The sequence below is a fragment of the Aeromonas sp. 603757 genome (assembly GCF_049171255.1).
Classification (GTDB): domain Bacteria; phylum Pseudomonadota; class Gammaproteobacteria; order Enterobacterales; family Aeromonadaceae; genus Aeromonas; species Aeromonas veronii_A.
In genome coordinates, this window is sequence record NZ_JAAKOE010000001.1 from 343628 (window position 1) to 401298 (window position 57671).

The following is a 57671-nucleotide window of genomic DNA, read 5'->3' on the forward strand; positions in this document are numbered from 1 at the left end:
AGTTGGTCTCGCAGCTTAACTGGCGGAACAGCCCCGGGGCGCGGCGCCGAACCTTGAGGCCGCCCGGCAGCACCCCTTCGCTCTTGCAGCCACGATCGACGCAGCCTTGCATCGCCTGCCAGATCTTGCGCAGCCCCGCTTTTATCTGCTCATCGCTGCGAAAGACCCGCTCATTGGCCAGGATCAGCCCCGAGATGGAGAGGCCGCTCTCCTGACAGTGGGCCAGCAGTTGGGCGCCGCTGTCGAACGGATAGGGGACAGGGTGTTCGGCATCGGACTTGGCGGCCTCCTCCTTGGCGGTAGCAAAGTGGCTCTCTTCAATGATGAAGCCGCCCCCGATGGAGTAGTAGGTCTGGCTGAAGCGCAGGTTTTCCTCTTTATCAAAGGCCCGCAGAGTCATGCCGTTGGTGTGGGCCGGCAGGGTTTTGCGGCGGTTGAAGATGATGGCACCGATGCGGGGAAAATAGCTTGGCTGTTCGCCAGCCAACTGTAGGCTCTGCTCCTTTTCCACGTGTGCCAGAATGGCGGGGATGGCATCGATATCGACAGATTCCGGTTCAAAGCCCGACAGCCCCAGAATGATCGCCTTGCCGGTACCGTGTCCCTTGCCGGTCTGTCCCAGCGAGCCGTAACACTCCACTTCGACTCGCGCAGTATGAGGCAGATGGCCATGGAGCTTGAGCTGCTGCACAAAAGCATAAGAGGCGCGCATAGGACCGACTGTATGGGAAGAGGAGGGGCCGATACCGATAGAGAAAAGGTCAAACACACTGATCATGACACCACTCCGGTGATGGTTTATGTCTGTTTATTCTAGGATTTTTGCCATGGATGAAAAGCGGGGATGTGCGGTGCTGTGACATGGACACAGATAATGGGGCTGGGGGGGCCAATAAGGTTGAAGGGGGGGCTCCCCTTCAACCGGCCTGATCAGTCGAGAAATTCGCACAGATAGGCAGTAGGAGTTTTCACTTCCAGTTTGAAGGAGGAGTGACCGGCCACCAGGAAGGATTCACCCTGGCTGTAGGTGTGCCACTCATCTTCATCAGCCAGCTGGATGGTGAGGGCGCCCTTGATCACTGTCATCCGTTCTGGGGCGGCGGTGTTGAACAGGTAGTCACCGGCATTCATCACCCCGACGGTTGATTTCTCGCCTTTTTGTTCGAAACCGATGGATTTTACATTTCCGTCAAAATACTCGTTAACTTTCAGCATCTTTACATCCCTGTGTGTACGTTTGTGCAGCCAAACTAGCACAATCTTTTGCCAGTTGTCATGGGGGATGAGGTAAAAATCGCCGAGACCGCTTTGAATCTTCACTTTTTCGCAAACTTATTAATAGCCAAGGTTAATGATTTGCTGATTTAAAACAGCAATTAAATGTGAGATAACACGCGCAAACAGGGGAATGGGCAGCCGCTCATTCCCCTGTTTGGTTAATTGCACTGGGAAAAGTGTGAATTTTGCTACATAAAGGAACATATTGTGTTAACTAAAGGACTCATTAAAAACATCGGCTTCCAGGTTGTGGTCGCCATGGTACTGGGCGCAGTGGTCGGCGCGTTCATGGGTGAACAAGCCACCGTGTTTGCACCGCTCGGTACCCTGTTTATCCAGCTGATCAAGATGCTGGTGATCCCGCTGGTGGCTGTTGCCATCCTCTCCGGCGCCGCCAATCTGGGCGCCAGCCCGGCTGCGGGCAAGATCGGTGCGGCTACGCTGGCCTTCTTCCTCGTGACCTCAGCGTTGGCCGTGTTGCTGGCGCTGGTGATGGGGCAGATCTTCAAGCCGGGTGTCGGGGTCGATTTCGCTTCCGTCGCCTCCATGTTTGGCGGTGACTACGCCGATAAAGGGGCGCTGCCGGATGCAGTCGCCACCTTGCTTGGCATGATCCCCACCAACGTCTTCAACTCCCTCAACGAAGCGAACATCCTGCAGATCCTAGTGTTCTGCATGTTCCTCGGCATTGCGCTGGCCAAACAGCCGCGCGAGCGGGCCAAGCCACTGGTCGATGGGCTCAATACCCTGGTGGATGCCTTCGTCTGGATGATCAACAAGGTGATGATCATCGCGCCGCTCGGGGTGTTCGGTCTGATGGCGGAAGCCATCGGTACCTATGGCTTCGATGTGCTGACCCTGGTACTCAAGCTGTTCGTGGTCTATGTGGCTGCCATCCTCATCTTCGGCTTCGTGGTCTATCCGCTGCTGGTGATGATGTTCTCCAATACGCCGGTAATGAAGTACCTCTCTGCCATGAAGAAGCCGCAGATCGTGGCCTTCTCCACCGCCTCTTCCATGGCGACCCTGCCGGTCAATATGGAGACCTGCGAGCATGATCTGAAAGTGACCAACGCGACCGCTTCCTTCGTGCTGCCGCTGGGGGCCACCATCAACATGAGCGGCAACGCCATCTATTACGGTCTGGTCGCCATCTTCTTCGCGCAGGTTTACAACATCGATCTGAGCGTCGGTGCCTGGGCGGCCATCATTGTGACCTCCACTCTGGGGGCGATCGGTCAGGCCGGTGTGCCGGGCCCAAGCTTCCTGGTGGTTGCCGTGCTGCTGGCGGCCGGGATCCCCATCGAAGGGTTGCCGCTGCTGTTCGCGCTGGATCGTCTGTTCGACATGATCCGCACCTCCCTCAATATCACCGGTGATGCGGCCTGTGCTGTCATTGTTGACCGCTTCAGCCCGGAATATGACCCAGAGCGCTGGAACAAGGCATAACGGCTTTGAGCTGGGCTGAGATATAACAGCACTAAGCTGACACTGGGTAACGCGAGCCCCTGCCATGATGGCGGGGGCTTTTTTATATCTGCCGGACAAGTATCAGAGCAAAGGTGTGCACAAGAGATTGCTGACGGATGTAGCTGTGTTGAATGGAGAGCACGGGAGGGAAAACATCAGTTGTGGGCATGGGCCTTGTGACGGATGGCTGCCTGTGTGGCCGCCGGGGCAATGGGGTTGTCAAAGACAGGTAACAAAAAGGGGAGCCTTACTCCCCTCGGATATGATTTGCTGCTTTTTCTACTCCATCAGGCCATGTGGTTAAACCATCCTGGCCACACCTTTGTGGCGAAAGAAACAGCGTCAACGTGATGAAATCATATCTATGTTGACCATCTCGCCATTGTCACTGAAAAACGCCAGTTTGTGGCGATTAAATAGACATGGCAAAGAGGGTCGGTCCGGATTGATGCCTCTCTATCCGGCTCAGAACTGTGACAGTGAGGGCAGAGAGACAGCAACCAGGGTGAAAAACACCGTGAAAACGGCAGTAACGACAAACTCTTTCATTTTTCTCTCCCTAAGTTGTTGGTTGATGTAGTCAAGATACCATAACAAGGCGGTAAAACAAGGTGTAAATTGATAAAATAGCTGTTTTGTGTGTGTGGTTGGTTGAGATGGCTATTTTTGTCATATTGAGCTGATTTTATCACCTGATCTGGTATGCCAGGCATTCAAGATTCTGCCTTTATGATTATTTCATTTAAATTCAATTGGTTGTTGAGCTACTGGTTGGTTTTGTGATGGGCTTTGTATGGAGCTTCAATGGGGTTTTATAAGTTTTCACCCTTGTAATAGTGTACTTGAGGCTATAAAAAGTGTTCAAGACCATAGTTTGACGATTCCTGACGTAGATAGCCCATCCAAAAGAAGTCTATGGAGAGAGTCTGGTTGCCAACCCTTGTCGCACCATCACTTTATCAGTCCAGAGTCTCCGCATTTTTACAGCAAAACACTGGGGCATAGGGAGGAGAGTCGTGCATCGGGGGGATATAGAGTGGCAGCTGGCTGTTTTATCACCGCCAATTTTCCCGTCAGCCTCGGAATAGACATGGCCGCAGCAAGAGTGAGGTGGGCAATAGGCCAGAGGCGTATTCTCTGGCTGGGCTGGGCTGGGCTGGGCTGGGCTGGGCGCGAGCAGCGATCTGCGTGGGCGATGCACCTGCGTGAGTCATGTGATTGCAATACGAGAGCAGCGCCGGAGCATGGTTGGGTAAGATATCTGAATCCCTTCTACAAGATTGATATATAAAAAACGGCGTATGACGAGGAGGCTGAACAAGCTCGTTTCAGGGTCGACAGAGTGCAGATCAACGCAATCCGGTTCGCAGTAATAAAACACATCCACGACGATACCGGAACTCTGTTCGTAGGCTGAAGCCGGTTGCTGTGAGGAGAGGAAGGCTGGTGATCAGTCAGATGGCGCAAGGGTTGGTAATCAGGCAACCCGTATGGTGAGGGGCACACAGCGTGCCGATGCCCCCGTTTTTGCAAGATATTAAAAAACCCTCCGATGGAGGGTTTTTGTCATCAACAGCCGGTAAAAAGCCGCGAGGCTTAGAACAGGGTGGTGGAGAGGTTGTACAGCTCCTGATCGAACGGACGCTTCATGTTCTCGATGCAGTCGATGATGTCGTGGTGTACCAGCTCGTTGCGCTGGATACCGACGCAGCGACCACCGTGGCCAGCCAGCAGCTGCTCAACGGCATAAGCACCCATACGGCTGGACATGATGCGGTCACGGGCAGTCGGGGCACCACCACGCTGGATATGACCCAGAATGGTGGCGCGGGTTTCACGACCGGTCAGGGCTTCGATATCCTTGGCCAGCGCGTTCACGTCGGTCACATGTTCACAGATAGTGATGATGGCGTGCTTCTTGCCCTTGGCTTCGCCTTCCTTGATCTGCTTGAGCAGCTTCTCTTTGTCGAAGGCTACTTCCGGCACGATCACATACTCGGCACCACCGGCAACGGCGGCAGACATGGCCAGATCGCCACAGTGACGACCCATGATCTCGACCACGGAGATACGGTGGTGGGAGCTGCAGGTATCGCGCAGACGGTCGATGGCGTCAACCACCACGTTCAGAGCGGTATCAAAGCCGATGGTGAAGTCGGTACCGGCGATATCGTTGTCGATGGTGCCCGGCAAGCCGATGCAGGGGAAACCCTCTTCGGTCAGCTTCTTGGCCCCCATGTAGGAGCCGTCACCACCGATGACGACCAGCGCATCGATACCGTGCTTTTTCAGATTTTCGATCGCTTCGGCGCGCACTGCGGGGTCTTTGAAGGCAGGGAAACGGGCGGAGCCGAGGAAAGTACCACCACGGTTCACCACGTCGGAGACGCTGTGACGCTCCAGCTTGACGATGCGATCCTGGTGCAGGCCGAGGTAGCCATCATAAATACCGTAAACTTCCAGGCCATGATGCAAACCGGCGCGAACCACGGCGCGAATGGCTGCGTTCATACCGGGTGCGTCGCCACCACTGGTCAAAACACCAATACGTTTGATTTGTTTGGTCATGAGTGCCTCTGGATCTGAGTTGTCAAATACGAATGTTTAAATAGACAAGCCACTTTTACTATATCGGCTTTCATATGGGATGCGGGGGCCACCATAGGAAAAGCGATACACGAGAGGGGACGAGCCCCTCTCTTTGCCGTAATCAGCGATTACTTGGCAGCGCCAGCGATGATCTGGGAGAAGTCGTCCACTTTCAGGGACGCACCACCGACCAGGCCACCGTCGATGTCCGGCTGACCGAACAGGTCGGCAGCAGTGGCGCCAGTGACGGAACCGCCGTACAGGATCTGTACTTTGGCAGCAACGACGGCATCAAAACCGGCCAGGTACTGACGGATGTGAGCGTGAACGGACTGAGCGATCTCCGGAGTGGCAGTCTTGCCAGTACCGATGGCCCATACCGGCTCGTAAGCGATAACGGCGTTGTTGAAGGAGGCGATGCCGCAACGGTCGATAACGGCTTTCAGCTGGGTCTCAACCACGTTCTTGGTCACGCCGGCTTCGAATTGCTCCAGAGTTTCACCGATGCACAGAACCGGCACCAGGCCGCCTTTCTGGATCGCTTCGTACTTGGCAGCAACCACGTCGTCACTCTCTGCGTGCAGGGTACGACGCTCGCTGTGGCCGACCAGAGAGTAGGTGCAACCGAAGGCTTTCAGCATGGAGGGGGCGTTTTCACCGGTGAAGGCGCCAGACTCGTGTACGTCGGCGTTCTGGGCACCGTAGGCAATCTTGCTGCCAGCGGTCAGTTGCTCAACCAGACCCAAAAAGATAACCGGCGGGCAGACGGCGACTTGTACAGAAGGATGAGCGGCAGCAGCCGGGGTCAGTCCTTTGATCAGAGCTTCTACAGAAGCCTTGGTGCCGTTCAGTTTCCAGTTACCCATTACCAGGTGCTGTCTCATCTTGTATATCTCCTAGGCATTTGATTGCGCGACATTATATGAATTGAACCGAGCCCAAGATAGCTGACCCGGCGGCAAATGACGTAATTTTTTTTCGCTTTCCTGATCCAAATCAGGAATGAAACGCTTGATCGCTCATTCGTTAACCTGCCCCCGCAAGCGAGCCCACCATACCCCAATCCATTCGTGGATGGCAGCTTCGGAATACATCAGATAACGTCCTTTGGGTAAATAACTGTAGAGCGGCTGGGGTACCTGGCTCTGCTTGGCGGTGTAATCGGTGGGGGCCGGCACGGCCTTGAGTCCCTGACCCTGATAGAGGGCCATGGCACGTGGCAAATGAGTGGCCGAACTGACCAGCGCCACCTCTTTTCCTTTCAGATGGCGGCTGATACTGACCGCTTCATCATGAGTGTCTTTGTTGTTTTCAAACAACGTCATTCGCGCGCGGGGAATGCCAAGGCTCTCGGCCATCCGGGCATTGACCTCGGCATTGGAGAGGGTATCCCCCGATACATAGCCGGAGAAAACCAGCTCGGCGTCGGGATAGGCCTGGGCGAGGCGAACCCCTTCGAGAGTGCGGGCCAGCGAGATATTGTTCTGCCAACTGCGCATCGGTACCGCCGGATCGCTGACATGACCGTTGCCGAGCACCACGATGGCATCGATGTTGGGATGCTGGCTCACCTCGAACGGCGGGTAGGTCTGCTCCAGCCCGCGGGCCAGTTCATAGCTCACCGGCCGCATCCCCATCAGCGCCACAATGAGCAGCGAGAGAGTGGCCAGCAGTTTGCCGGTTTTCTGAAAACGGGTGAACCAGAGCAGCAGCAGGGCGAGCAGCAGCAGGGAGAGGGAGAAGGGGAGCGGCATCAACAGCTGACCAAGCCACTTTTTGAGCACAAACACGGCAGACACTTCCTTGAGTTTTCAGCAAATTCGGGATGTGACAGAATACCTCTCTTTTTTGGGATGGCCACAACCCTGTGGCGCTAATGTTGAGTTTCTCCTTGAAGCACGATCAGAGTTTTGACGGGCGCGCCGACAAGTTCGCTCGCAACATTTACGACTCCACCAAGGGGCGCATCCGCACCACCATTGTCTGGAGCGACATCGAAGCCTGCCTGGCCCGCCTTGGCAACCGACCGCTGCGCATCCTCGATGCGGGAGGCGGGTTTGGCTATTTCGCCCAGAAGCTGGCGGCCATGGGCCATCAGGTGGAGCTGTGCGATCTGTCAGCAGAAATGCTGGAACTGGCCCGCAGCCAGATCGCCGAGAAGGGGCTGGAAGACAAAATCCGTCTCATCCATTGCCCCATTCAGGATCTGAAGCAACACGTGACCGGGACCTTTGATCTGGTGCTTTGCCATGCGGTGCTGGAGTGGCTCGCCGAGCCGCGCCAGACCTTGCTGGGTCTGTTCCCTTTCGTCAATGCCGGGGGCATACTGTCGCTGCTTTTCTACAACCGTCATGGTTTGCTGTTCCAGAGCCTGGTGGTGGGCAATTTTGACTATGTGCGCCTTGGCCTTCGCAAGAAGCGCCAGACTGCGCTTACGCCCACCAATCCCCAGCTGCCGGAGCAGGTCTATGACTGGATTGGTCGCGGGGGGCTGCGCATCATCGGCAAGACCGGGGTGCGGGTGATCCACGACTATATGCGTCATAAGCAGGATCAGGTGGAGAAGTTCGACGATCTGCTGGCCATGGAGCAGCAATATTGCCGTCAGGAGCCTTTTGTCGCCCTCGGTCGCTATATCCATGTGATGGCCCAGAAGCCGGCCAGCTGATTGCTCGCGGTTCACTTCAATGTGAACCATGTTTTCGATGCTACCGGATGTAGCCGCGCGCACGATTTTGCGCCCAATACAACAACGAGATGACAACATCATGATGAGTACATCCCGTACCCTGCCCGAAATGGTGGGATGGGTCAGGCAGGAGGGGTTGGCGTTGAGCCTGCCAACCGACCGGCTGGCCTTTCTGATTGCAATCAAGACCCTGTCCGAAGATGAGTCGGATTTGTCGGAAGCGGCGCTGCACGATGCATTTGGCTATGTCAGCAGCGCCTTCGGCCAGATGGACGAGACCCTCACCGGTCGCGCCAACAACGCCATCAACGATCTCATTCGCCAGCAGCTGCTGTCGCGCTTCAACACCGACATGGTGGCGGGGGAGAGCCTCTACCGCCTGTCGCGCCTGGGCGTGAGCATCGTCGACTTCTTTATGGATCAGCGTCAGGTTGACTCCATCAAGCTCTCCATTCTGCTCGAGCACCTGGCTGCCGAGCTCGACACCGCCCGCAAGGCGGCGCTCGAGACCAACACCCGCGAGCAGTGGGATGCGGAGGTGCTGCCGCGCCTCACCTTCTCGCTGGAAGAGACGCTGGGGCGGATTGATCTCACCCAGCGCGCCATGGATGAGCAGCAGAATCAGGTCAAAAGCGAGATTGCGGCCCTGCTGACCCAGAACTGGGTCGATGCCATTCACAGCTGCGAAAAGCTGCTGCACGAGACCGGTCAGACCCTGCGCGAGCTGCAGGATACCCTGGACGCTGCCGGCCACCGCCTGCAGGCGGGGCTGCTCAACATTCAGGAAGCGGCGCAGGGGCGCGACGATCTGTTCCACGTCGAGGAGCTGACTCACGCCTTGCAAGGTCGTCTTGATGTCATCACCAGCTGGGGTCAGCAGTGCATCGAGCTCTGGTCCCGCTACGACAGACACGTCCACAAATTTATCCGCAACGCCATCGATATGGACAAGAACCGCGCTTTCAGCCAGCGGCTGCGCGAGTCCATCCGCAATTTCGAGCAACACAACTGGCAGCTGCGGGTGGCCGAAGAGCCCCGTCTGCTGGAGCTGCGCGACGAAACCATCGCCATTCACGACGAGGAGGTGACCGGTGAGGTGCCCCTCGAGATGGAGTATGTCGAGATGGTGGATATCAACCAGGAGCTGGCCGAGCGCATCGAGCGCTATCTGGCCCGCTACCCCGAGCAGGGGCAGCAGCTGGATCTGGCCGACGTGCTGCGCGAATACCTGCTGGATTACCCGGCTCATGCCCACTTCGATGTGGCGCGTCTTCTGATCGACCAGGCCGTGCGCCTGGGCCATGCCAGCGGCGAGCGCGAACTGCATCGCCAACCCGCATGGAAACCCATTAACCAAGCTGGATCCAAGGTTCAGGCCTATGTCATTGATCAATACTGAGTTTCCCTTGCCGCTGCGCCTTGCAGAGGCGATTGCCAACCCCTTGTTTCCGCGCATCGACACCGCCTTGCGCTCCGGTCGCCACATCAGTGCCGACGAGTTCGAGCAGCACTCGGCGCTGGTCGAATATCACAGCGAGCTGGAGATCTTCTACGGCCGCTATCAGGTGGAGCTGATCAAGGCGCCGGAAGGCTTCTTCTATCTGCGTCCGCGCCCGAGCTCCGACATCGGCACCACTGTGCTCTCCGAGCTCGATATGCTGGTGGGCAAGGTGCTCTGCTACCTCTACCTGAGCCCGGATCGTCTCGCCTCGGAAGGGGTATTCGCCATGGCCGAGCTGCAGGAGGAGGTGCTGAGCCTTGCCGACGAGAAGCAGCTGCTGCGGATGGTCAACAGCCGCTCCGGCGGTACCGATCTCGACAAGAAGAAGTTGCTCGAAAAGATCCGTACCTCCATGCGCCGTCTGCGCCGCCTTGGCATGATCACCGCCCTTGGCAACGGGGATAAATTCCGGGTTAACGAATCGGTGTTCCGTTTCGCCGCCGATGTGCGTTCCGATGAAGATCCGCGCGCCGTTCAGCTGCGGATGATCCAGGAGGGTGAAGCTATCTTCCACGACGACGAAATGCCGAGCAGCGACTCGCTCTTTGATGACATCGAGGCGGATCTCGATGAAGAACAACTGGATCTGGAGGTATAACCGGTGCGAGGCAAGTTCAAATCCCTGACCATGGTCAACTGGAACGGCTTCTTTGCCCGGACCTTCGATCTCGACCAGCTGGTCACCACCCTTTCCGGCGGCAACGGCGCGGGCAAGTCCACCACCATGGCGGCCTTTATCGCGGCGCTTATCCCCGACCAGTCACTGCTCCATTTCCGCAATACCACGGAAGCGGGATCGAGCAGCGCCTCCCGTGACAAGGGGCTCTACGGCAAGCTGCAGCGCGGTCACTGCTATTCCCTGCTGGAAGTGATGAACAGCCGCGAACAGCGGATCTGGGTCGGCGTGCACCTCGAGCAGGTGGCCAACCGCGACAACAAGGTCAACATCACCCCGTTTGCGCTGGTGGATGTGCCGGAAAATCTGGCACCGACCGACCTGCTGCTGGAGAAGCTCGATGGCGGCAAGGGGCGGGTACGTGCCTTTACCGACCTGAAAGGGGCGGCCGCCGAGCTGGGGGCGCTGAAAGTCGCCAAATTCAATACGGTGACCGACTATCACAACTTCATGTTCGAGTTCGGCATCACCCCGAAGAAGCTGCGTGATCAAAAAGATCGCGGCAAGTTCTATCGCCTGATCGAAGCCTCCCTCTACGGCGGCATCTCCTCGTCCATCAGCCGTTCTCTGCGCGAATACCTGCTGCCGGAGAACTCCGGGGTGCGCAAGGCGTTTGCAGACATGGAGGCGGCCATCTATGAAAACCGCCGCACGCTGGAGGCCATCAAGGAGACGCAAGGTCAGCGGGATCTGTTCAAGAACCTGATCACCGAGACCACCCACTATGTGGCAGCGGACTATGTGCGCAATGCCGCCGAGAAGAGCCGCCTCTCCGAGCTGGCCCTCAAGGCGCGCCAGGAGCTGGCCGACAAGCGCCGCATTCTGGCCGAAGAGAAGCAGCGCGCCATCTATCTGGCCGACGAGGTGGAGCAGCTCACCAACCGCGAGAAACTGCTGACCGACGAGCTGGAGTCTGCCTCCGAGCATCTGGCCAAGGTGATGGCGGCTGTCAGCTTGCAGAAGAAGATCGAGATGTACCGCGCCGATCTGGCGGATCTCTCTGACAAACTCGAACAGCAGCAGGCGGTGGTGGAGGAGATCCACGGCCAACTGCTGGAAGTGGAAGAGCGCAAGGAGCTGGCGCAGGCAGAAGTAGACAGCCTCAAGACCCAGCTGGCCGACTATCAGCAGGCGCTCGATATCCAGCAGACCCGCGCCATCCAATACCGTCAGGCGGTGCAGGCGCTGGAAGCTGCCCGCGAGCAGTGCGAGCTGCCGGGGCTGACTGCCGAACAGGCGAGCGACACCCTGCACCAGTTCCGCGCAGCCGAGCAGAGCCTCACCAGCCGGGTGCTGGGGGCCGAGCAGCAATTGGCGCTGGCTAAGGCTGCAGTGGCCGAGCACGAAGCGGCGCTGGCGCTGCTTTTGAGCATCGCCCCCGAGACAGTGCGCGAGGCCGCCTGGCCCACCGCGCAGGCGCTGCTCAAGCGTCACATCGAAGACAAGGCCCGTATTGCCCAGGGGCAGGGGCTGCGCGCCGCGCTGGCTCGCCTCGAGAAAGAGAGTGAAAGCCAGAAAAATCTCTTCAAGCTGCGTGACGAGCTGCAGCAGGCCTCTGGCCAGCTGATTGCCAGCAGCGATGAGCTGGAGATCTTCCTCGAAGCCCAACGCACCCGTCAGGAGGAGCTCTCCGAGCAGCAGGCGGAGGTGAACCAGCGCCGCGCCAGCCTCGAGCATCAGGGCTCTCAGCTCGGCCGCGATATCAGCGATCTCACCAAGCTGGCGCCGCGCTGGCTCAAATCCTTTGAAAAACTCGAACAGCTGCGCGAGCAGAGCGGTCTGCCGCTGACTACCGCTGAAGAGCTTTCGGCCGGCATGCAGACCGTGCTCGACAAGGAGCGCGAGTTCGAGCAGGAGAGCAATCGCATCGCAGCGCAGAAACAGGCGCTGGAGCTGCAAATTCGCAACCTGCAGCTGGGTGCTGGCGAGGCGGATCCGCGTCTTGCCCGCATCGCCGAGCAGGTGGGGGGCGTGCTGCTCTCCGATGTCTACGACGACATCTCCATCGACGATGCCCCTTACTACTCCGCGCTCTACGGCCCGGCTCGCAGCGCCCTGGTGGTGCTCGACCTTGAGGGCGCCATCGAGCGGCTGAAAAAGCTGGAAGATTGCCCTGAAGATATCTACCTCATTCAGGGCAACCCCGACTCCTTTGACGAGGATCTGGTGGAAGCGGACGAGCTGGGAGACGCCGTGCTGGTGCGCACCAGCAAGCGTCAGGTGCGCTTCTCCCGCTACCCCGAGCTGCCGCTGTTTGGTCGCGCCGCCCGGGAAAAACGGATTGAGCAGCTCGACCTTGAGCGCGAAGGGCTGATCGAGGGTTACGCCAAGGCTGCGTTTGAGCAGCAGAAGTACCACCGTCTCTACGGTCACTTCCGCGACTTTATCGGCCAGCATCTGGATATCGCCTTCCGCCCCGACCCCGAAGCCGAAGTGCAGGCCAAGCAGGCCGAACTGCGCGCGCTGCAAGGTGCCATCGGTGAGTGCGACAAGCAGCTGGCCGAGGCCAAAGCTGCCGGCGCCCAGCTGACTCGCCATATCCAGCTGGTGCAGGGCATGCTGCCCTTTGCTCACCTGTTTGCCGAGACAGAGCTGGCGGCCCGCCTCGAGGCGGCTCATGCCGACGTTGAGGCCCTTAAAACAGCCGAAGCCTTTATCGCCAAACACGGCAAGTCGCTGGAGAAGCTGGAAACCATGGTGCAGGTGCTGCGTCAGGATCCGCAGGATCTGGCCGCGCTGCAGGCAGCCTATGATGAGGTGAGCGACCAGCTGGCCGAGCAGAAGCGCCGTTGCTACGCCCTCGATCAGCTGGTGGCCCGTCTGCCACACTTTGCCTATCAGGATGCGCAAGACCTGCTGGGCAAGGCCTCCGAGATGAGCGAGCGACTCAAAGAGAAGCTGAAAGCGGCCGAGCTGGCAGCCCGCACCGCCGGTGAACAGCACAAGCAGATTGCCCTGCGCCACACCGAAGCGTTGCAACTGCGCACCGCCCTCAACTCCAGCGTCGAGGCCAAGCGCCAGACCCTGACCGAGTTCGAGCAGGAGCTGGCGGCCATGGGGCTGACCCTCTCTGACGATATGGAAGAGAAGGCGCGCGCCCACAAGAAAGAGATCGAAGAGCTGCTGATCCGCACCCGTTCCCGTCGCACCAGCGCCGAGGCCCAGTTGCAGGTCACCAAGCGCGAGATCGAATCCCTCGGTGGCCGTCTCAAGCTCGAAGGAAAGGATTACTACAGCGCCCGTAAATCTCTGGTGGGTCACAAGGCGAGCTGGTCGCGGGTGGTGCGACTGGCGCGGGAGACCGACGTCGAGAAGCGCCTCAACAAGCGCGAGCTGGCGTACCTCGACAGCGACGAGCTGCGTTCCATGTCGGACAAGGCCCTCGGCGCCCTGCGGGTGGCGGTGGCCCACGACGAGGCTCTGCGCGATGCGCTGCGTCTCTCTGAGGGCAACCGTAGCACCGAGCAGAAGGTGGCCTTCTACGTGCAGGTCTACCGTTACCTCAAGGATCGCATCCGCAACGACATCATTCGCTCCGATGATCCGGTGGAGGCGATCGAGGAGATGGAGATCGAGCTGGCCCGTCTGGCTGACGAGCTCAAGCAGCGGGAAACCCACCTGTCGCTCTCCTCCCACGAAGTGGCGGCCAAGATCACCAACATCATCCGCCGCGAGCAGAACCGCATCCGGGTGCTCAACCAGGGGCTGCAGAACATCGCCTTCGGTCTGGTGCGCGGGGTGCGCCTCAACGTCAATATCCGCGAGGCCCATACCCGTCTGCTGACGGCGCTGGCCGATCAAACTGCCATGCACAACGATCTGTTCGCCGACAAGGAGCTCAGCTTCTCCGAGGCGATGGCCAAGCTGTTCCAGCGCCTGAACCCGCAGATCGAGCAGGGAGATCGCAGCTATCAGGTGATGGGCGACGTGCTGCTCGACTATCGCAACTATCTGGAGCTGGAGATCGAGGTGCAGCGCGGGGCCGATGGCTGGCTGCGGGCCGAGAGCGGCGCGCTCTCCACCGGCGAGGCGATCGGTACCGGTCAGGCGATCCTGCTGATGGTGCTGATCAGCTGGGAGGAGGAGTCCCGCCGTCTGCGCGGCAAGGATATCGCCCCCTGCCGCCTGTTGTTCCTCGACGAAGCGGCCCGTCTGGATGGCAAATCCATCGCCACCCTGTTCGAGCTGTGCGAGCGCCAGGATATGCAGCTGCTTATCGCGGCGCCCGAGAACATCAGCCCCGAGAAGGGCACCACCTACAAGCTCATCCGCAAGGTGCAGGGCAAGCACGAGCACGTACATGTGGTGGGCCTGCGCGGTTTCGGCTTTGCCGACGACAAGCTGATTGCCTGAGAAGTCTCTGGCCCATCCCGACAAAGGATGACCGGTAACTAGTTGAAAGGGAGGCATTTGCCTCCCTTTTTGCATGGAGGATATGGCAAAGTAGCCGCGCGGTCGCTGTTGCCTGACAACAAGACGAGTAACATGATGAGTGCCTTGGAGCTATGGCAAGGTGAGGTCTCCCGCCTGCAAGCGTGTCGCCAGCGTCACCGGCCGTATCGAAGAAGAAAAATTGCGCATAGAGAAAAGAAGAAGAGAGGAGAGGGGAAAGGTGCAACATATCCAGAAAGGGCTGCTGTTATCTCTTTGCCTGCTGTTGGCGGCCTGTAGCAGCCGTTATGACGAGAGTCACGGCGGCAGCTGGCGCGGCTATAGCGAGACCGGTTACGCCAGCTATTATGCCGACCGTTATCACGGCAAAAAGACCGCCAGCGGCGAGATCTATCGCAACAACCTCAATAGCGCCGCCCATATGGAATTGCCCTTCGGCTCCATGGTGCGGGTCACCAACCTCGCCAACGGCAAGAGCGTAGTGGTCAAGGTCAATGACCGCGGCGCCTTTAAAAGTGGGCGTATTATCGATCTCTCCAAATCTGCCTTTAGCACCATCGGCAATATTCGCGACGGGATTATCAAAGTAAAAATAGAGGTGCTCTAGGCTGGGTGAACCCGTTTATACACGAAAATGGATGTTGATGAATGATATTGGAAGGCTGACATCGACCAGTCAGCCTTTCGGTAGATAAAGATATAACATTGATATGGATCAATATTTAATTCAGCTAAAAATGGATTTGTTATCAATGGAAAAAATCGATGATCGTGATTGATATTTACTTTAGCTTATCTCGCCTGTTCGGCCTTACTATGGGGCAAACGGAGGGATTAGTGATGATTATCTATGGTAAATATGGTGGTGCAGCGCTGAGAGCTGTTCATCTGATGGTGCAGAATAATTATGGGCATGCCACCGCTTGGGATATGGCTATTGCTGAAGCATTTGGTGATGATATTAGTACAGGGAAATTCAAGAATAATCCAAAGGTAACTTTTTTGACTCTTTGCAGTCTTGGTTGTATCAGTTGCATCATGCCAGTTCATTATGTAGCTGCGACCAAAACCAGAGCATATGTGTTGGCTGCCATTGATTTATTGTCACACAAGGATATTACCAAACCGATCAATCCCGAGCAGTTATGGCTGGAAGTGGTCTCGGCCTGTAAGAGCGGCAAGGTTGTTAAGCATAACAATCAGATGGATGTCATTCTGACACTCTGGTATGCCGGTGTGCTTAACCCAGAGTGGGATAGGGATGCCATCAGGATAGACTATCGACGAATATAAAAAAGCCAAGGTAATGAATACCTTGGCCATGAAACATCAATTGGTTCTGGTCAGGGATGCACTATCGGAGTGTGTGAATGGCTTGCCATACACCATCAGGTTGGTGGTTTGACTGTATTTGAGGAGATCTTTCTCTGAGAAGTCCAGAGTCATCGAGAAATCCGTGGTGGAATCATTAATGGTCATATAATTGCTTTCCGCAATACCGCGCTTGCCCGTCTTGAACTCGATTTTGTTACCCGCTTTGCCTTCAGTGACCACACAGACTGCACGAGGTATACAGTATGAGTTGTAAACAAGCTGATTGGTCTTGTCATAAATCAGATAACCACGTTGGTCATGAAATTTCCCATTATCACTTTTTCTAAATACTTCCTGCTTGTAATACATGGCTACCAGATATTGTTCGCTGGCATTTTTAGCATCGGCAGCCGGTTCAAAAGTAATGACTTCGTAAAAGGGTTCCACTGCCGGCCCCCCTTTGCCAACTTTGCTACCCTCCTGGCCGGGTGCTACATCTACACCACCAGCATCGGTGCTTTTCCATGTGCCAGCCAACTGAGCTAATGGACCAAAATCCAGACCGTTGATAATAGTGCTGGACTCTGCGTGAGCGAGCGTGGCACAGGTAATTAATGCTATGGGTAAGATAACTTTATTCATTGTGATAACTCCATCACTAATAATGACTTGCGAATAAATATGTTCAGCAAAGTAATTGTTATAACGCACCAAGGGTGTGGTCAATGATATTGAGTGATAGTGGTTCGTTTTTGTGATGTATGATTTGCTTTTTCGTGGCTAAATAAATTGAATTTGATATAAGACAATGTTGTATTTTTTCATCGCGCTTCCTCAGATATATCGTGATAGAGATAAAGGAACATTGACATGATGCGATGATTATTATGTCAACGGCGTGAATATTTCACTCAGCCCCATCAATTGAAGGCGATAGCCACTAACTCTGTGGCACCCTGACCCCTTTATCGAGATAGAGGCTGCTGTAGTGGGCGCGGTGGGTGACAAACATCACCTGATGGCGGCTGCCGTCGGAGAGGATAACAAAATCCCCCGCCTGAGCGGGGCTCTGCAAGGTGATCTCCTGCTCGGGGGCGGTCAGGCGATCGACATCTTCCTTGAAAGTGAGGGTGTAAGAGTACATATGGCGCTCCACTGCTGGCTCATATCAAACACTCCGTTGAAGGTAGTTGCTGACAAGGGGGCGCGCGGCGCCCGATTGGCGCTGTTAGACCAAATAGCGGTGATGAGAACGTGCGTGGTTTCAGCTGGGTTGTTCTGCTGAGGTGCGCTTGAGGCGTTTACATCAAGGCCATTGGTATCAAAACGATGGTAAAGGGGCGAAAGGGGGATGAAAAAACCGCCTATTGGCGGTTTTTCTTATGCAATGAGCCCTACTTCAGGGCCTTCTTCAGCTTCTTGATCTTGCTTTCATGCTTGGCAATTTTCTCAAGACGAGCGGCGATCTTCTTCTTGATCTCTTTTTTGCTTGCTTTGGCCATCGGTGGCGCTCCTTTGCAGTGGGGACACATCAAGTGTCAGTGTGGGTCTTCCCTTTGACGTCCCAGAGTGCCACAGGGCTCCTTTGTGAACCAGCATTCTGTTGCTTTAATAGCCAGTTCGCTATAACTGCAAGGGGCTGAGCCAGCGCAGCAGTTGCTGGCCAACCTGCGGGTTGGCGAGCAGGGCCATATGGCTGGTGCGATAGACAATCAGGGTATGGGCAGGAAGAAAAGCCAGCTGATGGCGCGCTTCGTTGTGCTGACCGAGGGCACTGCGTAGCGGCACCAGTCCATCGCCAATCAGCCGGTCGGCCAGCAGGCTGCGCTTGGCGGCAGTGGTCGCGGCGATGGCATAACAGTTGACGCTGCAGGGTAAGGGGAGTGGAACGCGGGGATCGCGCAAGGGCACGGCGGGGTCGGGTTGGGCCACTTCGTCGATCACCTTGCCGTGGCGCAGATCCTTGATGCCTGCACTGCGCAGCCGCGCCAGTCTGACGAAGGGTTCGCTGTAGGCGGTAGCGGGCAACAACTGTTCCAGCCAGTGACCTGCATGTTCGAGCGGTGCGCCGTGGTGTGGTGTGCCGAGAAATATCAGGTTGGCAAGGTGCGCAGGCCAGGTGAGCCCGGCCACGCCGGCATGGTGGCAGGCGCTGCGTGCAACCAGTCCCCCCATGCTATAGCCCATTATCGTTATCTCTTTGAGCTCTCCCGGCCAGTGGGCGAGCAACTGCTCCAGCAACAGAGCAAGTTGCTGCCCGTTTTGTGCGATGGGCAGGCCCGAGTTGTAGCGCAGGTAAAGAGGCTGATAGCCAAGCGCGTTGGCAAGTTGCTCTCCGTGATTGACCGGCTTGCCTTGATGCTCGGTCTGCCACTGCAGATCGTTCATGCAGAGTCCATGGATCATCAGCAGCACCCGTCCCTCGCGGGGTAGATCCTTTGGCATCGCCTGCCAATCGAGGGGCTTGCTCTGATAGCGCAGTGTCATGGGGGTGGCGAGGGCATTGTGGTGATCGACCATCTTGTCCCCCAATACGCCGTTGAGCGTGGCGATCAGGGCTGCACGTTTCGGGGTTTCGGGGATCTGGTGGGGCGGCGGAGTGGCTGGCAGGCGGCTGAGCAGTTGGTTGATGCCGCTGCCCAGGGTGTTGGCGGTGCCATGTACCCCCTTGTAGACCAGCCCGGTGATCCCGGCTGTTTTTCCCTCATCTCGTCCCTTGAGCCCCATACCGCTCAGTACCGCCTGATGTACCGCTTCGGTGATCTCTACCGCGGCGGGCAGCGCCAGAGTCAGCAGGTGCGCCAGCTCGCGGATATCCGAAAGATGCCAGGAAGAGGATGGCGATGGGTCTGTGGCGTCGGTCATGGCAAGCCCTTGTGAAAGCGGGTATCGCGTTGTCGTGCCGCGAAGAGCGCAGCGTATCTCTATATCAAACCAGCTTGCGCCCTTTGTGGCGGGTTTACCAGTAACGGGCCATGCATGGCGGGGCTGATAAGAACCGCTTGCGAAGCCGGTCACGGTAATGACAGGGAAAATCACCTCTACTTCGTCATATGAAGCCACATGGAGAGGTGATGATGTCGCTGTTTAATGAGGTGCGGGTACAGGATTTGTGTGCACGGTTGCTCGATAGCCAGAACGAGAAGGGCTGCTCCCTTGAGAGTCGGCATGGCCGCGAGTTGAAGGAGTTGCTGCAGGCTGTGGGCGGAGTCGAGTCAGTTGGGCGCAGTTCCCGTCATATATTGACCAACGCGGGGCGGGCTTATCTGACCGGACAACTGGCTCGGGCAGCGCCCCCCGAACCGGACAAGCGTAAGCAGCTGCGACGTCTGGGAGTGAGTTTGCCTGCACGGCTTAATCAGGCCAGCTTTTATGCCCTCTGGCATGGGGATAGCAAGCATCCGCGGTCAGCCCCCCTTGCCGCGCCAATGCTTGCGGACTTGACGCTCACGCAAGATGAGGTGATCCGCATCCGTACCCTCGAACCGTTCTCGCTGGTCGATCGGCAGGGTCAGCAGCACGATATGACGGCAATGATGGTGCTGCTGGGGGAGTTGGCGTTGCCGGAGCGGACTCTGGGCACGCTGGCGGCCATCGGCTGGCAAGGGGATCGGGTCATTACGGTGGAGAACAAGGGGGCCTTTGTCGACTACCCGCTGCAACCCGGGCAACTGCTGCTTTTTGCCCCCGGTCGCAATACCACCCTGGCCAAACAGCTGATCCCGCTGCTGCCTGCGGGCGTGCAGTGGGCCCATTTTGGCGATCTCGATCAACGGGGTATCGATATTGCCATCGAGCTGGCGCGCGAGCTAAATCGACCGGCCATGCTCTGGCTTCCCTGTGAGTTGCAACCTTATCTGGATCACTATGCCCGTCCGGTACGCACCTTTGCGATGGACAGTGGCAAGGTGCCCTGGCGTGTGACGATGCAGGCTGATCAGGTCGATGGTCATGGCGCGTTAGCAGGCATTCCCTGGCTCGATAGACTGATCACAGACGGGACTTGGCTGGAGCAGGAGGTATTGATTCTGGCCCCTCACTGGCGGAGCTGGTCATTGGAAGCGATGGGCCATCAGGAGTGAAACGGGGAGCCCGCGCTCCCCGTCATTTCGTGGTCAGCTGTTTACTTGGCGTTGATGGGCCCCTTGGTGCCGGCATCATTATCGACCCAGCCATCTTCACCCTTGATGCGGCGATCCCCCTGAATGGTATAGATGACCATGCCATCCTTGAACACCAGCGCGCCATCGGATTTTTTGGCATTGACCTTCTTGTCGTTGACCCACACCTGATCCTTGCCATCGATGCGGATATTGGCCACGGTGGCGCCGGTTTGGGGGAAGGTGGCGATCCAGTTGCCCGTATAGGGGCTGCCGCTGGTTGCCGCGGCCGGAGCATTGCCAACACCGGCAGCCGCGTTCTCAGCCTTGGTTTTGTTGATATCGCAGCCATTGAGCTCGCTCACCTGAGTGCAACCCGAGCGCTCCAGCTTCTGCTCATAGCTCAGATTCAGACCGCCCTCCGCCGCAGGGGCAGCCGTGCCAAATCCCGCCTTGGCATTTTCCGCTTTGGTTTTGTGAATGTCACAGCCCTGCGCCTCGGTAACCTGGGTACAACCGGATCGCTCCAGTTGCTCGGCATATTTGGCGCTGATGGCGTAGGCAGGGGCGATCCCGAGCAGGGTCAGGGTGATGAGCAGAGCGGCATTCCTGGACATAGATAATCCCTCAAAGATGTAAGTCATGCAGGTTCTTCCGCGCAGTTGCGGCAGTGAACGTCGGGCTCTTCTGAGCATCCGAGACAGATGCGCAGCTGGCGTATTCACGTTAGCACCTTGGGCCAACCGCGCCCAGCGATGTGGCCGGAAGATAAGGCGAGAGGCGATACGGGAGTGCAGGGGAAGCGAGATAGCAGCAGTGTCAACGCTGGAGAGATCATTCCAAGAGAAAAGGTGTTGCGGGCATTATCATAATGATAACTGTCGCCCCGCTGATATCATTTCAGCCCCTGAAACTGACCTTTGATGATAATTCTCACCGACGTCGAGATATCGCCTTTGATTATTATCACCTTGCTATTTTATGGCTTGGCTGATCTGCGCACATTTTTATGGATTAAATCGCTGAAATAGCCGCTGATTTTGTGGGTGACATCACACACTTTCGCCATTTATTAATATCTGCCTGCATTTTATTGGTTTGGCATGGTTATTGATTGCCTCATATCGACGCTAACCGACGCGCTCACCCACAACCGGGATGCTGGTGACATCGTGAGTGAAAGGGGAGCTATCCATATCTCATCCAATGATTGGGGCGAACGATGAAAGCAGTTAACGAATTAATCAAAGAGATCAGAGCACTCAAATCCAACCTGCATGAAAAAGATTTTCTGCTGACCTGGGAGCAAACCCCTCAGGAGCTGGAGCTGGTATTGAAACTGGCCGAATCCCTCAAGACCCTGCGCGCCGAAAATATCTGCACCAAACTGTTTAACAGCGGGCTCGGTATCTCGGTTTTCCGCGATAACTCCACCCGAACCCGCTTCTCTTACGCCTCTGCGCTGAACCTGCTCGGTCTGGCCCAGCAGGATCTGGACGAGGGCAAATCCCAGATCGCCCATGGCGAAACCGTCCGTGAAACCGCCAATATGATTTCCTTCTGCGCCGATGCCATCGGGATCCGTGACGACATGTTCCTCGGTGCCGGTAACGCCTATATGCGCGAAGTGGGCGCCGCACTGGATGAAGGGTTCGAGAAGGGGGTGCTCCCCCAGCGTCCGGCGCTGGTCAACCTGCAGTGCGACATTGATCACCCGACCCAGTCGATGGCTGATCTCGCCTGGTTACAGGAGCACTTCGGTAGTCTGGAGAGCCTCAAGGGCAAGAAGATTGCGATGACCTGGGCCTACTCCCCCAGCTACGGCAAGCCGCTCTCCGTGCCCCAGGGCATCATTGGTCTGATGACCCGTTTCGGTATGGACGTGACCCTGGCCCACCCGGAGGGGTATGACCTGATCCCGGACGTGATCGAAGTGGCCAAGGAGAATGCCAAGGCCTCCGGCGGCAGCTTCCGTCAGGTCACCTCCATGGAAGAGGCGTTCAAGGATGCCGATATCGTCTATCCCAAGTCCTGGGCTCCCTACAAGGTGATGGAGCAGCGTACCGAGCTGTTGCGTGCCAATGACCACGCCGGTCTCAAAGAGCTGGAGAAACACTGCCTTGAGCAGAACGCCAAGCACAAGGATTGGCACTGCACCGAGGAGATGATGAAGCTCACCAAGGGGGGCGAGGCGCTCTATATGCACTGCCTGCCGGCCGATATTTCCGGCGTCTCCTGCAAGGAGGGCGAAGTAACCGAAGGGGTATTCGAGAAATACCGTATCGCCACCTACAAAGAGGCGAGCTGGAAGCCCTATATTATCGCCGCCATGATCATGGCCCGTAAATTCTCCGCCCCGGCAGAAACCCTGGAAAATCTGATTAAAGAGGCGCAAAAGCGGGTGAAATAAATAACGGCAGGGCAGGGTGAAGATTCATCCTGCCCACACTGTCGAACCCATTATTTTGAGTTTTCTCTCCGTGGTATCTGAATAACGGATCTCCCGGCGAGGCAGCTCTTTGTCAGGTAACGCCTAGTGAGGTAAGCATGTCCCAATTTTCGCTGAAGATGGATATTGCCGATAACCGCTTTTTTACCGCCGAGCCATCTCCGCTGTTTTCTCGCGCCGAAGCACAAAAGGCTCGCGCTTTTCATAAAAAACTGGCCGGTTATGAGCCGACCCCATTGTGCGACCTGAAAGATCTGGCCGCCTATATCGGGGTGAAAAATATATTGGTCAAGGATGAGTCAAAGCGCTTTGGCCTCAATGCCTTCAAGATGCTGGGTGGCGTTTATGCCATCGCCAACCTGCTCTGTGAGAAATACGGGGTGGCCATCGAAGATTTCTCCTTCGATCTCATCAAACGCACCATCAAGGAGCCGATGACATTCGCCACCACCACAGATGGCAACCACGGTCGTGGCGTTGCCTGGGCCGCCAAACAGGTGGGTCAGCATGCGGTGGTCTACATGCCCAAGGGCTCGGCCCAGGAGCGGGTTGACCACATCCTCAATCTCGGTGCCGAGTGCATCGTCACCGACATGAACTATGACGACACCGTGCGCCTGACCATGAAGATGGCCGAAGAGCGCGGCTGGCACATCGTTCAGGACACCGCCTGGGAGGGCTACACCAAGATCCCGACCTGGATCATGCAGGGTTACTCCACCCTGGCCGACGAAGCGGTCGAGCAGATGCAGGCCATGGGCATCAAGCAGCCGACCCACGTGTTGCTGCAGGCTGGCGTTGGTGCGCTGGCGGGCGGTGTGCTCGGTTATCTGGTGGACTGCTTCGGGGCGAAAAACCTGCACAGTATCGTGGTCGAACCGGATCAGGCCGACTGCATCTTCCGCTCCGGTGTGGCGGGGGAGATGGTCAACGTGGGGGGCGACATGCGCACCATCATGGCCGGTCTCGCCTGCGGTGAACCCAATCCGCTCGGCTGGCCGCTGCTCAGAAGCTGCACCACCCAGTTCATCTCCTGTCACGACAAGGTGTCGGCATTGGGCATGCGAGTGCTTGGCAACCCTCTTGGCAATGACCCCCGCATCATCTCCGGTGAATCCGGCTCGGTCGGCACCGGCGTGTTGGCGGCGGTGCGTCACCACCCGGATCGCGCGGCGCTGATGGAACGTCTCGGGCTAAGTCGCGACTCCGTGGTGCTGATCATCAACACCGAAGGGGACACCGATGTGACCCACTACCGGGAAGTTGTGTGGGAAGGCAAACATCCTGCCTGCGATTAACCCCGGCTGTGAGTAATCCCTGCGAGAGCAGAGACACGAATTGAAGCATTGATCGCGCCTCGCCAACGGGGTGCGGTAACGGGCACAGGGCGCTGCCGACGAACAGGCCGCGCACTCTCAGTTGTTATGGAGAATCACAATGAGCAAGCAAATTCCGTTTGAAATGGTGTTGGAGAAGGCCTACCAGTACAAGGCCGAGATGAGTCAGTTCCTGCGCGACATGATCGCCATCCCGAGCGAGAGCTGCGATGAAGAGCGCGTCGTGCTGCGCATCAAGCAGGAGATGGAGAAGGTTGGCTTTGACAAGGTCGAGATCGACCCCATGGGCAACGTGCTGGGCTATATCGGCCACGGCCCGCACCTGATCGCCATGGATGCCCACATCGATACCGTGGGCGTCGGCAACATGGCCAACTGGACCTTCGATCCCTATGAGGGGATGGAAGATCACGAGATCATTGGTGGTCGTGGCGCATCTGACCAAGAAGGCGGCATGGCCTCCATGGTCTATGCGGGCAAGATCATCAAGGATTTGGGGCTGGAAGATCAGTACACCCTGCTGGTGACCGGTACCGTACAGGAGGAGGATTGCGATGGCCTCTGCTGGCAGTACATCATCGAGCAGAGCAAGATCCGCCCCGAGTTTGTGGTCAGTACCGAACCCACCGACTGCCAGATCTACCGTGGCCAGCGTGGCCGCATGGAGATCCGCATCGATGTGCAGGGGGTCAGCTGCCACGGCTCCGCACCGGAGCGCGGTGACAACGCCATCTTCAAGATGGGCCCCATCCTTGGCGAGCTGCAGGAGCTGAGCCACAACCTCGGCAATGACGACTTCCTCGGCAAGGGCACCCTGACCGTCTCCGAGATCTTCTTCACCTCACCGAGCCGCTGCGCCGTGGCGGACAGCTGCGCCGTCTCCATCGACCGCCGCCTCACCTGGGGCGAGACCTGGCAAGGTGCGCTCGACGAGATCCGTGCCCTGCCTGCGGTGCAAGCCGCCGGTGCCGAGGTCTCCATGTACCAGTACGACCGTCCGGCCTATACCGGTCTGGTCTACCCGACCGAGTGCTACTTCCCGACCTGGAAGGTGGAAGAGGATCACATCACCGTCAAAACCCTCTCCAAGGCTTATCGCGAGCTGTTCAACAAGGAGCCGGTGGTGGACAAGTGGACCTTCTCGACCAACGGGGTCTCCATCATGGGTCGCCACGGTATTCCGGTGATCGGTTTTGGCCCGGGTAAAGAGCCGGAGGCCCACGCCCCGAACGAGAAGACCTGGAAAGAGCATCTGGTCAAGTGCGCCGCCATGTACGCCGTGATCCCCATGCTCTATCTGGCCGAGCTGGACAAGTAAGGGGTCTGCCGGGTGGTGACTGCCATCGCCGCCCGGCTGTCGCAAGTGTGGCAAGTGCCCCGTCTCCATTGAGGCGGGGCCTTGCTGTTTGAAGGCAAAATGCATTCGAGGTGGTGGGGATGAAACGGCTGATCAAAAACGGTGTGCTGGTCGATGCACAGGGTGAATATCGTCAGGATCTGCTGATCGATAACGGGGTGATCCGCGCGCGAGCCGCCGCTATCCAGCCCGATGGCGAGACCGACGTGATCGATGCCAGCGGCTGCTATGTGATGCCGGGTGGCATCGACGTCCACACCCACTTCAACATCGATGTGGGGATTGCCCGCAGTTGCGATGATTTTTTCAGCGGTACCCGTGCCGCCGCCTGTGGTGGCACCACCACCATCATCGACCACATGGGATTTGGCCCGGCGGGGTGCAATCTGCATCACCAGCTGGCCCGCTATCACGATTACGCCGCCGATCAGGCGGTGATCGACTACAGCTTTCACGGCGTGATCCAGCATGTGGATGACTCCATCCTCCACGAGATGGCCGCCATGGTGCAGGAGGAGGGGATCAGCAGCTTCAAGCTCTATCTCACCTACCAGTACAAGCTGGGGGATCATGACGTGCTGCGCGCCCTGGCCCGCCTCAAAGAGGTGGGGGCGCTCGCCACCGTCCATCCCGAGAATGATGCCGCCATCGCGGCGCGCCGGGCGGCCCTGCTCGCCGCTGGCCATCATGAGCCCTGGTATCACCCGCAAAGCCGCCCGCTCGAGTGCGAGGCGGAGGCAATCGCCCGGATGATCAATCTGGCGGGGCTGGCGGGCAATGCGCCACTCTATATCGTCCATCTATCCAACGGCTTGGGGCTGGAGTATCTGAAACTGGCGCGCCGTCAGGGTCAGCCAGTCTGGGTGGAGACCTGCCCGCAATATCTGCTTTTGGATGATTCCTGCTACTACCGGGAGAACGGGGTCGACTATCTGCTCAGCCCGCCGCTGCGCTCGCGCCGCGAGCAGGACAAGCTGTGGGTCGGTATCGCTGCGGGCGACATCGACACGGTGGCGACCGATCACTGCAACTTCTCCCACGCCCAGCGCATGACCCTCTCGGGCGGCGATTTCAGCCGCTGCCCCAACGGCTTGCCCGGGGTCGAAAACCGGATGCTGCTGCTGTTTGCCCACGGGGTATTGGGCGGGCGCATCTCGCCGTCCCGCTTCGTGGCCCTCACCAGCGCCAACCCGGCGCGCCTGTTTGGCCTCTGGCCGCGCAAGGGCAACTTGCAAGCGGGGTCTGATGCCGATCTGGTGCTGATGGATCCCCGTGGCGAGACCCTGATCCGCCATGCCGCGCTGCATGACAACGGTGACTACAGCCCCTACGAGGGGATGCGCTGTCCCGGCCAGATCAGGATGACCCTCAGTCGCGGCGAGATAGTCGCTCGCGACGGCGAGTTTCTGGGGCGCCGTGGTCACGGCCGCTTTCTGGCCAGAGCGCCCTTTGACCCGGCCTTGGCGCCGGATCTGCACTGGCCTTGCCCCGCGGTGGCAGGCTGACAATCCGTTCGAAACACGCAGAGCAGCAAGGTTATGTGAACAACGAAAGGTGGGCCGGTATCGCGCCGGCTTGTCCCATCACTGGAGATAACAAGATGAAACAGAGAATCGTACTGGCCCTTGGCGGCAATGCGCTGGGCAACAACCTGCCCGAGCAGATGAAAGCGGTGCAGAGCACGGCGGGCACCATTGCCGACCTGATCGCCCAGGGGCACGAGGTGGTGGTGACCCACGGCAACGGCCCGCAGGTGGGAATGATCCAGCAGGCGTTCGAGGTGGCGGCCCGTCATGACTCCAAGGCGCCCCATCTGCCCATGTCGGTCTGCGTGGCCCTGAGTCAGGGTTATATCGGTTATGACCTGCAAAACGCCCTGCGCGAGGCCTTGCTGGCGCGTGGTATTCACAAGCCGGTTGCCACTTTGGTGACCCAGGTGGAGGTGGATAAAAACGATCCCGCCTTCCTCGACCCGAGCAAACCCATCGGCGGTTTCTTCAGCAAGGAGGAGGCCGAAGCATTGATGGCCAAGGGGGAGCGGCTCAAAGAGGATGCCGGTCGCGGCTATCGCCGGGTAGTGGCATCCCCCAAACCCGTCGACATCATCGAGAAAGAGACCGTCTCTGCCATGCTGGCTGCCGGTCAGGTGGTGATCACCGTCGGGGGCGGCGGCATTCCGGTGCTGCGGGAGGGCAATCACCTGCGCGGCGCCAGCGCAGTGATCGACAAGGATTGGGCCAGTGCCAAGCTGGCGGAGCTTATCGACGCCGACATGCTGATCATCCTCACGGCGGTAGAAAAAGTAGCCATCAACTTCGGCAAGCCCGAGGTGCAGTGGCTCGATACCCTGAGCGTGGCCGATGCCAACAGCTTTATCGCACAGGGGCAGTTTGCCAAGGGATCCATGTTGCCCAAGGTGGAGGCGGCGCTCTCGTTTGCGACATCCCAGCCGGGGCGCAAATCCCTCATCACCCTGCTGGAGAAGGCCGCCGACGGCATTGCCGGCAAGACCGGCACCCTGATCAGCTTGTAGCCTCGTCTTTGATGGTTGCAAACAGGGGGCCCAAGGCCCCCTTTCTGTTGGCCGGTGTCAGGGATTGGCAGAGGGGAAGCATGGGCCGGCCAGCTCTTATCCACGGTGGGCAGGGGGGCGGCAGAGGTGTAAGATGGCGCCCCGAATGGCGGACGTATCGACCGCAGCAACAAGGCAGCATAATGAATAGCAAGTTGAACATGGCGGCGTTGGGGGGGTTGGTCCTGCTCACCGCCATCTGGAGTTACAGCTGGATCGTGATGAAGCAGGTGATGCTCTACGCGGGGGCCTTCGAGTTCACCGCCCTGCGCTGCCTGTGCGGATCTCTGGTTCTGCTGCTGGTATTGGCCCTGCGCGGGCGCCGTTATCTCAAACCCACCCCGTTTCGCTATACCCTCGCCATCGCTCTGTTCCAGACCTGCGGCATGGTGGGGTTGGCCCAGTGGGCGCTGATCAGCGGCGGTGCGGGCAAGGTGGCCATTCTGAGCTACACCATGCCGTTCTGGGTGGTGATCTTCGCGGCGCTCTTTCTCGGCGAGCGGATGCGCAAGCTCCACTATCTGGCAGTCGGGGTGGCTGCCTGCGGGCTGCTGCTGGTGATCGAGCCCTGGCAATTGCATCTGGATTCCATGAAGAGTGCGCTGCTGGGGATTGCTTCCGGCATTTGCTGGGGGATTAGCGCCATCATCGCCAAGCGGATGTATGCCCGCCATCCCGCGGTGGATCTGATGTCCCTCACCACCTGGCAGATGATCTACGCCACCCTGGTGATGGCCGTGGTGGCGGCGCTGGTGCCGGAGCGACCCATCGACTGGCAGCCCTATGTGTTTGGCGCGCTCGCCTACAGCGCCATCTTCGCCACGGCGCTGGCCTGGAGCCTCTGGCTGTTCGTACTGAAAAAGCTGCCGGCAGGGATCGCCAGCCTCAGCACCCTGGCGGTGCCGGTGAGCGGCGTGCTGCTCTCATGGTGGCTGCTTGGTGAAAATCCGGGGCCGGTGGAGGGGAGCGGTATCGCCCTTATCGTGCTGGCGCTTCTCGTCATCAGCCGCAAGGGCAAGCGCTCTGTGGTGTCGGTGGCGGGGGAGACTCGCATCAAGCATGGTTGAGTGGTGACTGGGCTGCCAGTGGCACGATAAACGGCACTCAAAAGAGCCCGCGACAGGGGACCAACCCCTCGTTACAATGGCATGGTTTGACTGTGCTGGAGCACAGGTATCTGATTTATTGTGATTATTTCAACGAACCTAACGGCAAGGATGAGACCGTATGATGACGCTGGTGTGGTTGGCTGTAGGCCTGGTGTGTCTGGTGGTGGGGGCCGAATCTCTGGTGCGGGGCGCATCTCGCCTCGCCACCATGATGGGGATATCGCCACTGGTGGTGGGATTGACCATAGTGGCCTTTGGGACCAGTGCTCCCGAGCTGGCTGTGAGCATCCAGTCTGGCCTCGAGGGGCAGGCAGGGATCGCAGTGGGAAACGTGGTCGGCAGCAATATTTTCAACGTGCTGTTTATTTTAGGTATTTCGGCACTGATCGTACCGTTGACCGTCTCCCAGCAACTGGTACGTCTCGACGTTCCCTTGATGATAGTGGTCTCTTTTCTAGTGTTGTTGCTGGGCTACGATGGCCGTATTGCACCACTGGAAGGGGCGCTGCTGTTTGCCGGCATCATCGCCTACACCGGGTTTCTCTTTGTCCAGAGTCGACGGGAAAACAAAGCGGTGCAGGCGGAGTATGAGCAGGAGTTTGGTACCCGTGAAGCGAGTACGGCGGGCAACTGGTTGCGCAATCTGCTCTTTATTGCCGCAGGTCTGGGTCTGCTGATCCTCGGCTCCCGCCTGCTGGTTGGCAGTGCGGTTGAGATTGCACACTACTTCGGGGTGAGCGATCTGATCATCGGCTTGACCATAGTGGCGGCCGGTACCTCCTTGCCCGAAGTGGTGACCTCCATCGTCGCAGCCCTGCGCGGGGAGCGGGATATCGCTGTGGGGAACGTGGTGGGCAGCAATATCTTCAATATCCTCTGCGTGCTGGGGCTCACCTCCATCGTCACTCCCGGTGGGCTTGAAGTGTCGGCCACCGCCCTTCAGTTCGATATTCCGGTAATGATTGCGGTGGCGCTTGCCTGCCTGCCCATCTTCTTTACCGGTTACACCATCGCCCGCTGGGAAGGGGCGCTGTTTCTGGCCTACTACATCGGCTACACCTGCTGGCTGATCCTCCACGCCACATCCAGTCCGCTGCAAGGTCAGTTCAGTGCAGCGCTAACCGGTTTTGTATTGCCGCTCACCGCCATCACTCTGGTTGTGCTGGCGGTGCGAGCCTGGCGATTGCAACGAACCCGGTCGTGATGCAGGTTCTCCTGATGTAAAGGAGCTGCATCAACCGACAGGCCGAAAAAAGCCCCACCATCATGGTGGGGCTTTTGCTTGGTGCTGAACTTGGTGCTGAAGAGGGACGCGAAGAGCCGTTATCGGCGCTGGGCCAGATGCATCATGACCTCCAGCACGGCGCCGCCGATGGCGCGTGCCTTGTCAGAGACGGTGGTGGCATCGGCGCGCTCACCACGCGGGTCTATATCACCAATCTTGAAGCCGACCGGCACTTCGATGCCATCGCTGAGCAGCCCCCGCACCATGCCGGAGAGCGGCGCGATAATGGGGGCATCCCCCACATGGGCAATCACATCTCCCTCCTGCACCAGATCGCCGAGCTTGAGCAGGCTCTTCATCACCCCGGGGGCGGGGGCGCGCACCACTCGGCGGGCAGAGTATCCCTCGATCACCCCGGGAATACCGGTATTGGGCTGGGCGGGGCCCTGATAGATAACCCGCCCCAGATGGTGGCCACGGTTGGTCTCGATCACCGCATCGCAGTCGCGCCCCGCCTCAAAGCCCGGGCCGAGGGCTACCGTAATGGGGGCCATCTCCTTGTGGGTGCCGAGGTTCTGCTTGGCGAGGATGGCATCCACCAGATAGCGGGGCTTGAGCTCGGCGAGGGTGGCACAGTCGGGGTCAACCAGCAGCGGAATGATGCCCCGATCCAGCTGCTCGAACGCTTGCTCAACGCTCTCGACCCGCTTGGCGCGCACACCCTCGACGCTGGTTTCACCATCAAACATCCCTTGCGCGAAGGCGACGGTGCGGCGGATCACCGTGGGTTTGTCGAGATCCAGCATCACCACCTTGAAGCCGGCATTGTGCAGGCGCAGCGCCACCCCGGTAGCGATATCGCCGGAGCCGCGCATCACCACCAGTTGATCCCGCTTGAGGCGCACGTCATCCTGCATTAGCCCACCCGATTTGCCGTTTTTCACTTGAAGCAGCTCGGCGAGGATGCTGATGGCGATCTCCTCGGGGGTCTCGGCACCTATGTTGTAGCCGATGGGGGCGTGCAGCCGCTGCAACTGCTCCTGGCTCACCCCTTGCTGGCGCAGTGCCTGGGTGAAGGTCTGCACCTTGCGCTTGCTGGCGAGCAGCCCCAGATAGGCGAGGGGACGGCTGATGAGCCGATCCAGTGCCTCCTTGTCCTGATGGTTGGTGGCGATGATGACGAAGTTGGCGGGCTCGATGGCCAGTTTATCGATCACCGCGCTGATGGTATCGGCCTGCACCAGATGGGTACCGGCGGGGAAGAGGTCAGGGTTGAGGCTCCCCTCGAAGCAATCCCCTACATGGACATCAAAGCCGAGCGGCGCCGCAGCATGGGCCACAGCCCGGTTGACGTGGCCGGCGCCGATCAGTACCAGACGGGGGCGCAGGCCGTAGACATCGATATAGACCGACATGGCGCCGCCACAGTCCGACCCCACCGCATGCTCGCCGTTGCGAGCCATCCGGCCATGGAAGATGCGCGGCTTGCGTTCGGCAATGGCGGCCATCGCTTCCTCGATCACCAGCCGTTCGATCATGCCGCCGCCGATGGTACCGAGGATCTGGCCATCGGCCATTACCAGCATCTGGGCCTGATGGCGCGGGGTGGAGCCGCGGCTCTCGATGATCTGGGCCATGGCAAACGGAGTGTTCTCCTGTTCCAGTCGGGCTGCGTGTGCAAACAGATTCATAAGGTACCTCTTCTTATCCTTAAACCATCATGGGCGAGGCGGCTGTGCCTCATCCAGAGCGAAGTAACCGAGTGCGTGGCGAATGGGCTGTGGCTCGCGAACCGCCCCCTGCCAGATGGCATAGATCTCGGGGTGGCAGCTATGCAGCTTTATCAATTCATCGAGCCACGACGCCTCATTTTGATAATCCCCATTGATAAACCAGATCCGGCGCGCCCTGGCCGGGGTGCCCTTGAACAGCCCCTCGGGGTGGGAGATCAGCTGGTTATACAGGGCCCAGTCGAGGGGGTCACCGGCCTCTATCCCGCACAGTGCCTGAAGCTGTGCCCAGCGGTGGATCTGCTGCGGGTCGGCCTTGGCCCCCACCATGGCGCCGCCCGTCAGGGCGATCACCCAATCACTGCTCTGGGGAATGCAAGGTTCGTGCAAAGCGGGCACTTTCAATAACTTGTGATGGGCGCCATCCGCCTCGACCAGGATAAGATCGAAGCGCTGCTGTCCCTTGATGAGATCAATCTGCTGGGGAGTAGGACCCGCCACCTTGCCGCTGGCCTGATCGATATGGCTGAAAAGGGCGACCAGCGCCGGGCCATCCGGTAGCGCCTGACAGCGGGTCAACTGGCGGACGGGATCGGCTTCCAGGATCAATTCCCGATAGTGTGACGGGGCAGGCAGAAACATCCGGGTGGTGGTGGTAATTAGCACCCTTTTACCCTGTTGATAAAAATATTCCGCCAGCCAGAACAGGGTGCTGGTTTTTCCACCGGCCCCGCAGAGGCTAATTAAGGTGGTATGGCTATCAATATTTTTGGTGAGCGAGTTTAATAGCGGATCTATATCTGGAAATGCGACAGCAACAACGTGTGGTAGCGACATAATGACGACCAAAATAAATATCGAAGGGAGTGGAAAACAACGTTGCCAGGAACAAGAGCATTGTGACTGTATAATAACGGCGGCGGGTTTATCTTCCCGAATGGGTACCTGGAAAATGATGCTACCTTATTGCCAGGGGACAATGCTTGATGCAAGTCTAAAAAATGCCCTGGTTTTTTGTCAGCGCGTTATTCTGGTGGTGGGCCATCGTGGCGAGGAACTTCAAGCGCGCTACGGATCACGGCCGGATATTGTTGTCGTCCACAACCCCGACTATCGGCAGGGGCTGGGCAGCTCCATCCGCTGCGCCCTGGCGGCCAGTGACGCTGACTACCTCTTTATCAGCCACGGGGATCTCCCCTGTATCCCGCGCGAGGTCTATCAACAGATCTGGCAGGCTCGGGGTTGTGAGGCTCTCTTTCCCACCTGGCAGGGGGAGGCGGGCCATCCGGTGTTGCTGCCCAAATCCCTTGCCCGCGAGCTGGCAGCGGCCCCGGTGCAGCCGTCGGTACGACGCTGGTTGCGAGGGCATCCGCACCGTATGGTGCCCGTTGACAGCCCCGCCATCCTGTTTGATGTGGATACCCCGGAGCGCTATCAGGCGCTGCTGGGTGGCATTCTTGAAAATGAGAGCGAGCCCACGAAATAACCCAGTTTAAAAAGATAACGGGGAGATAAATGGCGTATCAAAGTGATATTTCTCGCACTTGAACTGATAGAGCGAGTTCTTTTTGAACTGCTCATTAAGTAAATTCCAGAGTGATTGATAACTACTCGCAACACCCATAATGGTGGCATCGTAAATTCTCTCCATTAATTGGAGCTGTCTCACGCTTTTACCGTAAAAAATAGTTTTGTAACTGTAGTGGCCTGATTGTTGCTCTTCTCCTTGCCAAGGGGGAACACCCGTGCGGGATACCCCATTTATTCATGCTGCCAATGGGCAGAACAGCTGCAAGGAGATAGCCATGGGCGATATTATGCGACCCGTTCCGTTCAAGAACCTGCTGACCCGTATTTTCGCGGAATATAAAGAGAGTCAGAGCATTTTTGGTATTCCCGCCGCGCAATTCTATCGCAAGCAGGACGAGCGCAAGATCAAGGTGTTCGGTGAAACCTGCGAGACCCCCATTGGCCCGGCAGCCGGCCCCCATACCCAGTTGGCCCAGAACATCGTCACCTCCTGGCTGACCGGCGGGCGCTTTATCGAGCTCAAGACGGTGCAGATCCTGGACCGTCTCGAACTGGAAAAGCCCTGTATCGATGCCGAGGATGAGTGCTTCAATACCGAGTGGTCTACCGAGTTCACCCTGCCCAAGGCATTTGACGAGTATCTGAAAGCCTGGTTTGCCCTCTACCTGTTAGAAGAGGTGTTCGATCCGCGTCTTGAGGGGGAGGCCAAGTCCTTCATCTTCAACATGAGCGTGGGTTACAACCTCGATGGCATCAAACAGCCACCGATGCAGCAGTTTATCCACAGCCTGATGGATGCCAGCACCAGTCCAAAATTTGCCGAGTACCAGCAGGTGCTGCGTGAGCTGGTGGCCGACGAGCAGTTTATCGCCGAGCTGGGACTGGGTGCCCGCCGCGATCGCCTGCAACAGCTGGTGGAGCGCATCCCGGCCAATCTGGTGCACGGCGTCACCCTCTCTACCATGCACGGCTGCCCGCCCAACGAAATTGAGGCCATCTGCCGCTACATGCTGGAAGAGAAGGGGCTCAACACCTTCGTCAAACTGAACCCGACCCTGCTGGGCTACCCGCGGGTGCGCGAGATCCTCGACACCTGCGGCTTTGATTACATCGGTCTGAGCGAAGAGTCGTTCGAGCACGACCTCAAGCTGGATCAGGCCAAGGCCATGCTGACCCGCTTGATGGCGCTGGGGGCCGAGAAGGGGCTCACCTTCGGGGTCAAGCTGACCAACACCCTGGGCACCATCAACCGCAAAGGGGCGCTGCCGGGGGATGAGATGTACATGTCCGGCCGTGCGCTGTTCCCGCTCTCCATCAACGTGGCGGCCGTGCTGTCCCGCGCCTTCGATGGCAAGCTGCCCATCTCCTACTCAGGTGGTGCCAGCAAGTTCAATATCGCGGAGATCTTCGAGACAGGTATTCGTCCCATCACCATGGCCACCGACCTGCTCAAACCGGGTGGCTACCTGCGCCAGATCGAGTGCCTCAAAGAGATCGATGCGTCGGGCTGCTGGGGCATGAGTCAGGTAGATGTGGCCAAGCTGGAGGCGCTTGCCGCCAAGGCGCTCACCATGGATTACACCCAGAAGGAGTGGAAGTCCGACGATCGTATCGAAGTGGGTGGCGGCCTGCCGCTGACCGACTGCTACGTGGCGCCCTGTGTCACCGCCTGCGCCGTGCATCAGGATATCCCCGAGTACATTCGCCTGATGGGCGAGGGGGAGTATGTCGCAGCCCTTGAGCTTATCTATCAGCGCAATGCCTTGCCCGCCATCACCGGCCATATCTGCGATCACCAGTGCCAGTACAACTGCACCCGTCTCGACTACGACAGTGCGCTCAATATCCGCGAGCTGAAGAAAGTGGCGCTGGAGCGCGGCTGGGAAGGGTACAAGGCGCGCTGGCACAAGCCGGCAGGCAGCGGTGACAAGCACCCGGTTGCGGTAATAGGTGCAGGCCCGGCCGGTCTCTCCGCCGGTTACTTCCTGGCCCGTGCCGGTCATCCGGTCACCGTGTTCGAGCGTGAAGCCGATGCCGGTGGCGTGGTCAAACACATCATCCCCGAGTTCCGCATTCCGGCCGAGCTTATCCAGCACGACATCGACTTTGTCGCCGCTCACGGGGTCAAGTTCGAGTTTGGCTGCGATCCGGCGCTCACCGTCGACAAGCTGCACGCCCAGGGCTTTACCTATGTCTTCGTCGGCATCGGTGCCGACAAGAATGGCGGTATGCGCCTCGAGGGGGGTCACGAGCGGATTTACAAATCCTTCCACTTCCTGCGCAGCTTCAATCAGGGCAAGCCGCTGCCGCTGGGCCGCCATGTGGCGGTGATCGGTGCCGGCAACACCGCCATGGACTGCGCCCGCGCCGCCCTCAAGGTGCCCGGTGTCAGTGATGTCACAGTGATCTACCGTCGCAGCGAAAAAGAGATGCCTGCCTATCGCGAGGAGTATCTGGAAGCGGTGGAGGATGGGGTGCGTTTCTGCTTCCTCACCAATCCGGAGCGTTTTGAGAAAGATGGCAAGCTCACCGTGCGGATGATGGCGCTGGGGGAACCTGACGAGCAGGGCCGCCGCCGTCCGGTGCCCACCGAGCAGACCGAAGTGATGCAGATAGATGCCCTGATCACCGCCATCGGCGAGCAGCCTGACTGCGAAGTATTGAAAGCGATGGGCATTCCTCTTGGCAGCGATGGCTGGCCCGAGGTGGATGGCCAGACCGGCGAAACCAGCCGTCGCAACGTCTTCCTCATCGGTGACGTGCAGAGCGGACCATCCTCCATCGTCGGTGCCATCGGTGGTGCCCGCCGCGCCGCGGATCTGGTGCTCTCTCGCGAGCATATCGCCAGCCAGCAGAGTGACGTGACCATCCAGCCGTCGGGCAAGGATGAGATCTACCGCCGCAAGGGGAGCATCGCCGTCACCCTGGTCGACAAGAGCGAACGCGATGCCTTCGTGGCGCAAGAGGCGCACCGTTGCCTCGAGTGCAACTACCTCTGCAGCAAGTGCGTGGATGTCTGCCCCAACCGAGCCAACGTCGCCATTGCGGTGCCGGGCTTCAAGGATCAGTTCCAGACCCTGCACCTGGATGCCTACTGCAACGAATGTGGCAACTGCGCCCAGTTCTGCCCGTGGCAGGGCAAGCCCTATCAGGACAAGGTCACCATCTTCAGCCTGCCCGAGGACTTCGACAACAGCCGCAACCCCGGTTTCTATCTGGCTGACGGTGGCGAACTGCGGGTGCGTCAGGATGGCGAGACCTATCGTCTGACCATAGATGCCCAGAGCCGGATCAAGGATGCGCCAGCGGCCCTTGGCGACATGTGCCGGATCATCAGCCATGTCCATGCCCATCACCACTACCTGCTGGGGGCCGTCGAGGCCTGAGCGAACCACGAATAAGCGAAGGAGCAAACCATGTTTATTCTGAAGAACGTCACCGCTGTCCAGCTGGAGCCGACCCGGGTGCTGGAAGGGGTGGATATCGCCATCGAAGGATCGCTTATCAAAGCGGTGGGGCCCAATCTGCGGGCCCTCTACCCGGAGGCCAACTATCGGGAGATGGGCGGCAAGCTGGTGATGCCGGGTATCGTCTGTGCCCACAACCACTTCTACTCCGGCCTGTCGCGGGGGATCATGGCCAATATCGCCCCCTGCCCGGATTTTATCTCCACCCTGAAAAATCTCTGGTGGCGGCTCGATCGGGCGCTCGATGAAGAGTCCCTCTACTACAGCGGCCTCATCTGCTCGCTGGAAGCGATCAAGAGCGGTTGCAGTGCGGTGATCGACCACCACGCTTCGCCCAACTTCATCAAGGGCTCCCTGAATGTGCTGCGCAAAGGGTTTATGGAGGCGGGTCTGCGTGGCATGACCTGCTTCGAGACCACGGATCGCAACGGCGGCCTCGCCGAACTGCAGGCCGGGGTGGAGGAGAACATCCTGTTCGCCCAACAGATCGATGCGGCCAAAGCCAAGGGGAGCGAACCCTATCTGGTGGAGGCTCATATCGGCGCTCACGCCCCCTTCACCGTACCCGACGAGGGGCTGGCCATGCTGCGCGAAGCGGTACAGGTCACCGGTCGTGGTCTGCATATCCATGTGGCGGAAGACCGCTACGACATGGCCCACGGTCACCACCACTATGGCAAGGAGCCCATCGCCCGGCTGGACGAGTTTGGCCTTGTCGACAGCAAGACCCTGATCGCCCACGGCATCTACCTGAGCCCGGCTGACATCGAACTGCTCAACAGCCGCGATGCCTTCCTGGTGCACAACGCCCGCTCCAACATGAACAACCACGTGGGCTACAACATGCACCTGCCGGAGTATCGCAATCTGGCACTTGGCACCGATGGTATCGGCTCCGACATGCTCGAAGAGCTCAAGTTCGCCTACTTCAAACACAAGGATGCCGGCGGCGCGCTCTGGCCCGACAGCTTTGCCCGGTTCCTCTGGAACGGCAACACCCTGCTGGAGCGCAACTTCGGCGCCAAATTTGGCCGCCTGGAGCCGGGTTACAAGGCCGACCTCACCATCTGTGATTACGCAGCACCGACCCCGCTGGCACCGCGCAATCTCGGCGGCCATCTCGCCTTTGGCATGGGCTCATCCGCGGTCAACAGCGTGATGGTCGAGGGGCGTATGGTCTATCAGGATCGCGAGTTCGCCTTTGACGTCGAGCCCATTTATCAGCAGGCCAGCAAGGTGGCGAGCCGCCTGTGGCAACGGATGGATCAGCTGGCCTAAGGCCACCCTCCGCACGTTTGGACCGGATTGCCCGCCCTGTGGATTTTCCCGGCGGCGGGCTGCAAGAGTAAGGACGACACATGATTGAGCAATTCTTCCGACCCGAGCAACTGGGTCAGGCTTTGGAACTCAAGGCCAGTTTCGGCAACGACGCCGTCTACATGGGGGGCGGCAGCAAGCTTAATGCCGCCCCGACCCGCACCGACAAGAAGGTCGCTATCTCACTGGACAAGCTGGGGCTTGACCAGATTGAGCAACAGCACGGCCAGCTCCATATCGGCGCCACCGTCACCCTGCAGACCCTGAAAGATGATCCCCGTACCCCGGCCGCCCTGTGCGACGCGCTGGGGTTTGTCTACTCCCGCCATCTGCGCAATCAGGCCACCCTCGGCGGCGAACTTGCCTGCCAACAGCAGGATTCCCCCTTGCTGCCGGTGCTGCTGGTACTCGAAGCCGTGGTGGTGCTGGAGAACAACCTGCTGCAACCCATCGACGCCTATCTGGCGGGCCAGCGCAATGCCCTGGTGTTGGGGATTGTGCTGCCGGAGCCTGAACTGCGCTGCGCTACTCGCCGCATCAGCCGCAATGCCGATGGCTTGGCGGTGATGACCGCCGCCGTGGCCCTCGACAGCATTGGCGAGATGCGGGTGGCCGTCGCTGGCGTTACCCCGCAGCCGATGCGCCTGCGGGATCTGGAGCGCCGCGAATTGCACGATGCCGCGCTGGAGGCCGCCGTGAGCGATTTGATCTCGCCCCGTGAGGATCTGGCGGGAAGCATAAGTTACAAGCGGTATATCACTGGCGTGGTAGTGGCGGATCTGCTGGTGGATTGCCAGCAGCAGGAGGTGCAAGCATGATGGAACTCAACTTTACCCTGAACGGTGCCCTGCGCACCGTCATCTGCAAGGCCGGTGACAATGCCCAGCGGGTGCTGTTCAACCAGTGCCGGATGCACTCGGTGCGCAACAGTGACGACGGCTTCGGTTTTGCCGGCTCCGACGCCATTCTCTTCAACGGCAAGGTGATCAACGCCTCCCTGCTGATCGCCGCCCAGCTGGATGGATCAGAGGTGCGCACTGCAGAGTCCCTCGGCAGCTGGAACCAGCTCAGCCTGGTACAGCAGGCGATGGTGGATGTGGGCGTGGTGCAGTCAGGCTACAACGATCCGGCTGCGGCGCTCATCGTCACCGACCTGCTTGATCGCCACCCCGAGCCCAGCCGTGATCAAATCGACGATGCCCTCTCGGGCCTGTTTCACCGCGATGGCGGTTATCAGCAGTTCTATCAGGCCATCGAGCTCGCTTGCTCACGGATGAAGGATCCCGATTACCTGTGCCAGATCGCCCCCGAGTTTCGCGACGATTTGCGCCATATCGGCAAGAGCTGCCCAAAAGTGGACGCGGCCAAGATGGTGCAGGCCAAGCCCTGCTACGTGGAGGATCGGGTTACTGAAGATGCGCTGATCATCAAGATGCTGCGCAGTCCCCATCCCCATGCGGTGATCACCAAACTCGATGTGAGCCGCGCCGAGGCGCTGCCGGGTGTAGTGCATGTCATTACCTATCTCAACTGCCCGTATGTGTTTTACACCCCGGGTGGCCAGAGTGCCCCCGAGCCGTCACCGCTTGATCGCCGTATGTTCAGCCGCAAGCTGCGCCACGTAGGTGACAGGGTCGCCGCCGTGGTGGCCGAGAGTGAAGCCATCGCATTGGCGGCCCTCAAACTCATCGAGGTCGAGTATCAGGTGCTGCCAGCGGTCATGAATATCGATGAGGCGATGGCTCCCAACGCACCGCTGGTACACGACGAGCCCATTGTCTACATGGCTGGTGCGCCTGCGGATCTCGAGCAGCAGAACGCCTGCTCGGTGCGCCGCGGCGACGAGCACATGATCATCAACTTCCCCATTGGTTCCCGTCCGCACGAGAACCTGGCCGCCAGCGTCCATGGCCAGATCGGTGATGTGGCCAAAGGGTTTGCCGAGGCGGATGAGATTGTCGAGCGCACCTACGAATCGACCCAGGCCCAGCAGTGCCCGACCGAGCCGCACATCTGCTTCACCTACATGGATGGCGACCGTCTGGTTATTCACGCATCTACCCAGGTGCCCTGGCACGTGCGCCGTCAGGTGGCGCGCATCGTCGGCATGAAGCAGCACCAGGTACATGTGATCAAGGAGCGGGTAGGGGGCGGCTTTGGCTCCAAGCAGGATATCCTGCTGGAAGAGGTGTGCGCCTGGGCGACCAAGGTCACCGGCCGTCCCGTCACCTTCCGCTACACCCGTGAAGAGGAGTTCATCAGCAACACCTCACGCCATGTGGCCAAGGTGAAGGTGAAAGTGGGGGCCAAGAAAGATGGCACCATCACCGCCATCGAGATGGATTTTCGCGCCAACACCGGCCCTTACGGCAACCACTCATTGACGGTGCCGAGCAACGGCCCGGCGCTCTCCCTGCCGCTCTATCCGTGCGACAACGTGCGCTTTACCGTCAACACCTACTACAGCAACATCTGTCCGACCGGCGCCTATCAGGGTTATGGCGCGCCCAAGGGCAACTTCGCGCTGACCATGGCCATTGCGGAACTTGCCGAGAAACTGGGCATCGATCAGCTCGACATGGTGGAGCACAACCGGGTGCATGAAGGGGACATCCTCAAGGTGCTGGGTGCCATCGGCGAGGGCAAGATGCCCACTTCTGTGCCCCACGCCGCCAGCTGCGCCCTCGAGCCTATCCTCAAACAGGGTCGCGAACTGATTGCCTGGGATAGCCCCAAACCCGCTGACGGGGATTGGCGCATCGGTCGTGGCGTCGCCATCATCATGCAGAAATCGGGGATCCCGGATATCGATCAGGCCAACTGCATGGTCAAGCTGGAATCGGACGGCACCTTTATCGTCCACTCCGGTGGTGCCGATATCGGTACCGGCCTCGATACCGTGGTGGCCAAGCTGACCGCCGAAGTGCTGCACTGTCCGCTCGGGGATGTGCATGTCATCTCCGGCGACACCGACCATGCCCTGTTCGACAAGGGGGCTTACGCCTCGTCAGGTACCTGCTTCTCCGGCAACGCGGCCAAGAAGGCGGCCGAGAACCTCAAGGAGAAGATCCTGTTCCACGGCGCCGCCATGCTGGGCGAGCCGGTAGCCGATGTTGAGCTGGCGTTCCCGGGCGTGGTGCGCGGCAAGCTGGGGGAGGTGAGCCTCGCCAAGCTGGCCCACAAGGCCGAGACAGGTACCGGCTTCGGTATCCTCGTGGGCACTGCCAGCTACATCACCTCTGAGCTTGCCTTCCCGTACGGGGCCAACTTCGCCGAGGTGGCGGTCAACGTCAGAACCGGCGAGATCCGGCTCGACAAGTTCTACGCCCTGCTAGACTGCGGTACCCCCATCAACCCGGAGCTGGCCCTCGGCCAGATCTACGGGGCGACCATGCGGGCCATCGGCCACACCATGAGCGAGGAGATCTGCTACGACAGCAAGGGCATCCCGCTGACCCGGGATCTGAAGAGCTATGGCGCGCCCAAGATTGGCGACATTCCGCGCGACTTCCGGGCCTTCCTGGTACCGAGTGACGACAAGGTCGGCCCTTACGGCGCCAAGTCCATCTCTGAGATCGGGGTCAACGGCGCGGCGCCTGCCATCGCTACCGCCATCCACGACGCCTGCGGTGTCTGGTTGCGCAAGTGGCACTTCACGCCGGAGCAGATCCTGCGCGAACTGGGCAAGCTGGAGCAAAAAGTGTCGGCATAACTAAAGAAAAGGTGAGGGGCGGGCGCCAGCTCGCCCCCAGCGCCTGATGGCGGAATGAGTACTCCGCCTACATTCTGTGTGATGGGACAAACACGATGTCTAAAACAACACGCAAGCACTCGGATCTCATTTACGAGCTGGAAGACAAACCCCCGTTTTATCAAACCCTGATGGGTGCAGTGACCCATCTGCTGGCCATTTTTGTCCCCATGGTAACCCCGGCGCTGATCGTCGGCGGGGCCCTCGGCCTATCTACCGAGACCACCGCCTATCTGGTCTCCATGGCGATGATCGCCTCCGGTATCGGCACCTGGCTGCAGGTGAATCGTTATGGCCCCATCGGTTCTGGGCTGCTCTCCATCCAGTCGGTCAACTTCTCCTTCGTGACCGTGATGATCGCGCTCGGCGGCGCCATGAAAAAAGATGGCATCCACGAGGAGCTGATCGTCTCGACCCTGCTCGGGGTCTCCTTTGTCGGTGCCTTTCTGGTGATGGGCTCCTCCTTCGTGCTGCCCTACCTCAAGCGGGTGATCACCCCGACCGTGAGCGGGGTAGTGGTACTGATGATTGGCCTGAGCCTTATCAAGGTGGGGATCATCGACTTTGGCGGCGGCTTCTCTGCCATGAGCAGCGGCACCTTTGGCAAATACGAGCACATCGGGCTGGGGCTCTTGGTGCTCTGCGTCATCGTCGCCTTCAACTGCAGCCGAAGCCCACTGCTGCGGATGAGCGGCATTGCCATCGGCCTGATGGTGGGTTATGCGGTGGCCCTGATGCTCGGTATGGTGGATTTCTCCGCCCTTGAGAACCTGCCGCTTATTACGGTGCCTATCCCGTTCAAGTACGGTTTCTCCTTCGATTTTCACGCCTTTATGCTGGCGGGCACCATCTATCTGTTGAGCGTGCTGGAGGCGGTGGGGGACATCACCGCCACCGCCATGGTCTCTCACCGGGATATTCAGGGGCCCGAGTTTCAAAAGCGGCTCTCCGGCGGCGTACTGGCGGACGGGTTGGTCTCGGTCATTGCCTCGGCACTCGGCTCTTTGCCGCTCACCACCTTTGCCCAGAACAACGGCGTCATCCAGATGACCGGGGTGGCCTCACGCCATGTGGGCAAGTTTATCGCCGTCATTCTGGTGCTGCTGGGGCTCTTCCCAGTGGTGGGGCGCTTCTTTACCACCATACCGTCACCTGTGATGGGGGGCGCCATGGTCATCATGTTCTCGATGATCGCCATCGCCGGTGGTCGCATCATCATCAGCCACGGTTTCGATCGGCGGGAGACTCTGATTGTCGCCACCTCGCTGGGCCTTGGGCTCGGGGTTTCCTACGACCCGAACGTCTTCAAGGTGCTGCCGGCGGGTATCTACATGCTGGTGGAGAACCCCATCTGCGCCGGCGGCATCACCGCCATCATCATGAATCTGGTGTTGCCGCAAAGCCGCAAACGCAAGGCGGCCATCAAGGATGTCGAGGCGGTGGAGGTGATCCAGCTGAGCGACAAGCCGGATGTGATCTTTACCGCCCGCAGTGCGGGCCAGCCATCGGCCAGCAAGGGTGAGGGGTCACCAGAGCCAGTGCCCGGGCAGGCGGTGGCGCCACAAGTGGAACGGATCTGACGGTTAAACCGGCAAAAAACGTCAACAGAACAAGAAAAACAGGGAAACGGTTATGAAAAACGACAACTCTGTCAAAGCGGTACGCGGCAGCTTCTTCGATATCACCCGAGTGGTGGATCAGCCCGAGGAGATTGAGTCCAACGCCCGCCTTATCGAGGATGGTCTGCTGATCATTCGCAACGGTTGCATCGACTGGTTCGGTGAGTGGGAGGAGGGGAAAGATCGCATCCCGGCCGAAGTGCGGGTGCGGGATTATCGCGGCAAGATGATAGTGCCTGGCTTTGTCGATACCCACATTCACTATCCCCAGAGCGAGATGGTGGGGGCCTATGGCGAGCAACTGCTGGAGTGGCTCAACCGCCACACCTTCCCGGCCGAACGGCGTTACAACGATCTCGAATATGCCCGCGAGATGTCCACCTTCTTTATCAAGCAGCTGCTGCGCAACGGCACCACCACGGCGCTGGTGTTCGGCACCGTTCACCCCGAGTCGGTGGATGCCCTGTTCGAGGCGGCCAGCCGCATCAACATGCGAATGATCGCGGGCAAGGTAATGATGGATCGCAATGCGCCCGATTATTTGCTCGATACCGCCGAGAGCAGCTATGTGCAGAGCAAGCAGCTCATTGAGCGCTGGCATGGTAACGGTCGGCTTCTATATGCCATCACACCAAGATTTGCACCCACTTCGACATGCGAGCAGCTGACGATGGCGCGGCGGCTGCGCGAAGAGTTTCCCACCACCTATCTACACACCCATTTATGCGAGAACAAGGATGAGATCGCCTGGGTAAAATCTCTCTTCCCGGCACACAAGGGTTATCTCGACGTCTATCACCAGCATGGGCTGACCGGCCACAACTGTGTGTTTGCCCACTGCGTCCATCTGGAAGAGCAGGAGTGGGATTGTCTGAAAGAGACCAATTCCACCATCGCGTTTTGTCCCACCTCGAACCTTTATCTCGGCAGCGGTCTCTTCAAGCTGCACAAGGCGTGGCGCAAGCAGGTGAAAGTGGGGATGGGTACCGACATCGGCGCCGGTACCACCTTCAACATGCTGCAGACCCTCAACGAGGCCTACAAGGTGATGCAATTGCAGGGAGAGCGCCTTTCGGCCTATCAGGCCTTCTATCTGGCGACTCTGGGCGGTGCCCATTCGCTCGGGCTTGATGAGAAGATCGGCAGCTTTGCGGTGGGCAAGGAGGCGGATTTCGTGGTACTCGACCCCGTCGCCACCCCGCTGCAACAGCTGCGGTATGACAACTCCACCACCTTGCGCGACAAGCTCTTTGTGCTGCTGACGTTGGGTGATGACAGATCCATCTACCGCACCTATGTGGATGGCCAACTGGTGCATGAACGGGGGTAGGGGCTGGAGTGGGCTGCCGCGGCGCAGCCCCAACGAATACGGCGGCTGGCGTGCTCCACAGGGGCGCCAGTCTTGCCGCACGACAGGGGATCTCCCCGCATAGAACGTGAAATGGCCCGGTTTTTTTGACCAGCAAGGCAAACGTTTGAGTCAAGGCTGCCTGCCCTGGTCTGTCTGTCGCATCCTCTGCCACCATCGCCTGTTTCTCATCAGACTGGCGTTCGGCAGACCCGCAGATCCTGTCGCCATTTCGTCATGGAACATTCAGGCGCGTGTGAAGGAGTTGGGTATGACCCAAGCAAACAGCAGGACAAACAGCGTGGAACAGCTGGTCAATGATGACGCCAGCCAGAGCGCAGCAAAGCAACAGCCGCTCACGGCTCTTGATCGCTACTTTATGATCAGCGAGCGGGGCAGCAACGTCAGACAGGAGGTGCTGGCGGGCCTCACCACCTTCCTCGCCATGGTCTACTCGGTGATCGTGGTGCCAAGCATGCTCGGCAAGGCGGGCTTTCCCCCCGGCGCCGTGTTTGTCGCCACCTGTCTGGTGGCGGGGTTCGGTTCGCTCTTGATGGGGCTCTGGGCCAAGTTGCCGATGGCCATCGGCTGCGCTATTTCCCTCACGGCGTTTACTGCATTCAGTCTGGTGCTGGGGCAGCAGATCCCCATTCCGGTGGCGTTGGGCGCCGTCTTCCTGATGGGGGTGCTGTTTACCGCCATCTCGGTGACCGGGGTGCGTAGCTGGATCCTCGACAACCTGCCGATGGGGATTGCCCACGGCACCGGCATCGGGATCGGCCTCTTCCTGCTGCTCATCGCCGCCAACGGGGTGGGGCTGGTGATCAAGAACCCGCTGGAGGGGCTGCCGGTGGCGCTGGGGGCTTTTACCTCCATGCCGGTCATCATGTCCCTGATCGGCCTTGCGGTGATCTTCGGGCTGGAGAAGCTGAGAGTACCGGGGGGGATCCTGCTGGTGATTATCGCCATCTCCATCTTCGGCCTTATCTTCGATCCGGCGGTGAAATATCAGGGGCTGTTCGCCCTGCCGAGCCTGTCGGACGATCAGGGCAAGTCCCTCATCTTCAGTCTGGATATCATGGGGGCCCTCTCGCCGCTGGTGCTGCCCAGCGTGCTGGCGCTGGTGATGACAGCGGTATTCGATGCCACCGGCACCATCCGCGCCGTGGCGGGGCAGGCCAACCTGCTCGATAAGGATGGTCACATCATCAACAGCGGCAAGGCGCTCAGTGCCGACTCGGTCAGCAGCATCTTCTCCAGTCTGGTGGGGGCGGCCCCGGCTGCCGTCTATATCGAATCGGCCGCGGGCACGGCGGCGGGGGGCAAAACCGGCCTCACCGCGACCGTGGTCGGCGGCCTCTTCCTGCTGATGCTGTTCCTCTCGCCGCTCTCCTATCTGGTGCCCGCCTATGCCACCGCACCGGCCCTGATGTATGTGGGGCTCTTGATGCTGAGCAACGTCACCAAGCTCGATTTCGATGACTTTGTCGGGGCCATGTCCGGGCTGGTGTGCGCCGTCTTTATCGTGCTCACCTGCAACATCGTGACCGGCATCATGCTTGGCTTCAGCTCGCTGGTGATCGGCCGCATCTGCTCGAAGGAGTGGCACAAGCTCAACGTCGGCACCGTGGTCATCGCCCTGGCGCTGGTGCTCTTTTATGCTGGGGGGTGGGCTATTTAGGGATAACCCGCCCGTTTGGGGTCGCTCTGGCGGCCCCATTTTTATATCTGCGGCGCTCTGACCGTCAACGCTGGTTACCATGCCTTAGCCGCTAGTGCCATCGCGATACCATTTTGATAAATCCCCCTACCAGATTGATAGGCTCCCACCCTTGCTCTCCTCGCTCTGCCGATTTTTTCACCGCTGATGTGCCCCATTTGCTCAGGGGCTGCCCTTGGCTTGTCGCTTCGGGCCAACAAAAGCGGGCTAGATGGGATCCCCTTCACACTTCTCCCCATTCTCCTGACGATGGCGGGAAACAGGCGCATATCTTGCTGTTTTTTATGCCGGTTCCAGATTTTTCCATTCGAAAAAGGACTTGCATATGTCCATAGGATTACCGCTCAAGCGGGTGGATGCCGAGGCCAAGGTGACCGGCAGCGCCCGCTATACCGATGACAACATCATGCTCGGGATGCGCCACGCCAAGTACGTGCGAAGCAATATTGCCCACGGCAAGGTGCTCGCCATCGATGCGACCGAAGCGCTGGCCCTGCACGGGGTCGAAGCCGTGTTTACCCATGAAGATGTCCCCACCACCTGTTTTCGTACCGCTGGTCACGCCTGGTCTCTCGATGAGGCGAAACGGGATGTGAAAGACCGCTGCCTGCTCACCGACCATGTACGCCACTTTGGCGATGGGGTCGCCATCGTGGTGGCGCGCGATCCGCTGATCGCCGAAAAAGCGGCCGCGCTGGTCAAGGTGACCTACGAACCGCTGCCGGTGATGACGGATGCCGAAAGTGCGCTGGCCGATGGTGCCTATCCCATCCACCCGAGTGGTAATCTGCTGCGCCAAAGTCAGCTTCGCGCCAATGACCCGGAGCAGGCCATTGCGGCGGCCGATCTGCAGTTTCAGGGGCACTACCGGACCCCGGTGGTGCAGCACTGCCATCTGGAGACGGTGACCTGCTACGCCTACATGGATCAACCGGACCACATCATCGTGGTCAGCAGCACCCAGATCCCCCAGATAGTGCGCAGCCGGGTGGCCAAATCTCTCGGCCTGCCCTGGTCGAGCGTGCGGGTGATCAAGCCCTATATGGGCGGCGGTTTTGGCAACAAGCAGGATGTGCTGGAAGAGCCAATGGCGGCGTTTCTCAGCTACAAGCTTGGCGGCGTGCCGGTCAAGGTGACCTTGAGCCGGGAAGAGTGCTTTTTTGCCTCCCGCACCCGCCACGGCTTTGCCATCGATGGCAAGATGGGCCTCAACCGCGATGGCACCCTCAAGGGCTATCAGCTCGACGTGCTCTCCAACACCGGCGGCTATGCCTCCCATGGTCACTCCATCGCCAGCGCCGGTGGCAACAAGATCAGCTACCTCTATCCGCGCAGCGCCTTCGGTTATGACGCCAAAACCTTCTACAGCAACCTGCCCACCGCCGGTGCCATGCGTGGTTACGGCGCGCCGCAGGTGATTTTTGCCCTCGAATGCATGCTGGATGACGCCTGCGCCGAACTGGGGCTGGATCCACTCGATGTGCGCATCGCCAACGTGGCGAGGGAAGGGGACGTCAATCAGGTCAACCAGAAGACCATCTACAGCGCCGGGTTGCCTGAGTGTCTGCGCCGGGGGGGCGAGCAGTTCCAGTGGGAACGGCTCAAGGCCGAATGTCTGGCGCAGGATCCGGCAAGCAGGGTGCGGCGCGGCATCGGGGTTGCGTGTTTTAGCTACGGCTCCAACACCTACCCGGTGGGGGTCGAAATTGCCGGCGCCCGCATGCTGCTCAATCAGGATGGCACCGTCAATCTGCAGATCGGTGCCACCGAGATAGGGCAGGGGTCGGATACCGTCTTTGCCCAGATGGCGGCCCAGACGTTAGGCATTCCGTTTGAGCAGATCCGGGTCATCTCGACTCAGGATACCGACATCACCGCCTATGATCCTGGCTCGTTCGCTTCGCGCCAGAGCTATGTGGCGGCGCCCGCCATCCATCAGGCGGCGCTGCAGCTGCGGGCCCGCATTTTGTCGCTGGCGGCCCAACTCTGCCATCAGGATGTGGGATCGCTCACCCTGATCGATGGTTACGTGGTGCTGGCTGGCGCACCGGACAAGGTACTGATCAGCGTCGCCGAAGTGTCGGTCAACGCCTACTACCACCTCACTATCGGCGGTCAGATCACCTCCGAGGTCTCCCACAAGACCACCACTAACCCGCCCAGTTTCGGCTGCACCTTTGTCGATCTCAGCGTCGATATCGATCTCTGCAAGGTGACTATCAATCGCATCATTAACCTGCACGATGCGGGCAAGATCCTTAACCCGCAACTGGCGGAGGGACAGGTGCATGGCGGCATGGGGATGGGGATCGGCTGGTCGCTGTTCGAGGAGATGATCATCGATGCCAAGAGCGGCGTGGTGCGCAATCCCAACCTGCTCGACTACAAGTTCCCCACCATGCTGGATTTGCCGGAGCTTGAATGTGACTTCGTGCAGACCTATGAGCCCCAGTCGGTCTATGGCCACAAATCACTGGGGGAACCGCCCATCATCTCGCCGGGCCCCGCAATCCGTAACGCCATTCGAATGGCGACCGGGGTCGCCATCAACGAGTTGCCCATCACCCCCAAAACCCTGTTCCGGGAGTTTGTCGCGGCGGGTTTGATTGGCGAGGGATCAGGGGAGAAGCAACACCATGTTTGATATTGCCCGTTACTACAAGGCGCACAGCGTGGCCGAGGCCGTCGCCCTGCGCCAGGCCGACCCCGAGGCGCGCCTCTTGGCCGGTGGCACCGATGTGATGATCCAGCTTCATCACCTCAACGCCGTCTATCGCCATATCGTCGATATTCACGACTTGCCCGAACTCAAAGGGGTGAGCGAGTTGCCGGACGGATCGATCCGTATCGGCTCCGGCACCACCTTTACCGAGCTGATTGAAAACGAACTGGTGCAGCGCCGCCTGCCAATGTTGGCCGAGGCGGCCGCTACCATCGCCGGCCCGCAGATCCGCAACGTCGCCACCTATGGCGGCAATATTTGCAACGGCGCCACCAGTGCTGACTCGGCGGCGCCTACCGTCGCGCTGGAGGCCGAGCTTGAGATTGCTGGTCCTAACGGCACACGCCGCATCCCCATCGCCGGTTTTCATACCGGCCCAGGCAAGGTTGCGCTGCAACCGGCGGAAATTCTGGTGGCATTCCACTTTGCCCCGGACTCGCACCCCCAGGTGGGCTCCCACTACTTCAAATACGCCATGCGCGATGCCATGGATATCGCCACCATCGGCTGCGCCGCCTACTGCCAGATTGAGGATGGCCACTTCAAGCGCCTGCGGCTGGCCTATGGGGTGGCGGCCCCGACCCCGGTGCGCACGCCTCACGCGGAAGCGGCGGCCGAAGGGCAACCCCTGACTCGCGCCACACTGGCAGCGATTGCCGAGGCGGTAGTGGCCGATGTGGCGCCGCGATCCTCCTGGCGGGCGGAAAAGGAGTTTCGTCTGCACCTTATCAAAACCCTGGCGCAGCGGGTGGTCGCCTGCGCAGTCGAACGTGCCGGAGGCAAGATCCTATGATGCAACCGCAAAGCTGTCCCGCCGTGGAGATCCAGTGCGAGATCAACGGCAAGCCTTACTCCTATGCAGTGCCGCCCACCATGTCGCTGCTCCACTTCCTGCGCGGGCAGGGGCTGATCAGTGTAAAAGAGGGGTGCAGTGTCGGTGAGTGCGGCGCCTGTACCGTGCGGGTGGATGGCACTGCCATCGACAGCTGCCTCTATCTGGCGGTCTGGGCCGATGGCAAATCCATTCGTACCGTGGAGGGGGAGCGCAAAGGGAATGAGCTATCCGATGTGCAGCAGGCCTTTATCGACGAGGGGGCGGTGCAGTGCGGTTTTTGCACGCCTGGTCTGGTGATGGCGAGCGCCGCCCTGCTCGACAAGACCGAACGCCGTCCGCTGACCGATGCGGAGATCCGCCGCGGGCTATCGGGGAATCTGTGCCGCTGCACCGGGTATCAGAACGTGGTGCGGGCGGTCAAGAAGTGTTGCAAGGGGTAACTGACTGGGCGCAATGAGCCTGAGTGCTGTTGTTTGAAAAAGGAAACAAGCCTTCCCAAAAACACAGGCCCGCCTCGAAAGAGGCGGGCCTGCTGCTGAGTGGGGTCAGGAGACATCACACTTTTGGCTGGTCGATCACCAATTTGCCCTCCTTGACCGGAATGGTGGCGCCCGGGGCTTGCTTCATGCGGATCACCCCCTCCTGACCTGCGAGGCGATAGGTCACGTCATAACCTATGGTGTTGACGCTCGTATCCTGCACGGTCTTGCAGCGCTGCTCGGTGGTGGTGTAGGTATCGCCCGCCTGCATATTGCCCTGCACCTGATTACCGGCATAGCCACCCGCGACCGCCCCGGCTGCGGTGGCCACCTTCTTGCCGCTGCCACCGCCAAACTGGTGGCCGACCACGCCCCCCAGCGCCGCGCCAACCACGGTGCCGAGGATCTTGTGCTCATCCTGTACCGGCTTGCGATGGGTCACGGTGACGTTGCGACACTCCTGTCGGGGAGTCTTGATGGTCTCGGTGATCGGCTTGCTGGCGATCACCTCGGCAAAGGTGGGCTGGGGTGTAAAGAGGGAGCCGCTGGCCGCCGCCGAGAGTGCCAGGGCCGAGGCGATGCCAATACCGATACCTGCCATCATGGATCTGTTCATCTTGTTCTTCTCCTGCATACCCATACGGGCTCTTCCAATCTGGTGCCATCTTGTCACAACCGGCTGGCCGGACAAGGCGAGGGGGATGGGTCTGCGACAGGCGCTGGCAAGGTCAAAAAATAGCCACCATGAAAAAGTGTCTGACTTTGGCGACAACGGACTAAAAGTGACCAGTTTCCGGCGCATGGCGGGCTTTGCCAGTGTGATAAGGAGCAATTCGAGTCGCAATTTGCAAGGCGGGCGGTGAGCAGAATGCCAGAGTGGCAAAGTGCTGACGGGGGCAGGTCAAGGGAGGCCTTGAGCAAGGGCTCTGTTCGTTGAGATGGCCACGCAAGTGGTTGATAAATGGCTCCAGCCCCATCGGATGTTGGCCGATAAGAGATCACGGCAAGCATTTTGCTTTGATTGGGTGAAGCAGAGGGTGAACGGGCCGGCAGACAACTGCGTAAGACCTGATATGAAGATGTTCACCCGAGATCACCGGATCAACGAGGGGGAGATATGTCAATGTTACCCAGCTGGATCACCCCGGCCATCCAGGCCAACATCATCACGGTGCAGCAGGCCGAACGTCTGCTCTCATCCCTCTACCGGCCCCTGGCCGAGCAGGGAGAGGAGCTTCCCGCCGATATCGCCGACATCAGTCTTAAACTCTACTGCTTCCGCCAGCAGGGGCGGGTGCGTCACTAAGGCTGACAAAAGAACACCCCGTGCCAGGCTCGGGGTGTTGTCACTCATATATCACAGGCCTATCAGGCCAACATCACTTGCGCCACCAGCATCAGGGCGCCAAATCCCAGCACAAAGCCCACCATGGGCAGCACGAACTTGACCCACTTGTTGAACTGGATGCCGAGCATCTGCAGGGTGACCAGCACCAGTCCGGTGGGGGCCAGAAACAACATGGCGTATTGGCCCCAGTTGTAGGCCGATACCACGATATAACGGGGGATCATCACGGTATCTGCCAGCGGCGCCATGATGGGCATGGAGAGCACCGCGAGCCCGGAGGAGGAGGGCACCACCAGCCCCAGCAGGGTGAACACCAGCATCTGCGCCACCGCGAACACGGCGCCATGCATGCCGGAGACCAGATCGGAGGCGTAGGCCAGAATAGTGTCCGAGATCATCCCCTGATCCAGCACCAGATTGACCCCCCGTGCCAGCCCGATGATGAGCGAAACGGCCACCAGCTCCGACGCCCCCTGAGTAAAGGCCTCGACAGCCTCTTTCTCTTTGAGACCCGAGATAAAAATGATGATGATGGCGATGGTCAGGAAGGAGGCCGCCATCTGCGGGAACCACCAACCGGCCATGGAGACGCCCCACACCATCAGCGGGAAGGCGAGGATAAACAGGGTCAGAATGATCTTGCGGCGAAGGGTGAAGGGCACCCCTTCGTCCATAGAGCCCTTTTTGAGAAAACGGGCGCGAAAACTCTCTCTGTCCTCATAGGTGTAGGAGAAGGCTGGATTGGCCTTGATCTTCTTGCAGTACCAGTAGAGATAACCGATCACCACCAGGGTGCCCACCAGACAGCCGACGGCGCGAAAGATCAGCCCTTCGGTAAAGGGAATGCCGGCGGCATTGGAGGCGATCACCACCGAGAAGGGATTGATGGTGGAGAAGGTGGTGCCCATGGAGGCGGCGAGGAAGATGGCCCCTACGCAGACGATGGAGTCATAGCCGAGCGCCAGAAAGATGGGCACCAGTATGGGGTAGAAGGCGACCGCCTCTTCCTCCAGTCCGCAGGTGGTGCCTCCCAGCGCCATTACGAAGCAGACCAGCGCCACAAACAGGAATTCGTTGCCCCGGGTCTTGCGCGACAACGCCACCAGCCCTGCACTGAAGGCTCCTGTCTTGTTGATGACGCCGATCAGCCCCCCGAGCACCAGAATAAAGACGATGATATCCGCCCCCTCTATGGTGCCCTTGACCATGCTGACTGCCACGTCACCGAGCCCCTTGGGCGCTTGCTCCAGCCGTGCATAGGTGCCGGGAATGGCGATGGGCTTGCGGATGGTGCCGTTGGTAAATTGCTCCACCGCAATATTGATATTGAGTTTTGCCAGGGCATCCTGGGTTGCGGGAAGTCGGCTTATTTCCCCCTGTGGGCTATTGACCATCAGGCTTTCACTGGCCGGATTATAAGAGAGCTTGGCATAGGCGCCGGCCGGAATTATCCAGGTCAGCGCAATGGCCAGCAACATAATAAGAAACAGAATGGTAAATGCAGTAGGGAATTGTCTGCGTGGTGTGGTATTCGGCACGGCACACATAAAATGCTCCTTGATAAAGCAGGTTTGGGCTCGGCGGAATATCGGGTCGATAGGGTTTCTGCGTCATACATCCAAGGTACGCAAATTCACTGTATATTGCGTAGTGATTGGCGAGAAATCTGGCCTGATATTGAACATCCGGTAGATTGTTTCACGTTGTAACCGTAACCCGTGTGCGGCTGGATGAACATGGTGCCATGCTCGCTTTATGGGATGGCTCACAAAATTTATTTTCCATGGATTTAACAGCTGATATGAAATAAAAGTTATTATGCAATAACTATTTCACTTTTCGCTTAACGTGGGTTGCCTTAAATAAATGCCATGAAAATAGTTCGTGCCGAGATGAATGAAATGACATATAAAGCAGCTTTGGCGGAATAATATTCCACTATCGTCATCTTTCGTTATTCGCCAAAAAAAAGCCTGTGAAAAAATGGCACGCTTTCCCGTAACGCAATATTTTTTGCAACGAAAACAGAGGGCCCTGTTGGCAGAAGGCTGTCCCTGTCTAAGACGTTTTGCTAATACCTGCCGCCGCAGGCTCACTGTTAGGCTGTCATCCCCATAAGAGACCAGTGACGGGCAGGATGCCCATGTCGCTTGCTGATCTCTGATTGATCCCGAAACTGCCCGTTTTGTGCCACCTGTGAGGAAGGAATCCGATGACAGTGCAGAACATCTATGAGCGCGACCTTGCCAAAACCGCCGCCAATTTCGAGGCCCTGACCCCCATCAGCTTTCTGGGGCGGGCGGAGCGGGTTTATCCTGACTATCCGGCGCTGATCCACGGCTCGCTGCGCCAGAGCTGGGGCGAGACCGCCCGCCGTTGCCGCCAGTTGGCTTCGGCCCTGCGGCTTCACGACATCGGGGAGGGGGATACCGTCTCCATCGTTGCGCCCAATATCCCGGCGATGTTTGAAGCTCACTTCGGGGTGCCCATGAGCGGCGCTGTGCTCAACACCATCAATACCCGGCTCGATGCCGAGTCGATGGCTTTTATCTTCCAGCATGCCCAGAGCAAGGTAGTGCTGGTGGACAGGGAGTTTGGTGCCGTGGTGCGCAAGGCGCTGGATCTGCTGGAGCGCCAACCGCTGGTCATCGCTATCGACGATCCCCTCTACCGGGAGGGGGCGCTTGTTAGTGACCTCGACTATGAGACCTTTATTGCCACTGGTAACGGCGATGAACCCGGCTGGTTGCCGCAAGATGAGTGGCAGGCCATCTCCCTTAACTACACCTCCGGCACTACCGGCAACCCCAAGGGGGTGGTCTATCACCATCGCGGCGCCCACCTCAACGCCATCAACAACGTGCTCTCTTGGGAGCTACCCAAACATCCCGTCTATCTCTGGACCTTGCCGATGTTTCACTGCAACGGCTGGTGTTTCCCCTGGACGCTGGCTGCGACCGCCGGGGTGAGCGTCTGCCTGCGCCATGTGCAGGCCGCCGCCATTTATGAGGCGCTGCACGAGCACAAGGTGAGCCACTTTTGCGCGGCGCCCATCGTGCTCAATATGCTCAACAATGCCGATCAGGCGCTCAAGCGTGGGCTGGATCACCCCATCAAGGTGATGACCGCTGGCGCTGCGCCCCCCGCCACCGTGATCGCCGGCATGGAGGCGATGGGGATCGCCGTGACCCACGTTTACGGCCTCACCGAAACCTATGGCCCCTGCGTGTTGTGCGAGCCGCAAAGAAGCTGGCAGGGGCAGGATGCCACGGCGCTCTCCCGCCTCAAGGCACGGCAGGGTGTTGCGTCGCCTCTGCAGGGGGATATGCGGGTCATAAATCCGGTCAGTGGCGAGCCGGTGGCCAAAGATGGCAAAACCATGGGGGAGATAGTGCTGCGGGGCAATGTGGTGATGAAAGGCTATCTCAAGAACCCGGTCGCCAGCGCCGAGGCGATGGCGGAGGGGTGGTTTCGCAGTGGCGATCTGGCGGTATGGCACCCGGATGGTTATGTGGAGATCAAGGACAGATCCAAGGACATCATCATCTCCGGCGGGGAGAATATCTCCAGTCTGGAGGTGGAAGATGTGCTCTATCGCCATCCCGATGTGGACGAAGCGGCGGTGATCGCCATGCCCGATGAAAAGTGGGGGGAGGTGCCCTGCGCCTTCGTGAAATTGAAAGAGGGGCGAGAGACTACCCAGGCGGAGCTGATCGCCTTTTGCCGGGAGCAGATGGCCCACTTCAAGGCCCCCAAACGCATCATCTTCACCCCGCTGCCGAAGACCTCCACCGGCAAGGTGCAAAAATTTGTGCTGCGCAAACAACTGGGTTAGGTGCTAATCGAGCGTGAGTGAAAGCAGCGTGCAATAGGATGACTAAGCTGTCGGGATAAATGCAGCAAGGGAAGTGGGAGTGCCTGACTGGCCAGCCAGCTATCGTGCCTTGCACGCGACGCAGTTGCGGCCGCTCTGTTTGGCCTGATAGAGCATCTGATCGGCGCGCGCGTAGAGGCTCTCCATCTGCTCCCCCTTGCTATTTTCCACCAGCCCGGCGCTGATGGTGATAACCAGCTCATCCCCATCGGCAAGGGGTAACGGGCTTTGCATCACCTGCAGGCGCAGTCGCTCGGCCAGTGATGCGGCGGCCGAGAGGGTGGTGTTGGGCAGCAAGATGGCAAACTCGTCACCGCCGATGCGGGCCAGCACATCTTCGCTGCGCAGCACCGATTGCATCACCCTGCCCAGATGGATCAGCGCCTGATCGCCCAGCGGGTGACCGTAGCGATCGTTGATGCATTTGAACTGATCCACATCCAGCACTATCAGCACCGAGGTGAGCTGGTGGCGCATGTTCATACTCAGGTTCTTTTCGCACACCTCGAAGAAGAAACGGCGGTTATAAAGTCCGGAGAGGCTGTCACGAACCGATTGATATTGCAGTTGTTCCTTGAGCTGGTGCAGCTCGGTGATATCGGAGGAGATACCGATCAGGGTGGGGGTACCATCAGCCAGCTTGAAGGGGACTTTGACAGACCAGTAGTAATGTTGCTTGCCTTCGGTATCGGTCAGTGACTCTTCACCGGCTTGCAGCTCACCCGTTTCGAACACCCGGTTGTCCAGCTGCCACAGCTGGTTGGCTCCGTGTGGGGAGAACAGCTCATTATCGCTGCGGTTGATGATCTGTTCGGCGGGTAAACCGAGCAGGGCACACACCTTCTGATTGACGTAGAGAAAGCGGTGCTGGCTGTCCTTCATATAGATATGGGCATCCACGTTGGCCAGGATGATCTCCAGCAACTGATGCTGCTCGGCCATACGGGCCTCAATCAGCTTGTGTTCCGTGATATCGGTGGAGATGCCGCACAGACCGATCAGCGTGCCATCCCGGTCGTACATCGGCTTTTTCACGCTCCAGTAGACCCGTTTCTCTCCCGTGGGTTTGAGGTAGTTGATCTCCTCCCGGGCGATGGCGACCTGCTGCTCCAGCACCTGACGATCATTTCGTCTCAGATCTTCCGAGAAGTCGAGGTCAAAAAAGGCGCGATCATCCTTGCCTTGCAGTTCGGCCAGGGTACAACCAAAGAGATCCAGCACAGCCTGATTGGCATAGATATAACGGCCATCCAGATCCTTGGTAAAGAGGTAAGCCCCCATCTCGTTAAAGATGGATCTGAGGTGATCCAGCTCGTGCTGCAATCGGGTGGAGAAGGGTTCATCCTTCATGAAGTTGGCCATCCTTGGGTCGCTGTGATTGGTTGGCTGAACACGAGGCCAACGTGCATCAACTGCTTTAAATTAAGCACTCTTCACGGCATATTTCTCATTTATTTCCGCAGGTTCTGCGTTATGTCACATGGTTGTAACCTCTGAGCAAATCAAAGGAAATCAGTTGAGTCCATGGTTGTTGAGATAGCTTGCCACCATGTATCGACCCTCTATCATCGGCTCTCGGCAGAGAAGTTGAACAACAGCTAAATAAACCTCCCCAAGTGGCAAAAAGGGTAACGAACAGGTCTTTAGTCAAACTATTTCCTCGGTGTCCCTGATATCATCTCCAGCAACGCAATATGGAGAGATACGAGATGGTAGTGGCACCGTTTAATTGGAATGACGCAGTTCAGTGGGACGGGCCGGGGGCCATTGCGGGTTGCGAAGAGATCTTGAGTGCCGATCGTCTGGATCGCGCCCGCTATGCCGAGTTTCTGACCAACTACCTCGCCGCCGAAGGCAAGCAACGCAACTATGT

Annotated in this window: 43 protein-coding genes (2 of these 43 running past the window's edge); 29 read left to right on the plus strand and 14 right to left on the minus strand. The window is 59.0% G+C overall.

Annotation, left to right across the window (positions count from 1 at the left end; all coding sequences use genetic code 11):
- Together G5332_RS01495 and G5332_RS01500 are read right to left on the minus strand one after the other, a co-directional pair.
- Positions 1 to 778: the 5' portion of an L-serine ammonia-lyase gene (locus tag G5332_RS01495; RefSeq protein WP_421208999.1), read on the minus strand. It extends 608 nt beyond the left edge of the window; 778 of the gene's 1386 nt are visible here — the first part of the coding sequence; its start codon is at positions 776 to 778; its stop codon lies beyond the left edge, outside the window.
- 152 nt (positions 779 to 930) lie between these two features.
- The gene (locus tag G5332_RS01500; RefSeq protein WP_005336842.1) at positions 931 to 1215 is read right to left on the minus strand and encodes a pyrimidine/purine nucleoside phosphorylase; all 285 of its coding nucleotides are present in this window, start codon (positions 1213 to 1215) and stop codon (positions 931 to 933) included.
- 270 nt (positions 1216 to 1485) lie between these two features.
- Here G5332_RS01500 and G5332_RS01505 point away from each other — a divergent pair, with 270 nt between their 5' ends.
- Positions 1486 to 2727: a dicarboxylate/amino acid:cation symporter gene (locus tag G5332_RS01505; RefSeq protein ID WP_005360943.1), complete on the plus strand. Its 1242-nt coding sequence runs from the start codon at positions 1486 to 1488 to the stop codon at positions 2725 to 2727.
- A 1617-nt stretch (positions 2728 to 4344) separates the two neighbouring features.
- Here the strand turns inward: G5332_RS01505 and pfkA are convergent.
- The 3 genes from pfkA to elyC form a co-directional block, all read right to left on the minus strand.
- Positions 4345 to 5316, minus strand: coding sequence for a 6-phosphofructokinase (pfkA, locus tag G5332_RS01510; RefSeq protein ID WP_005336840.1), 972 nt, complete (start codon positions 5314 to 5316; stop codon positions 4345 to 4347).
- A gap of 149 nt (positions 5317 to 5465) precedes the next feature.
- Positions 5466 to 6221 (minus strand): triose-phosphate isomerase, encoded by a 756-nt coding sequence (gene tpiA, locus G5332_RS01515; RefSeq protein WP_421249767.1) that lies wholly within the window; start codon positions 6219 to 6221, stop codon positions 5466 to 5468.
- Positions 6222 to 6356: 135 nt separating this feature from the next.
- Positions 6357 to 7127: an envelope biogenesis factor ElyC gene (gene elyC / locus G5332_RS01520; RefSeq protein WP_421249768.1), complete on the minus strand. Its 771-nt coding sequence runs from the start codon at positions 7125 to 7127 to the stop codon at positions 6357 to 6359.
- Between the two features lie 101 nt (positions 7128 to 7228).
- Between elyC and cmoM the strand changes: the two genes are divergently transcribed.
- From cmoM to G5332_RS01550, 6 genes are all read left to right on the plus strand, one after another.
- Positions 7229 to 8005 carry a tRNA uridine 5-oxyacetic acid(34) methyltransferase CmoM gene (cmoM, locus tag G5332_RS01525; RefSeq protein ID WP_031227571.1) on the plus strand — a complete coding sequence of 259 codons (777 nt, stop codon included), beginning with the start codon at positions 7229 to 7231 and terminating at the stop codon, positions 8003 to 8005.
- A 100-nt stretch (positions 8006 to 8105) separates the two neighbouring features.
- The gene (mukF, locus tag G5332_RS01530) at positions 8106 to 9425 is read left to right on the plus strand and encodes a chromosome partition protein MukF (protein WP_120414339.1); all 1320 of its coding nucleotides are present in this window, start codon (positions 8106 to 8108) and stop codon (positions 9423 to 9425) included.
- Positions 9406 to 10125, plus strand: coding sequence for a chromosome partition protein MukE (gene mukE, locus G5332_RS01535; protein WP_005345759.1), 720 nt, complete (start codon positions 9406 to 9408; stop codon positions 10123 to 10125). Before mukF ends, mukE begins: the two co-directional genes overlap by 20 nt.
- 3 nt (positions 10126 to 10128) lie before the next feature.
- Positions 10129 to 14556: a chromosome partition protein MukB gene (mukB, locus tag G5332_RS01540; protein WP_421259108.1), complete on the plus strand. Its 4428-nt coding sequence runs from the start codon at positions 10129 to 10131 to the stop codon at positions 14554 to 14556.
- Between the two features lie 259 nt (positions 14557 to 14815).
- Positions 14816 to 15202 carry a septal ring lytic transglycosylase RlpA family protein gene (locus G5332_RS01545; RefSeq protein WP_162506377.1) on the plus strand — a complete coding sequence of 129 codons (387 nt, stop codon included), beginning with the start codon at positions 14816 to 14818 and terminating at the stop codon, positions 15200 to 15202.
- Positions 15203 to 15360: 158 nt separating this feature from the next.
- Entirely contained in the window at positions 15361 to 15888 is a 528-nt protein-coding gene (locus G5332_RS01550) for a DUF6979 family protein (RefSeq protein WP_421249770.1), read from the plus strand.
- 36 nt (positions 15889 to 15924) lie between these two features.
- Here the strand turns inward: G5332_RS01550 and G5332_RS01555 are convergent, their stop codons facing one another.
- From G5332_RS01555 to G5332_RS01565, 3 genes are all read right to left on the minus strand, one after another.
- Positions 15925 to 16551, minus strand: a complete 627-nt coding sequence (locus G5332_RS01555; RefSeq protein WP_421249771.1) for a heme-binding beta-barrel domain-containing protein — start codon at positions 16549 to 16551, stop codon at positions 15925 to 15927.
- A 298-nt stretch (positions 16552 to 16849) separates the two neighbouring features.
- The gene (locus G5332_RS01560) at positions 16850 to 17053 is read right to left on the minus strand and encodes a hypothetical protein (RefSeq protein ID WP_042055946.1); all 204 of its coding nucleotides are present in this window, start codon (positions 17051 to 17053) and stop codon (positions 16850 to 16852) included.
- 479 nt (positions 17054 to 17532) lie between these two features.
- Positions 17533 to 18774, minus strand: coding sequence for an esterase/lipase family protein (locus tag G5332_RS01565; RefSeq protein WP_421311057.1), 1242 nt, complete (start codon positions 18772 to 18774; stop codon positions 17533 to 17535).
- A gap of 212 nt (positions 18775 to 18986) precedes the next feature.
- On the opposite strand from G5332_RS01565, the gene G5332_RS01570 reads away from it, so the two are divergent.
- A complete protein-coding gene (locus G5332_RS01570) occupies positions 18987 to 19991 on the plus strand; it encodes a Wadjet anti-phage system protein JetD domain-containing protein (protein WP_421311073.1) in 1005 nt (334 codons plus the stop codon).
- Between the two features lie 41 nt (positions 19992 to 20032).
- Here the strand turns inward: G5332_RS01570 and G5332_RS01575 are convergent, their stop codons facing one another.
- A complete protein-coding gene (locus G5332_RS01575; protein WP_040070009.1) occupies positions 20033 to 20626 on the minus strand; it encodes a hypothetical protein in 594 nt (197 codons plus the stop codon).
- Between the two features lie 605 nt (positions 20627 to 21231).
- Here G5332_RS01575 and ygeW point away from each other — a divergent pair.
- The 7 genes from ygeW (at position 21232) to G5332_RS01610 (ending at position 30037) form a co-directional block, all read left to right on the plus strand.
- Positions 21232 to 22419 carry a knotted carbamoyltransferase YgeW gene (gene ygeW / locus G5332_RS01580; RefSeq protein WP_005336811.1) on the plus strand — a complete coding sequence of 396 codons (1188 nt, stop codon included), beginning with the start codon at positions 21232 to 21234 and terminating at the stop codon, positions 22417 to 22419.
- A 137-nt stretch (positions 22420 to 22556) separates the two neighbouring features.
- Positions 22557 to 23756, plus strand: a complete 1200-nt coding sequence (dpaL, locus tag G5332_RS01585; RefSeq protein WP_421251700.1) for a diaminopropionate ammonia-lyase — start codon at positions 22557 to 22559, stop codon at positions 23754 to 23756.
- 139 nt (positions 23757 to 23895) lie between these two features.
- On the plus strand, positions 23896 to 25113 hold the full coding sequence (locus G5332_RS01590) for a YgeY family selenium metabolism-linked hydrolase (RefSeq protein ID WP_201973183.1): 1218 nt from the start codon (positions 23896 to 23898) through the stop codon (positions 25111 to 25113).
- Positions 25114 to 25232: 119 nt separating this feature from the next.
- The gene (gene hydA / locus G5332_RS01595; RefSeq protein ID WP_421249774.1) at positions 25233 to 26657 is read left to right on the plus strand and encodes a dihydropyrimidinase; all 1425 of its coding nucleotides are present in this window, start codon (positions 25233 to 25235) and stop codon (positions 26655 to 26657) included.
- A gap of 95 nt (positions 26658 to 26752) precedes the next feature.
- A complete protein-coding gene (gene arcC / locus G5332_RS01600; protein WP_421311058.1) occupies positions 26753 to 27685 on the plus strand; it encodes a carbamate kinase in 933 nt (310 codons plus the stop codon).
- 182 nt (positions 27686 to 27867) lie between these two features.
- On the plus strand, positions 27868 to 28791 hold the full coding sequence (locus tag G5332_RS01605; RefSeq protein ID WP_421249775.1) for a DMT family transporter: 924 nt from the start codon (positions 27868 to 27870) through the stop codon (positions 28789 to 28791).
- A gap of 160 nt (positions 28792 to 28951) precedes the next feature.
- Positions 28952 to 30037, plus strand: coding sequence for a calcium/sodium antiporter (locus G5332_RS01610; RefSeq protein WP_005360785.1), 1086 nt, complete (start codon positions 28952 to 28954; stop codon positions 30035 to 30037).
- Positions 30038 to 30156: 119 nt separating this feature from the next.
- Here the strand turns inward: G5332_RS01610 and yqeB are convergent, their stop codons facing one another.
- Both yqeB and yqeC read right to left on the minus strand, forming a co-directional pair.
- The gene (gene yqeB, locus G5332_RS01615; RefSeq protein ID WP_421311059.1) at positions 30157 to 31749 is read right to left on the minus strand and encodes a selenium-dependent molybdenum cofactor biosynthesis protein YqeB; all 1593 of its coding nucleotides are present in this window, start codon (positions 31747 to 31749) and stop codon (positions 30157 to 30159) included.
- 27 nt (positions 31750 to 31776) lie between these two features.
- Positions 31777 to 32625 carry a selenium cofactor biosynthesis protein YqeC gene (gene yqeC / locus G5332_RS01620; RefSeq protein ID WP_421249777.1) on the minus strand — a complete coding sequence of 283 codons (849 nt, stop codon included), beginning with the start codon at positions 32623 to 32625 and terminating at the stop codon, positions 31777 to 31779.
- Position 32626: 1 nt separating this feature from the next.
- Between yqeC and mocA the strand changes: the two genes are divergently transcribed.
- The 11 genes from mocA to xdhC all read left to right on the plus strand — a co-directional run bounded on the left by mocA (position 32627) and on the right by xdhC (position 50537).
- A complete protein-coding gene (mocA, locus tag G5332_RS01625; RefSeq protein WP_319920224.1) occupies positions 32627 to 33274 on the plus strand; it encodes a molybdenum cofactor cytidylyltransferase in 648 nt (215 codons plus the stop codon).
- Between the two features lie 319 nt (positions 33275 to 33593).
- Positions 33594 to 36704 (plus strand): putative selenate reductase subunit YgfK, encoded by a 3111-nt coding sequence (gene ygfK, locus G5332_RS01630; RefSeq protein WP_421249778.1) that lies wholly within the window; start codon positions 33594 to 33596, stop codon positions 36702 to 36704.
- A 30-nt stretch (positions 36705 to 36734) separates the two neighbouring features.
- Positions 36735 to 38063 carry a putative aminohydrolase SsnA gene (ssnA, locus tag G5332_RS01635; RefSeq protein ID WP_421249779.1) on the plus strand — a complete coding sequence of 443 codons (1329 nt, stop codon included), beginning with the start codon at positions 36735 to 36737 and terminating at the stop codon, positions 38061 to 38063.
- Between the two features lie 80 nt (positions 38064 to 38143).
- Entirely contained in the window at positions 38144 to 38920 is a 777-nt protein-coding gene (gene ygfM, locus G5332_RS01640) for a molybdopterin-dependent oxidoreductase FAD-binding subunit (protein WP_421249780.1), read from the plus strand.
- Positions 38917 to 41814 (plus strand): molybdopterin-dependent oxidoreductase Mo/Fe-S-binding subunit, encoded by a 2898-nt coding sequence (locus G5332_RS01645; RefSeq protein WP_421249781.1) that lies wholly within the window; start codon positions 38917 to 38919, stop codon positions 41812 to 41814. The genes ygfM and G5332_RS01645 overlap by 4 nt, the downstream gene beginning before the upstream one ends.
- 95 nt (positions 41815 to 41909) lie before the next feature.
- Entirely contained in the window at positions 41910 to 43433 is a 1524-nt protein-coding gene (locus tag G5332_RS01650) for a nucleobase:cation symporter-2 family protein (RefSeq protein WP_421249782.1), read from the plus strand.
- 52 nt (positions 43434 to 43485) lie between these two features.
- A complete protein-coding gene (gene guaD / locus G5332_RS01655) occupies positions 43486 to 44802 on the plus strand; it encodes a guanine deaminase (RefSeq protein WP_421172351.1) in 1317 nt (438 codons plus the stop codon).
- A gap of 397 nt (positions 44803 to 45199) precedes the next feature.
- Positions 45200 to 46501, plus strand: coding sequence for an NCS2 family permease (locus tag G5332_RS01660; protein ID WP_180343373.1), 1302 nt, complete (start codon positions 45200 to 45202; stop codon positions 46499 to 46501).
- Between the two features lie 364 nt (positions 46502 to 46865).
- Positions 46866 to 49184: a xanthine dehydrogenase molybdenum-binding subunit XdhA gene (gene xdhA, locus G5332_RS01665; protein ID WP_421172352.1), complete on the plus strand. Its 2319-nt coding sequence runs from the start codon at positions 46866 to 46868 to the stop codon at positions 49182 to 49184.
- A complete protein-coding gene (xdhB, locus tag G5332_RS01670; RefSeq protein ID WP_216978827.1) occupies positions 49177 to 50055 on the plus strand; it encodes a xanthine dehydrogenase FAD-binding subunit XdhB in 879 nt (292 codons plus the stop codon). The genes xdhA and xdhB overlap by 8 nt, the downstream gene beginning before the upstream one ends.
- Entirely contained in the window at positions 50052 to 50537 is a 486-nt protein-coding gene (xdhC, locus tag G5332_RS01675) for a xanthine dehydrogenase iron sulfur-binding subunit XdhC (protein WP_005336775.1), read from the plus strand. Before xdhB ends, xdhC begins: the two co-directional genes overlap by 4 nt.
- Positions 50538 to 50652: 115 nt before the next feature.
- Here the strand turns inward: xdhC and G5332_RS01680 are convergent, their stop codons facing one another.
- Positions 50653 to 51192, minus strand: coding sequence for a glycine zipper 2TM domain-containing protein (locus G5332_RS01680; protein WP_088868906.1), 540 nt, complete (start codon positions 51190 to 51192; stop codon positions 50653 to 50655).
- Between the two features lie 501 nt (positions 51193 to 51693).
- Between G5332_RS01680 and G5332_RS01685 the strand changes: the two genes are divergently transcribed.
- Positions 51694 to 51882 carry a hypothetical protein gene (locus tag G5332_RS01685; RefSeq protein WP_005345660.1) on the plus strand — a complete coding sequence of 63 codons (189 nt, stop codon included), beginning with the start codon at positions 51694 to 51696 and terminating at the stop codon, positions 51880 to 51882.
- 62 nt (positions 51883 to 51944) lie between these two features.
- On the opposite strand, the gene G5332_RS01690 is transcribed toward G5332_RS01685, so the two are convergent.
- A complete protein-coding gene (locus tag G5332_RS01690) occupies positions 51945 to 53471 on the minus strand; it encodes a YfcC family protein (RefSeq protein ID WP_279490860.1) in 1527 nt (508 codons plus the stop codon).
- Positions 53472 to 54136: 665 nt separating this feature from the next.
- Here G5332_RS01690 and G5332_RS01695 point away from each other — a divergent pair.
- Positions 54137 to 55759 (plus strand): acyl-CoA synthetase, encoded by a 1623-nt coding sequence (locus G5332_RS01695; protein ID WP_421172354.1) that lies wholly within the window; start codon positions 54137 to 54139, stop codon positions 55757 to 55759.
- 99 nt (positions 55760 to 55858) lie between these two features.
- On the opposite strand, the gene G5332_RS01700 is transcribed toward G5332_RS01695, so the two are convergent.
- Positions 55859 to 57148 carry a sensor domain-containing diguanylate cyclase gene (locus G5332_RS01700; RefSeq protein ID WP_421311060.1) on the minus strand — a complete coding sequence of 430 codons (1290 nt, stop codon included), beginning with the start codon at positions 57146 to 57148 and terminating at the stop codon, positions 55859 to 55861.
- A 359-nt stretch (positions 57149 to 57507) separates the two neighbouring features.
- Here G5332_RS01700 and G5332_RS01705 point away from each other — a divergent pair, with 359 nt between their 5' ends.
- Positions 57508 to 57671 carry the 5' end (the start) of a KAP family P-loop NTPase fold protein gene (locus G5332_RS01705; RefSeq protein ID WP_421311061.1) on the plus strand. It continues 1297 nt past the right edge of the window, so 164 of the gene's 1461 nt are visible here — the first part of the coding sequence; the start codon lies at positions 57508 to 57510; its stop codon lies beyond the right edge, outside the window.

What these genes read in the sequence shown, in the direction of transcription:
- G5332_RS01500 (WP_005336842.1), bottom strand. Translation starts at nt 1,215, where the DNA reads ATGCTGAAAGTTAACGAGTATTTTGACGGAAATGTAAAATCCATCGGT.
- pfkA (WP_005336840.1), bottom strand. Translation starts at nt 5,316, where the DNA reads ATGACCAAACAAATCAAACGTATTGGTGTTTTGACCAGTGGTGGCGAC.
- tpiA (WP_421249767.1), bottom strand. Translation starts at nt 6,221, where the DNA reads ATGAGACAGCACCTGGTAATGGGTAACTGGAAACTGAACGGCACCAAG.
- mukF (WP_120414339.1), top strand. Translation starts at nt 8,106, where the DNA reads ATGATGAGTACATCCCGTACCCTGCCCGAAATGGTGGGATGGGTCAGG.
- mukE (WP_005345759.1), top strand. Translation starts at nt 9,406, where the DNA reads ATGTCATTGATCAATACTGAGTTTCCCTTGCCGCTGCGCCTTGCAGAG.
- G5332_RS01550 (WP_421249770.1), top strand. Translation starts at nt 15,361, where the DNA reads ATGATCGTGATTGATATTTACTTTAGCTTATCTCGCCTGTTCGGCCTT.
- G5332_RS01555 (WP_421249771.1), bottom strand. Translation starts at nt 16,551, where the DNA reads ATGAATAAAGTTATCTTACCCATAGCATTAATTACCTGTGCCACGCTC.
- G5332_RS01560 (WP_042055946.1), bottom strand. Translation starts at nt 17,053, where the DNA reads ATGTACTCTTACACCCTCACTTTCAAGGAAGATGTCGATCGCCTGACC.
- G5332_RS01565 (WP_421311057.1), bottom strand. Translation starts at nt 18,774, where the DNA reads ATGACCGACGCCACAGACCCATCGCCATCCTCTTCCTGGCATCTTTCG.
- G5332_RS01570 (WP_421311073.1), top strand. Translation starts at nt 18,987, where the DNA reads ATGTCGCTGTTTAATGAGGTGCGGGTACAGGATTTGTGTGCACGGTTG.
- G5332_RS01575 (WP_040070009.1), bottom strand. Translation starts at nt 20,626, where the DNA reads ATGTCCAGGAATGCCGCTCTGCTCATCACCCTGACCCTGCTCGGGATC.
- ygeW (WP_005336811.1), top strand. Translation starts at nt 21,232, where the DNA reads ATGAAAGCAGTTAACGAATTAATCAAAGAGATCAGAGCACTCAAATCC.
- dpaL (WP_421251700.1), top strand. Translation starts at nt 22,557, where the DNA reads ATGTCCCAATTTTCGCTGAAGATGGATATTGCCGATAACCGCTTTTTT.
- G5332_RS01590 (WP_201973183.1), top strand. Translation starts at nt 23,896, where the DNA reads ATGAGCAAGCAAATTCCGTTTGAAATGGTGTTGGAGAAGGCCTACCAG.
- hydA (WP_421249774.1), top strand. Translation starts at nt 25,233, where the DNA reads ATGAAACGGCTGATCAAAAACGGTGTGCTGGTCGATGCACAGGGTGAA.
- arcC (WP_421311058.1), top strand. Translation starts at nt 26,753, where the DNA reads ATGAAACAGAGAATCGTACTGGCCCTTGGCGGCAATGCGCTGGGCAAC.
- G5332_RS01605 (WP_421249775.1), top strand. Translation starts at nt 27,868, where the DNA reads ATGAATAGCAAGTTGAACATGGCGGCGTTGGGGGGGTTGGTCCTGCTC.
- G5332_RS01610 (WP_005360785.1), top strand. Translation starts at nt 28,952, where the DNA reads ATGATGACGCTGGTGTGGTTGGCTGTAGGCCTGGTGTGTCTGGTGGTG.
- yqeB (WP_421311059.1), bottom strand. Translation starts at nt 31,749, where the DNA reads ATGAATCTGTTTGCACACGCAGCCCGACTGGAACAGGAGAACACTCCG.
- yqeC (WP_421249777.1), bottom strand. Translation starts at nt 32,625, where the DNA reads ATGTCGCTACCACACGTTGTTGCTGTCGCATTTCCAGATATAGATCCG.
- mocA (WP_319920224.1), top strand. Translation starts at nt 32,627, where the DNA reads ATGACGACCAAAATAAATATCGAAGGGAGTGGAAAACAACGTTGCCAG.
- ygfK (WP_421249778.1), top strand. Translation starts at nt 33,594, where the DNA reads ATGGGCGATATTATGCGACCCGTTCCGTTCAAGAACCTGCTGACCCGT.
- ssnA (WP_421249779.1), top strand. Translation starts at nt 36,735, where the DNA reads ATGTTTATTCTGAAGAACGTCACCGCTGTCCAGCTGGAGCCGACCCGG.
- ygfM (WP_421249780.1), top strand. Translation starts at nt 38,144, where the DNA reads ATGATTGAGCAATTCTTCCGACCCGAGCAACTGGGTCAGGCTTTGGAA.
- G5332_RS01645 (WP_421249781.1), top strand. Translation starts at nt 38,917, where the DNA reads ATGATGGAACTCAACTTTACCCTGAACGGTGCCCTGCGCACCGTCATC.
- G5332_RS01650 (WP_421249782.1), top strand. Translation starts at nt 41,910, where the DNA reads ATGTCTAAAACAACACGCAAGCACTCGGATCTCATTTACGAGCTGGAA.
- guaD (WP_421172351.1), top strand. Translation starts at nt 43,486, where the DNA reads ATGAAAAACGACAACTCTGTCAAAGCGGTACGCGGCAGCTTCTTCGAT.
- G5332_RS01660 (WP_180343373.1), top strand. Translation starts at nt 45,200, where the DNA reads ATGATCAGCGAGCGGGGCAGCAACGTCAGACAGGAGGTGCTGGCGGGC.
- xdhA (WP_421172352.1), top strand. Translation starts at nt 46,866, where the DNA reads ATGTCCATAGGATTACCGCTCAAGCGGGTGGATGCCGAGGCCAAGGTG.
- xdhB (WP_216978827.1), top strand. Translation starts at nt 49,177, where the DNA reads ATGTTTGATATTGCCCGTTACTACAAGGCGCACAGCGTGGCCGAGGCC.
- xdhC (WP_005336775.1), top strand. Translation starts at nt 50,052, where the DNA reads ATGATGCAACCGCAAAGCTGTCCCGCCGTGGAGATCCAGTGCGAGATC.
- G5332_RS01680 (WP_088868906.1), bottom strand. Translation starts at nt 51,192, where the DNA reads ATGAACAGATCCATGATGGCAGGTATCGGTATTGGCATCGCCTCGGCC.
- G5332_RS01685 (WP_005345660.1), top strand. Translation starts at nt 51,694, where the DNA reads ATGTCAATGTTACCCAGCTGGATCACCCCGGCCATCCAGGCCAACATC.
- G5332_RS01690 (WP_279490860.1), bottom strand. Translation starts at nt 53,471, where the DNA reads ATGTGTGCCGTGCCGAATACCACACCACGCAGACAATTCCCTACTGCA.
- G5332_RS01695 (WP_421172354.1), top strand. Translation starts at nt 54,137, where the DNA reads ATGACAGTGCAGAACATCTATGAGCGCGACCTTGCCAAAACCGCCGCC.
- G5332_RS01700 (WP_421311060.1), bottom strand. Translation starts at nt 57,148, where the DNA reads ATGAAGGATGAACCCTTCTCCACCCGATTGCAGCACGAGCTGGATCAC.